Origin of the sequence: Natrinema hispanicum, from assembly GCF_004217335.1 — an archaeon.
In the GTDB taxonomy this organism is placed as follows: domain Archaea; phylum Halobacteriota; class Halobacteria; order Halobacteriales; family Natrialbaceae; genus Natrinema; species Natrinema hispanicum.
Genome location: NZ_SHMP01000003.1, coordinates 615,195 through 670,938, shown reverse-complemented (window position 1 = coordinate 670,938; position 55,744 = coordinate 615,195). Strand labels below are relative to the sequence as shown.

Below are 55,744 nucleotides of genomic sequence, written 5' to 3'. Positions count from 1 at the left end.
GGACGAGTCGCCGCTTCAGTTCGTCGGCCATTATGTCGTGGCTCGAGAGAAGTGACCTTCAGTCCGTCGATCACCTCCAACCTTTTACACTGCGGTCTGCCGCGAGCGAGGCACGAAGCGCCTCGCTCGCGGCGTCCCTCGGTAAAAGGTTGATCAAAAGCCTCCTCCCTCCCCGTTGGGTCGGTCGTCGGCCTGCTCGTTCACCCTTCGGGTTCACTCGCAGCTGCAACAAAATCTGCACCGCCACCACCGCTGACGATATGGCTGCTACAACTCTTCGAACTCGAGGTCGCCAGCCCGGATCGCCGACAGCGTCTCTGCGAGTTCGTCGACCGGGAGTCGCTTCTGGTCGGTCGTATCCCGTTCGCGGACTGTGACAGTCGTCTCGTCCTCCTCGATCGTCTCGTAGTCGACGGTCACACAGAACGGCGTGCCGACCTCGTCCTGGCGGCGGTAGCGCCGACCGATGTTACCCGAGTCGTCGTAGGTGACCGACAGCCCCGCTTCGCGCAGATCCTCGACGATCTCGTCGGCCTGAGCCTCGAGGTCGTCGTCGCTTTGCAGCGGGAAGACGCCGACGAAGGTGGGCGCAACTTCCGGCTCGAGTTCGAGGAAGGTGCGATCTTCGCCGTCAACCTCGTCCTCGCGGTAGGCGTGATGGAGGACGGTGTAGACCAGCCGGTCGACGCCGAAGGAGGGTTCGACGACGTGGGGCGTGATGTGCTCGCCGGAGATCGTCTCCTCGCCGACCGAAAAGCCGGTCTTTTCGACGGGGATCTCGTGGGTCTCGCCCTCGAGTTCGAATTCGACGGTCTCACCCTCGAACGCTTCACGGTCACGGGCCGCGAGGTCCTCGAGTTTGCCGACGACGACCTGTGCGTCGCCGCCGAATTCGGGCCCGAGATAGCTCATGTCGGGATCGACGGTGGCGCGTTCGATGGTCTGTGGCTCGTCGTACTGCCGGAAGATCGTAAAGCGGTCGCCGGAGTGTTCGGCGTGTTTCGAGAGGTCGTAGTTGCCCCGGTGGGCGAAGCCGGCCATCTCGATCCAGTTGCCGTCGATCTCGCTTTCGGCGTCCCAGCAGTCGCTGGCGTAGTGGGCCCGCTCGCCGGCTAAGTGCTGGCGATAGCGGAACCGGTCCATATCGACGCCGACTGCCTCGTACCACGGCTTGGCGACGCCGAGGAAGTACGCGACCCACGGGTCCGTGATGATATTCTCGTCGACGGCCTCGCCGATCGTCGTCTCGAATGCCTCGCCGTCCTCTTCGTTCTGCTCGCTGGCCGGGTAGAGGGTGACTTCGACGTCCTCGACGCTCGAGAGATCCGGCTCGTCGACTTCGGGGTCGATGAAGTACTCGAGTTCGGCCTGCGTGAACTCTCGGGTCCGGATAATAGAGCGGCGCGGGCTGATCTCGTTGCGGTAGGCCCGGCCGATCTGGGTGACGCCGAAGGGAAGCTGGTTGCGTGCGTACTCTTTGAGCCGGGGGAACTCGACGAAGATACCCTGTGCGGTCTCGGGGCGCAGATAGCCGGGGTCGGAGTCACCGGGGCCGATGTTCGTCGCGAACATGAGGTTGAAGTCCTCGACGGCCTGGCCCGCCAGTCCGGCACCACAGGAGGGACAGACGAGTTCGTACTCGGCGATGACCTCCTCGACTTCGGGAATCTCGAGGCTCTCGGCGTCCTCGTACATCGTGTTGTCCTCGACGATGTGGTCCGCACGATGGCTCTCGCCACACTCGGGGCACTCGACGAGCATGTCGTCGAAGCCATCGAGATGACCCGAGGCCTCGAAGACGGGCTCGGGCATGATCGTGGGCGCGTCGATCTCCATGTTGCCCTCCGCGACGGCAAAGCGATCGCGCCAGGCGTCCTCGACGTTGCCTTTCAGGGCCGCACCCTGCGGGCCGAAGGTGTAGAAGCCGCCGACGCCGCCGTAGGCCCCCGAGGACTGAAAGAAGTAGCCGCGTCGCTTGGCCAGTTCGACCAGTTTCTCGCTCGTGCTGTCGGTGTCGTCGTCCGCGTGCTGTTGCTCACTCATAAAGTGCCTCCAGGAGGTCGATGTCACGGACGATGCCGACGAGGTCTTCGCCCGTGACCAACGGGAGCTGTTCGATGTCGTTGCTAATCATTCGCTGTGCGGCTTCCTGTACCGACGTGCTGACCGAAACCGTCACCACGTCCTCGCTCATGAACTGCCGGACTGACTCCGTCGGAATCTCGATGTCCCGGGTCGGGAGATAGCGGCTGCCGACGGCCTTGATCCCTTCCCACGACCAGTCGTCGTCCTGATCGCCGAAGTTGTCTCCAGTCGACTCCTCGCCCTCGACGATCCGAGCGACGTCGATGATGTCGACCTCGGTAAGCACGCCGCTCATCCGGCCGTCGTCGTCCAGTGCCACGGTGTAGGGGACGTTCGCGTAGGAGAGTCCCCGTTCGGCGACGGGCAGCGGTGCCCCCTCGTAGGTCGTGTTCACGTCCTCGCTGACGTAGGACTCAACGGTGGCGTCGGTCTCTTGATCGCCCGTCGCGATCGCGTGGATCACGTCCGTCACCGTGACGATTCCCTCGAACTCGCCGTCGACGACGGGCACGCGCCGTGCGCCTTCCTTGACCATCGTCTGAGCGGCGGCCTCGAGACTCGTCTCGGCGGTCGTCGTCGGCACGTCCTCGTCCATCAGCATGACGAGCTGGTCCTCGTCGGGCTGTTCGATCAGCGTCTCCCGCGTGACCAGCCCGCGGTACTCGAGCCCGTCGTCGGTCTCTTTGACGACCGGCACGGACGAGAACGACTGCTCCTGGAGATACTCGAGCACGTCGGTCCGGGTGCCCGGCAGGTCGACGGTCACCACGTCCTCGCGAGGCGTCATCGCGTCGGCTACGTTCATATCCCACCGGTACGGCGAAAATGAGTATAAACCCAGTGTTTCACACCCAGAATCGATTCCATTCCCGATCGGTATCGCGAACGGATAGTATGATTCGATGACTTTATATGATACTGGGTGTGACTCACTATCATGGCAGTCTCCCCCAACGCCATGGCGTCCGACGACACCATCGTCGGTGCGATCGATTCGACGGCCGCGAGCGACGAGTACGTCATTGCGGATATCTCCGCGGACGGTGCCTGGCTTTCCATGGAGGCCGAGGACGCACCGACGCTGCCGGCCTGGCGATAACGGGGGTGGGAGCGGGAGTTTCTTCGGTGAACCCGGCCGCGAATTCACGACCGACGTCGTATTGAGTGCTATCCAACAGTAGAGTCGCGTTCACATCGGTAACAGTTTGGCACTCTATAACATGGTTGGACATATGTCGCTCGAGCAGCTATTCGACCAGCTCCCGGACCCGAAGTCACACACGTTTCCAGACTACTCGCTGCCCCGTGGCGAGCCCGTGTTGCCGATCGCCATCACGCGGTCGGAACTGTCGACGATCCTCGAGTTGTACGAGACGTTTCAGGACGTCGATCCGACGGGGCTGGACGCGAACCCGTTTCTCGAGGCGGCGACGACGTACATGCAACAGACGTTCGGACTGCCGCAGTATCGACCGGACGAGCAGCTTCACGACGATATCGCTGCGCTGCTCAACGATTTTTCGGACGACCTCGGCGGTCGATCGATGGGCGTCGTCGACGCGACGCCGGATCATCACCGGACGCTCTATTTCTTCCTGATCAGTTGTCGTGGCTATCACACCGCACCCCACATTCGGTTCGACCCCGATGAAGCGGCGGTGGAGACGCTGTATGATGTCTACCAGCGAGTAACCGAACAGGACGTCTATCTCAAGCAGCCGTCGTCAGTGTTCGACTGATCGCACTGCCGCGACGCTTGCGGCGTCGCACGGCCTGTGCAGCCGTCGGTTGCCGTGAGAGACTCTATCGATTCAGCGGAAGTCAGAAAAAGCGAGTCGCAGCCGTGCTGGTTGGTCATCGACTCGAGCCCTCACCCGGTGAGAAAGCCACCTGGTGGAATGCGCGTCGCAGGACGTCCCGCTTCGTCGGTCGTTCGGTCCTCACCGAACGCGGGGGAGTGGGCGATCGTTCGTCGTGCCTTCGTGATTCGCTGTGTGCTTGCCGTGATGATGGCGAGTAGTTTACTCATACATGAGTAAAGAAGCACGTCGTATAGATAAGTATTTTCGAGATGAACGATCGTGTTGATTCGGTCGTGATGGCCGGCGGCCGCGATGTCGACGGGACTCGCCCGTGGTCTCTACGGTCTGCTGGAACGATGTCCCGGCGTATCCGCAGGATGGATCGCGGAGACGCCGGCACTGACTGACAGTAGTCCGTCTCACCGATGGCGGTGACACGCCACAAACCGTCCGCCTGTGCTGTCGGCCGACTCGAGTAATGCCGTCGTGGAGGGGTGGTGGAGGTCCTCGAAACGGTATTTTTTGCCGGCTCGTCACCGATGCTGAGGCTGGGCCCACAAGCCAGTGCCATCGCGATCAGTACATCCGCTGGCGCATGCCGCCGGCGAATTTGAAGCCTCGAGGCTCGTCCCCGCGGTACGTTACTTCTCATTCAATAGTTCGTAGTAGTCCTATTGTGTGGTACGTATTGTCATAACACTCTAGCGGAAGAAGGTACCAATTTTTATGTTACGAGGCTAAACATCCGATGATGGCACAAGATAATCCAGTTTCGCGGCGGACAGCGCTGAAGCTGACGGGTGCGGCTGCATCGACGGCTCTCGTCGCTGGCTGTAGCGGTGGCGGCAACGGTAACGGCAACGGCAACGGTGACAATGGCAGCAGTGGCGTCGAAATCGAGCCCGGAACGCATATCGACTTCAGCGGGCAGACGACCCACTGGGAAGGACTCGCCCCGTCCGGCATCGAGGGTCAGCAGAACCCGACGATCATCCTCACAGAGGGTGAAACCTACACGATCGGCTGGTCGGAAGGCGACGGTGCCAACCACAACTTGGAACTCCGCAACAGCAACGGCGAAGTCGTCGACGAGTACACGACGGGTGCCACTGTTGCAGAACCCGGTGACAGCGAACAGTTCGAGTTCACGGCCAGCAGCGATCTCGCCACGTATAACTGCAATCCCCACCCGCAGATGGAGGGGACGATCGAGGTCCAGAGTGGCAGCGGTGGCAGCGGCAACGAATCCAGCGAATAATTCGACCCTTTCGTAGTCGACGCGTTCGACGGCCGCGGCCATCGAACGCGTCGCTGCCCGTTTCTTTCTCTCGTGTTTTCTCTCATCGCTCGCCATTGGTCGCCATCCGCGGGGCTATTGACTCCATCGTATCCGGGGGCGATCCCTGGTCACAGAAGGCGAGCGTCGGGTCGGTCAATCGAGTGCCACTCGAGAACAGACGGCAGGCGGCTTGAGCGTTGCTGATACGATCCGCCGTTGCCGGAAACCGGCGCACCCGAATGGCGAACCTCGGCTGTGCCGGCGCTGACTGACGGCAGTCCGTTACAGGTCGGCGACGTCCTCGATTGCGTCGGTGAGTTCCTTGATGCTCTCGAGATCGTGTTCGCCCATGTGGCCGATGCGGAACGTCTTCTCGCCGAGCTGTGAGCCGTAGCCATTCGAGAAGACGAAGTCATACTCCTCGCTGACGGTCTCGATGGTTTCCGCGACGTCGATGCCCTGCGTGTTCTCGATACAGCTCACCGTCTGGGACTCGTAGCCCTCCTCGGGGAACATATCGAAGTGCTCGCGGGCCCACTCGCGTGTGTATTCGGCCATTTCGCGGTGGCGCTCGTCGCGGGCCTCGTGGCCTTCCTCGAGCATGTGTTTCATCTGCTTGCGGTAGGCCAGCATGATCGGGATCGCGGGCGTGGAGTGAGTTTGGCCCTTGCGCTCGTAGTAGTCGATCGTGCGCTGGAAGCCACCGTACCACGAGGCGGAGTCTTTCTCGAGTTCGCGCTCGTAGGCGTCGTCGCTGACCACACAGATCGCAAGGCCCGGCGGCATGGCGAAGGCCTTCTGTGAGGAAGCGAAGATCACGTCGATGTTGTGCTCGTCGATGTCGACGAAGTCGCCACCCAGCGAGGAGACGGCGTCGACGACGAAGTAGGTGTCCGGATACTCGGCGACGACGTCTCCGATCTCCTCGATGGGGTTGCGCACGCCCGTCGAACTCTCGTTCATCACGGTCGCGACCACGTCGTAGTCGGTGTCGCTTTCCTCGAGTTCCGCGCGGATGTCCTCGGGCTTGATGGCCTGACCCCACTCGTACTCGAGGCGGTCGACGTTTTTGCCCAGTCGTTCGGCCACGTTGGCGTGGCGCTCGCTGAAGCTGCCACAGGTCGGGACGAGGATGTTCTCATCGACGAGGTTGAGCGTCGACGCCTCCCAGAACTCCGTCCCCGAGCCCGTGAGGATGACGACCTCGTTGTCGGTACCGAGGAACTCCTTGGTGTCCTCGACGATGGTCGTATAGAGGTCGGTCATCCGGTCCATGCGGTGGCCGAACATCGGCTCGCACATCGACTCGATGACGTCGTCGCGTACTTCAGTCGGCCCCGGGATGTACAGCTTTTTGTCGGGATAGTCGTCCTTGTATTCCTGTTTCTTGGTCACGGAAACCACCTAAGTACGGTCCACTGGGTCGCGAGGTAGTATGGTACTTTTGATACCGCACCGGAGACCAGTCGGTGGTTGAACTCCCGCAACTGCGTTCAGGGTGAAGCCACGCAAAACGAGCGTCGATTACTGAATATGACCTTCGCGGCGGAGCTGATCGGCCTCGCTTTTCTCGTAGCGCCAGGTGATGTCGGCCTTTTCGTCCTGCCAGTCCCAGGGTTCGACGAGGACCACGTCGTCTTCGCGGATCCAGATGCGCTTTTGCATCTTCCCGGGAATGCGTGCGGTGCGCTCTTTCCCATCGGCACAGCGTACTTTCACGCGATTCGCCCCGAGCATGTTCGTGACGGTCGCGAAGACCTCGTCGTCCTCGGGCATCCGGAGGTTCTTCCGACCGCCATCTCCGTCGTCGCTCATGGCCGCGGCTTCGCGTTCGAGCGGTTTAACCCTTTATTGTCTTTGTCCGTTCGCGAGTCCGACCGAGTGACTCGAGCGGACGGCGCGAGGAACCACGCTGCTTATTTCGCTTGGCTCTCGACGCGTGGATATGTTACGAAACCTCGGTGCGGTCGGCATTGTCGGGATCGTGCTCTTGCTCGCCGGCATCGCACTCGTCGCGTACGAGAGCCTTTTGATCGCCGCGGGAATGGCCCTCATTCTTGCCGGTCTCGGACTGGTCGTCAAATCCCTGATCTCGGGCCTGTTCCAGAGTTTTGGAATGTTCTGATCGACTCGAACTTCGGTCAAGCGTTTTGCACCTCCGTCTCGTAGCAGTCGTATGGGATACACGCTCCAGTACTACGACCTCGTCTTGAGCGGTATCGGAGCGAGCCTCGGCCTCGGAGTCCTCATCGGCTACGCGACGACCGTCTCGTTTTTCGTTGCGGTCGCCGGCTTCGGCGGCGTCGCGATCGCGCTTATCACCCACGCGCTGTTCATCAACGGACCGGTCGACGACACCGAGGATCTGACCGAGGAAGTCGCCATAGAGGAGGTGCCACAGGTGCTGTCGCCGATGGAAGCCGGTCCCGAGACGTAATGACAAACCCCGTCAGACCCCGTTGTTGCCGGCGCGGTGCTCGCTGATGAGCTGGTCGACCATCGCGGCTTTCCGATCCCGTTTCCTGGCTTTGGCGCGTTCGTGCCAGTCGTCGATGACCGCTTCAACGTCGTCTTCGCGGGCGACGGCGAGTTCGTCGACCTCCTGCATCGCGACGTCGTCGGCGGGCCCGACGGGGATCTCGTCCTCGAAGAGGATCTCGTCGGCGATCTCCGAGAGGCCGCCGTCTTTGAGGATCACGCGGGGGTCGAACTCGGCCATGAGTTCGGCTGTCGAGCGGCCCGCGCCGCTCGCATCACGAATGTAGACGACGTCGCCGCTTGCGATGCCATACTGGTCGTCGGCCTCGCGGATCGCGCCTTTCGTGAACTTCTCGACTACCTTGACCGGGACCAGTCCCTCTTTCTTCGCGGAGACGTCACTGAAATTCGAGTGATCGAGCTTCCAGAGGGCTTTCATCCGTTCGACCTTCTTCTCGAGTTCTTCAACCTGCTCGCGGGCCTCGTCACGTTCGCGCTCGAGCCGGTTTGCTTTCCGCTCTAACCGATTGACCTCGCGGTCTTTACGGACTTCCTTGCGCTCCTGACGGCGGGCACCGCTGAGGCTATTCTCGAGTTCGTTGATCCGTTCGTCGCGGTCTTCGACGCGCCCCTCGAGAGTTTTGACGTGTGATTGCAGTCGCTCGACCTGGCGCTCGAGGGATTTGATCCGCTTTTCTTCGGCGGTGAGCTCGCGGGGTTCGTGTTCGGTCGCGTCGTCGTCGCTGCTGCCCTCGTCGTCGCGCAGGTCCCGCAGGACGGCCTCGACGCTTTCCTCGCCGGCGACGACGCGGGCAGTGACTTCACCGCGGTCCATCCCCGGCGGGAGTTTGGCAGCGATGCGATCGAACTGGTCTTCGTGGGCGTCGAGGGCATAGAGGGCGGCGGCCATCGCGTCGCGCTGGTGGTCGTTCTCGTAGTGATGTTCGCGCGTGCGATGTTGTTTCTCGTCGATCGGCAGGTCCCGCGTGGGCGTCCAGGCGGCGGCGTCGAAGCTCCGGCGGAACTTCTCGACGGTTTCGGGGATCGGCGTCACGTCGGCCGCGACGATGATCGGCCGGCCGCGCTCGACGATCCACTCGATCACCTCGGCGGTGTCGCTGGTTCGGGAACTCCAGACGTCCAGCACCTCCCCCTCGAGGCCGACGATGGCGACGGCGGTCGTCGTCCCGGGGTCGATCCCCACGATGACGTGGTCGCGGCGTTTGACCAGCGGCTGGAACTCGATCCCATCGCGGCGTTCGCGTTCGATCTCGACGCGGACGTCGCCCGACCGGTTGCGCGAGACGGGGATGTCACTCGGGCGCGCTTCGACGGTGAAGACGGCGTTGGCGAAACCGCCGTAGGCCTCGCGGACGTCCCGCTCGTACTCGAGATTTGCCTCCTCAAGCGCGGACTCGACCTCGCGGGCCCGTTTCCGCACGGAACCGTGGATACGGCGGGTGTAGCGGTCCTCGCTCCAGCCGCCGCTGCCGGTCGAGCGTCCGCGAGAGACTTTGACCTCCGTCGTGTCGGTAAACGCCGAGACTTCGTGGCCGACGTTGTGGGCGGCCAGCCGGGCCGCGGCCTCGGCTTCTTGCATCGGATCCTTCCCGTAGGGGATGCCGTGGCGTTTCGCGACGCGAGACAGCGGCTCCGGTTGTTCGGCACCCGTTACCTGGACGAGCCGCGTGTCGGCAGGCAACGAGCCAAGAAAGTGGATCAGCTGGTCTTTGTCGGCGGCGAGTTCGTACATGTTGTCGGTTGCGACGATCGCCGGCTCCTCGTCGTCGATCAACCGCCTGAGTTTCCGGTGGGAGACGACGTCCCGGCTGACATCGTCGCCGTCGTAAACCGCCAGTGCGTACGATGGCGCGTCACCGCGCACGTCACCGCTCTGAATGTCGACACCGAAGACGACCGCATCGAGCGCACTCGTTCGCGTACTCACAGACACCTCTAGGAACGAGTCGGCTATAAATCCGGCGCGGAATTTCGGGTCGGGTTGTCGGCTGTCTTACGCGTCGTCGCTGTCGGGATAGGGAATCTCGAGTTTCTGCCCGTCGTCGGGGACACAGACGTTCTCGGCGTCGCCCGCGAAGACTTCGCGGGCCTGCTCGAGGTGGTCGCCCACATAGCCGGCGTACCGCGATGAGACGTGCATCAACGCGAGCCGGTCTGCGCCGGCCCGGTTGGCGATTTCGGCGGCCTGCCGGGCTGTCGAGTGGGCAGTGTCGGCGGCCCGCTCGGCGCTGTCGTCGGCAAACGTCGCGTCGTGGATCAACAGGTCGGGCTCGTCGGCGACCTCGATCGTCGCCGCCGTCGGTCGCGTATCGCCGGTGTAAACGATCGATCGGCCGGGTCGAGGCTCGCCGACGACCTGTTCAGGCTCGACGACGGTGCCGTCCTCGAGTTCGACGGCCTCGCCTTCGTGGAGCTTCGAGAACTTCGGGCCGACGGGGACGCCGAGTCCCTCGGCGCGCTCGCGATCGAATCGTCCCTTGCGGTCGTCCTCGACGAGTGCGTAGCCGACCGATCGGGTGTCGTGGTCGGACGCGAACGCGCGAACCTCGTATTCGTCGGCGCGGTAGGCGACGTCGCCGTCGCCGACCTCGTTGATCCGCACCGGAAACGAGGGGCGGTTCCCGAGGGCGTTGACGAGCGACTTGAGCTGGCGGCGTGTGCCGTGGGGTGTGTGGATCGCCAGCGGCTCCGTCCGGTCGTTGAAGGCCATCGTCTCGAGCAGCCCCGGAATCCCGAGGACGTGGTCGCCGTGGAGGTGCGTGACGAACAGGTGTGAGACCGAAAAGCCGGTCCCAAAGCGCATCATCTGGCGCTGGGTTCCCTCGCCGGCATCGAACAACAGTCCCTCGCCCTCACGAGCGACGAAGACGCTGCTCGGATTCCGTTCGGTCGTCGGAATCGCTCCGGCCGTCCCCAGAAACGTCACGCGCAGTGGCATCGGTCCATGCTCGGCGGGCCGTAGCTAAACCGGCTTCGATCGTCCGTATCCCTGAGCCGTGTCTCCATGCCCGTCGGCTCGAGCGAGGCGGTTTTGGACGCCGTTACTGTGGCGGGGTGTATTATAGAAGTGTCAAAACCTGCCATATAGCGCTCTCGCTGAAGAGCACCACCAGCTCCGGCCATGATGTCCGGCATTCAACCCGTCAATCACTCACCTCTCACTGAGCAGAACAAACGTTCTATGACTCTATCTTGGTAGGCAATACCAACCAACGTGTCGGCTGCGCTTACCAGCAGACGGATCGTCCGGGTCGACCCTTTGAACTATGTTACTGACTTGCAAACAGTCAGCGCGTTTTACGGTCGTCGAACCCGAAGCCAAAGGGGACGGCACTCCCAATGAGCTCGAGAGCGACGTTCGGGACGCTCAAGCAGATCGGTGCGATCGTGATCGCGATCGCGATCGTGATCGCGGCCGGGATCCTCGTCGGTCAGGCACCCGCCATCTTCGGCGTCGAGGAACAGCCGGAGGCATCGATTACGTTCGACGACCAGCGGGGCAACGGCACCAGCGTCACGATTCAGGACGTGACGCTTTCGGACGGCGGCTACGTCGTCATCACCGACGGCAGTGACCAGCCGCTTGCTGTCTCCGATCGGCTCGAGGCCGGCACTCACGAAAACGTGACCATCGAGCGTGAGGACGGCGCGAACCGTGACCTCGTCGGACAGCTCACTGCGACGGTCCATCAGGATACGTCCACCCAGGAGGGCTACGCCTACGAAGCCTCCGATGGCGAGGAAGACCAGCCCTATCTCGCGGATGGGTTCCCGGTCAGTGCCACCGCGACAGTGTTAAGCGGCGACAGCGCGGTCAGCAATTCGTTCGCCGTCGATTCGATCGACGCGCCATCGGCGGCGACCACGAACGAGACGATCTCCGTGAGCGCCCGGATCCGCAATCCGACGACGTTCCAGGCCCAACAGCCGGTTGAGGTCCGCATCGGCGGGGCCGTTTTCGCCCGACAGGTGTTCGAACTCGAGAGCGGCGAAGTTCGGAACGTGACCTTCGAGGTGGAGACGAACGGTGCACCAGCCGGTAACCAGTCGATCGGCGTCTACACCGAGGACGACGGCGAACTCGGTCAGATCGATCTCGAGTTCCACACCGATCCGGTCGTCGCGGTTGAAGCTGCGAGCAACGATAGCGTGACGGTCTCGGCGGCGACTCCAGCGGAGGGATTCGTCGCCCTCGAGCGCAACGGGACGATCCTCGGGACGAGCGAGCGACTCGACCCCGGCGAGCATGGGAACGTCACAATTGACCTGCCGGCCGACACGTCGATCGCCGCAGACGACGAACTGACGGCGACTCTCTATGCAGGTATCCCGGGCAACGTCGACGCGGCCACCCCGATCGAGTCCAGCGGCGAGACAGTACAAACGGTGTTCACGTTCGGAGCCGTGGCGGACGAGCCCGGTGACGGCGAGGCGTAATCGACCGATTCTTACCCGGTCCGACCCTACTCGCTGGCGATGGACGCGCCGCTGTGGACCGAAACCCACGCCCCGGAGCTGGCCGAGTTGCCACAGGACGACGCTCGCGAGTACCTACAGCGAGCCGTCGAGGAGCCACTGAATCTCCTCTTGCAGGGGCCGCCGGGAAGCGGAAAGACGGCCGCAGCGCGCGCACTGGCCCGTGAGGCCCACGACGATCCGGACAACGACTTCGTCGAGATCAACGTCGCCGACTTTTTCGGCCGGACCAAAACCGAGATCAAGAACGACCCCCGGTTCGAGCACTTCCTCGTCGGCCGCTCGTCGCTGTCCAAACGGGACATGATCAACCACGTCCTCAAAGAATCCGCGAGCTATGCGCCCGTCTCGGGTGGGTACACCACGATCTTACTCGACAACGCCGAGAACGTCCGCGAGGACTTCCAGCAGGCGTTGCGCCGGATCATGGAACAACACCACCGGACGACCCAGTTCATCGTCGCGACCCGCCAGCCCACCAAGCTCATCCCGCCGATCCGCTCGCGGTGTTTCCCCGTCTCGTTTCGCTCGCCGACTAGCGACGAACTCGTGACCGTCCTCGAGCGGATCGTCGAGCGCGAGGGAGTCGAGTACGACGCTGATGGCCTCGAGTTCGTCGCCGGCTATGCCGACGGCAACCTCCGACAGGCGATTTTGGCGGCCCAGACGACCGTCGAAGACGAAGGCGAACTCACGATGAGTGCGGCCTACGAGACACTCGGCGAGGTCGGCCTCGAAGACGAGATCGAGTCGATGCTCGATGATGCCGAGGCCGGCGACTTCACCGACGCTCGATCGACGCTCGACGACCTGCTCGTCGATGAGGGCCTTGATGGCACTGAGGTGCTCGAGTCGATCCTCGGTGTGGCTCGCAAGCGCTATCAGGGCGCACAACTCGCCCGGATTCACCGGCTCGTCGCCGACATCGAGTTCGAGATGCACGACGGAACCAGTGACCGCATTCACATCTCGCATCTGCTCGCCGAGTTGGGTCGTAACGCCGAATAGACGACTCTCGCGCCGTGATCGAAGCACCTTTCTCTGCGCTGGGGATGAGCACTCTGTATGCCAACGGTTCGTGAGACGCACATCGAGAACCGCTTTCGCGTGCAGCCAAACCACGCGAACAACAACGGGACGCTCCATGGCGGCAACCTGATGAAGTGGCTCGACGAGCTCGCCGGCATGGCGGCGATGCGATTCGCCGGCGAGACCTGCGTCACCGCGCAGGTCAACAGCCTCGCGTTCGAACGACCGATCCAGATCGGTGACACGGCACTGGTCGAGGCCTACGTCTACGATGCGGGGAAAACGAGCGTCCACGTCGCATTACGGGCCAAACGCGAGAATCCACGAACCGGCGAGACCGAAAAGACGACCGAATCCTCGTTTACCTTCGTCGCGATCGACGAGGACGACTCACCGGTTCAGGTTCCCGATCTCACCGTCGAAACGGATGAGGGCGAGCGACTCCGAAAGCGCGCTCTCGAGGCCGACTACTGACGCCTAGCTCTTCTCGAGTACCATCACGTATCGCGTCAGCGAGCGATGCACGCGGCGCTCGAAGACCGACTCGATCTCCCAGCCGGCCGTTCGCGCCTCACTCGCCCACGACCGATCCGCGACGACGACCGCCCGCGGGGCCACCCGCCGCGCTTCGGCGAGGGCACCCGCGACGAGGTCCTCGAGCCGATGGGTATCGATCTTCGACTGGCGGCCGTAGGGCGCGTCGAAGACGACGCCGTCGACTGCATTGTCGATCAGCGCCAGTCGGGTCGCATCGCCACGCCCGACGTGCCAGGTTCCGCGGTCGCAGCCGGTCGGCGAGGGCTCGTCGCGCTCGAGGAAGTGCCGTAAGTTCGTCCGCGCGCCGTCGGCCATCTTCGCTTGCGCGTCGGTGCCGATCACGTCCGCGCCGACGAGACCGGCCTCGACGAGCACGCCGCCAGTTCCGCACATCGGATCCAGGATTGTCGCCCCCGGTCGTGCGCCGGCGATGTTCGCAACGGCGCGTGCGAGCAGGGGATCCATGCTCCCGGGCTGGAAAAAGGGCTTGTCCGTCGGTGCGCGCGTTCCAAAATCGCGGACGCTCTCGGCCGTGAGCCAACCCAGCGCACAGACGGAGACCTCCTTTCCCGTAGGGGCGTCGCCGTTATCCTCGAGTGACTCGAGCACGCCGTCGTCGTTGCTCTTCTCGAGTGGCCCTTCAGCAAAGACGGCCCGCAGACAGTGGTCAGGATCGTCGAGATCCACCGCAAAGCCGCGATCGACCAGTACTTGTCCCAGTTCGCGTTCCGCGTGTTCGGTGCTTACGCCGCTGGTGCCATGGACGTCGGTCGCACGCACTGCGACCGTCCCCTCCCGGTCGATTGCGGCAGCCTCGAGGATGGCGCGTGCGCTCGCGAGATCGGCGTCACCTCGGCCAACGAGCTCGCTGGCACGATGGGTGTAAGCGAGCCCGCGAACGCGTGCGGGGACGATCGCGTCGGCGACGGCGAGCCCGGGTGCGATCCGGTCGACGCCGGTCGCGGCACTCGCCGCTTCGCGGGCCGCGAACGCATCGTCCTCACCACCTAACTCGAGCAGGTACACGGTCGATGGTGGCCGTCCCTCGCGTATGAGGCTGCCGTTTTCCCCGCTCGATACCGGTCGTATAAACCGGATATATCAGGTGGCGGCACCAACCTTTATAAACCTTAAATACGTCTTTTTAAGCGACTAATGACGGATCCGAAGGACACCATCAACATCGAAAACGTGGTGGCGTCGACCGGTATTGGACAGGAACTCGACCTCCAGAGCGTTGCAATGGACCTCGAGGGTGCCGATTATGACCCCGAGCAGTTCCCCGGTCTCGTCTACCGAACCCAGAACCCAAAATCCGCCGCGTTGATCTTCCGATCGGGGAAGATCGTCTGTACCGGCGCGAAAAGCACCGACGACGTCCACGAGAGCCTGCGGATCGTCTTCGACAAACTTCGTGAACTCCAGATTCAGGTCAACGAAGACCCAGAGATCGTCGTCCAGAACATCGTCACCTCGGCCGATCTGGGCCGCAATCTCAACCTGAACGCGATCGCCATCGGGCTTGGCTTAGAGAACATCGAGTACGAACCCGAGCAGTTCCCGGGGCTCGTCTACCGCCTCGACGAACCCGAAGTCGTCGCCTTGCTCTTTGGCTCGGGCAAACTCGTCATCACCGGCGGGAAAAAGCCCGAAGACGCCGAACACGCCGTCGACAAGATCGTCTCCCGCCTCGAGGATCTGGGACTGCTCGAGTAACGCCGTCGGGTCGGACTCACTCGAATCGACGCCACCAGCGCCCGCTCGTTCATACTGCCGGCCATCACGGAATCTCCCGTGATTGCACGTGAGTCGCTGTCGCCGGCGACACGGGGAGACAGCTGTGATCAGTCCTATCGAGCCCGTGTCGATAGTCTCGGCGATGTGTCGTCGATGTTCGACCGCCGTCGGTCTCGTCCTGTTGCCGTCTTGTGTGCTGTTGAATCTGGGGCAGCGAGCTATCGCCGCCCGTGACTGTTTACGAACGTCGTTCCTCTCGGATTCACCACTCATACTCTGAATAACCCTCGCTTTATCCGAATTATCGACCGTTCATTCTGCCTGTAGAGCGGCTGACTCGCCTGAATCGTGCCACATTCACTGAAACGACCGACCGCGTTTATCCGGTGTCTGATCCCTGACTCTCACGTGCCAATGACGATCCATTCAGATCGGTCGCTCGCCGTTTCGGAACGGTTTCCGCTCGGTAACAACGGCGTTATCGACCGTCGGTCGCTTCCGCGCGAGACGATCGACCGCATCGTCGATAGTGACCGCCGGCGGGAGGTGCTGCGCTGCGTGCTTGCGGCCGACGAGCCGGTTTCGGTCCGGCGGCTGGTGGCGACGCTTGCTGACGCCGAATACGATCCGACAGTCGGGACGCCGATTCACCAGCTTCGCCAGCGGATCCACGTCTCGCTGTGTCGGACGCACCTGCCGCTGCTCGCGGAACACGACATCGTGCGCTATGATCCGGCGCAAAACCTCGTCGCGCCGGGGGAACACGCATCGGCGTTCGAATCCCTGCTCGAACTCGACTCCGAATCGTCCGAGCAACCGATCGCCGCCCGACTCGAGTAGGGGCCTACTCGACCAGCCGCTCGATCTCGGTCACCAAAATATCGCTCGCGCCGGCCGCTTTGACGTCCGTAATCGTCTCGAAGACGTCCGTCTCGTTGACGACGGCATGGACCGCGACCTTCCCTTCGTCGTCCGTTTCATCGGCGATGTCCATGACCGTCGGTCCGCCAAGCCCTGGGATGACGTCGCGGACGTCGTCGAGTTCGGCTCGTGGCACGTTCATCATCAGGTAGCGCTTCCCTTCGGCGTGTTTGACCGAGGACAGCGCGGTCCTGACCTCTTCTATTTTCGGGTCATCGAGGACGTCGTCACGGCCGAACAGCCGCACCGAACTCGAGAGAACTTCGTCGACGATGGCCAGCCGATTCATCTTCAGTGTGGTGCCAGTGCTCGTGATGTCGACGATGGCGTCGGCCATCTCGACGTGGGGGGTAAGCTCAGTCGCGCCCGAAACCTCGACGATGTCGGGTTCGACGCCGGTGTCGGCGAAGAAATCGGCGGTGATATTCGGGAACTCAGTCGCGACGATCTTGCCCGCCAGATCGTCGACGGACGTGATGTCCCCGTCTTCGGGGGCAGCCAGGACGAGCCGACAGCGTCCGAACTCGAGGTCGAGCAACTCCTCGACGTTGTCTACGCGGGCCTCACAGACCTGATCGAAGCCGGTAATGCCAAGATCGGCCGCGCCGTCGGCGACGTACTCCGGGATGTCGGCTGCGCGGGCGAACAACACGGTGACGTCGGGATCGACCGTATCGGCGTAGAGTTTCCGGTCGGCTCCGTTTTCGAGATGGAGCCCCGCCCGCTCTAAGAGATCGATCGTCGGCTCGTGCAGGCGGCCCTTGTTGGGAACGGCGATTCGCATATGCCCGCCCTTGGGCGTCGGCGGGGAATTGTCTTTTCATCGGGGCAAACGGTCGCCACCGTCGACTGGGCAGTCACGCTCGAGGCGCGGGTCGGTGGCGTCGACCGCTGTTCCTTTCATCGACGCGTGCCTAGCCCGGCGTATGCTCGGTTCGCGAACCGCAACCGCCGTGGTGGGGCTGCTGGTGAGTCTCCTCGTGAGTGCCGTCCTCTGGTGGCGGTTCAATACGGTCGCGGTCTTTCTGTTCGTTCCCTTCGTTCCGTTTCTGTTCGGTCGGTCGGGACGAGCATCGTCGGAACCACCGGTTCGAACGTGTCCCGTCTGTGGGTTTCAGACGCGAGATCCGGCGTACGACTACTGTCCACGCGATGGGACGGCCCTAGAGCCGTCACACGCTGGCGAGTCGGCCTCAGCGTGAGCGATCCCGCTCGAGCGTTTCTCGGCGCTGTTCGTACTCCTCGTCGCTCAACTCGCCGCGGGCGTACGCGAGGCGAAGTTCCTCGAGTGCCCCATCGGAACCGTCGCTCGAGCCTGCAACAGCTCGGTAGAGGAGATAGCCGCCACCGATGATGGCGGCGACGAACAGCAGTTGCAGCAGGACACCGACGAGGGGCACCCAGCCGGGTGTCGTTCCACCACCCCACGTTCCGTGGCCCCACATGCCGCCCATCATCGGACCGAAGCCCATCATTCCGAACCCCATGAAGACCATCGGCAGCACAACGAGGACGCCGATGGCGATGAGGACGATCGTGACGAGTCGTGTCTCTGTCGTGTTTGCTGCCATGATTGCTCACCAGTGACGGATCGGATCGTCTCCATGAGATGATACGGTCTCCCGACTCAATGCGGTTCCCCCTTCGAATCCAATGTCCGCGAGCGACCGTATGTCGACGGCGTTCGTTCATCACGATCCTACTGTCCTGATCGAACTGTCCGTCATCGAAACTTGACATTCGCGGGTGTCCGCTGCGTGCTCGCGGTTCCGTGGGGGCGTCGCGTTTGGTCGACATAGCGGGTCGGGCGAGCGAGTGCTGTCTCGACCCAGCGAGAACTCGAGCGGCCACGGATTCGCGTTGACATTCAAACTCTGAGCGCCCGATCACTTTCGACTCACTCGCTCGAAACGGTAGCGACGCCGTGTTTCGAAGGGCAACCGCAATAGCCGATCCATCCGATAGCCTATGTATGGTGGTGACACCCCTCGAAGAGATTCTCGAGTCACTCCGGATCGGGCTCGGGTTCCTCTGGACAGCAGCCTGGGCGATCATCATGGGGCTCACGATCACGAGCCTCGTGCAGGTGTACGTCTCGAAGGAGCGAATGGCGCGGGTGCTCGGGGACGACGACCTCTCGAGTCTCGCGACGGCGACGGCGTTCGGCGCGGCGAGTAGCGGCTGTAGCTTCGGTGCGGTCGCTATCGGCAAGGGGCTGTTCGCAAAGGGCGCACACGTAGTGAATTTCCTTGCGTTCATGTTCGCGTCGACGAACCTCATCGTCGAACTCGGCCTGATGATCCTGATCCTGCTGGGCTGGGAGTTCCTCGTTGCGGAACTGCTCGGTGGACTCGTCCTTATCGCAGTCATGGCGCTCATCGTCCGGCTGACCCTCCCGGAGACGCTGTTCGACGACGTTCGTGCGGAACTCGTCCAGCGCGAGCACGACCACGGCGACATGGTTGACCCGACGTGTGGGATGGAGGGGTCCGACGAACACACGATCGTCACTGACGGCGGCGAGACGCTGCAGTTCTGTTCCGAGGGCTGTCTCGAGACCTATCGGCAGCAGACAGCGGGCAGCGGCACGTGGAACGACGACCTCCGCTCCTGGGGTGGCTGGTACAAACTCGGGAACCAGTACCGCAAGGAGTGGTCGATGATCTGGACGGATGTCGTCGCGGGCTTTCTCATCTCGGGGTTCGTGATCGTGTTCGTCCCACAGTGGGTCTGGAACGCGCTGTTCCTCGAGGGCGATAGGCTCTTGATCACCGCCGAAAACGCGATCATGGGCGTCGCGATTGCCGTTATCAGTTTCGTCGGGAGCATGGGCAACGTCCCGTTCGCCGTCGCGCTCTGGGGCGGCGGCATTAGCTTCGCTGGCGTCATCGCGTTCGTCTACGCCGACCTCATCACGATTCCGGTTCTCAATGTCTACCGGAAGTACTACGGCTGGGCGGTCATGCTCTACATCCTCGGCGTCTTCTTCGTGACGATGGCCTTCACCGGGTTTCTCATGGAGTTGCTCTTCGACACGCTCGGCATCGTCCCGAACCTGGCCGGCGGTGAGACGGCGACCGAGCAAACGTACTTCGCGGTCGATTACACCTTCTATCTCAACCTTGTCGCGTTTGCACTGTCGGGCGTGCTCCTATACGTATACCGCCGCGGGCTCGGCGCGCCCGGGCAGTACCGCGATCCCGTCTGTGGGATGCGCACCGACGATGACGGCCCACGCACCACGTACGACGACGAGACCTACTACTTCTGCTCGACTGCCTGTAAGCGGGCGTTCGAGAACGAGCCTGCCGAATTTGCAGACACCCCGCCGCGCATTTCGGATATCGACCAGTCACACGAGCATCACTGATACAGACGGCTGTCAGTCAGTGCCGGCACCCCCGCGATGGCCGCGAGTGCGCTGGACCAGTAGAAAACTAGTGCTGCGTCGCTCAACTCGAGTCGGTGTGGTGCCTACGCTGACGCGTCGTAGCCGGCCTCGTCGACCGCGCTGACGAGGTCCTGGGTCGCCGCGTCGCCTTCGACGGTCGCCTGCGCTGCGTCCAGGTCGACTGCGACCGACTCGACGCCCTGAACGGTCGCGAGTGCCTCTTCGACGCGCTGTTGGCAGTGTTCACACGACATTCCGTCGACGGTGATCGTCTGGCTCATACGGCCGTGTCCGGACGCCCGATGTTTGTACATTACTACTTTCTATTCCAAAGCGAGCACGATCGAAACCTTCGATCCGAAAGCAGCAGACGGTACGCTCTTTGCTACCGAGCACCAACTGGCAGTATGCGCGACCTCGACGAGACCGACATGGAGATCCTGCGGCTGCTGGCCGAGAACGCGCGCCGCCCGTACAGTGAAATCGCCGAGCAGGTCGGCCTTTCCGGACCGGCCGTCTCCGACCGCGTCGAGCGCCTCGAGGCGGCGGGTGTCATCAACGGCTTCACCGTGGATGTCGATCAGTCACAGCTTCGGGCGGGCGTTCCGGTGTTCGTTCGGGCGACCGTTCCGCCGGGTGCTGTCGGTGCGTGCAAGGCAGCGCTCGTCGACGCCGATGCGGTCGAACACGTGTTCGTCACCGCCGACGGCAACTGCTGGTTCTATGCACGCGCACAACTTCAGCGGGTCCACGAGTGGCTCGAGGGGCTGTTTCCCGTCGACGGCGTCGACTACGAGGTGACGCTGATCGACGACGCCGAATGGACGCCGTCGCTCGACGGAGCAGCATTCGCGCTCACCTGTGTCGAGTGTGGCAACACCGTCGACAGCGAGGGCGAGTCGACCCGTATCGACGGCGAGATGTACCACTTCTGTTGTCCCTCTTGTCGGAGCCGGTTCGAACAGCGATATGACCGGCTCGAGGAGGGTGTTTGACTTTCGATTCGAAAGAACTGATCGCGTTGAACTTTGGGTTTCGACCAGTAAAGCGGGTAAGTCGCCACTCCCTAGGAATCAGTAATGAGTACCCGGACTGCACACCTGGACATCCGGGGCATGAGCTGTGCGAACTGTTCGCAGGCGATCGACGATGCCCTGGAGTCCACCGACGGCGTACACGAGGCGAGTATCAACTTCGCAACCGACGAGGGGTCCGTCGAGTACGACCCCGACCAGGTATCGCTCGCGACGATCTACGAGACGATCGACGACGCCGGTTACCACGCCGAGCGCGCCAGCCGGTCGATCGGCATCACGGACATGAGCTGTGCGAACTGCGCCGAAGCCAACGAGACGGCACTCGAGTCCGTCCCCGGCGTCATCGACGTGGAGGTCAACTACGCGACCGACGAAGCCCAGGTCGAGTACAACCCCGTCGACGCCTCGCTCGAGGACCTCTACGCGGCAATCGAGAACGCGGGCTACATGCCCGTCCGCGAGGAGGACGGTGGCGACGACGGACAGTCGGATCAGGAGCGCCGTGACGCGGCGCGACAGGCCGAAATCAGCAAGCAGCTTCGGCTGACCCTGTTTGGCGCGGTGCTGTCGGCTCCGTTCCTGTTCTTCCTCGCAAATCGGTTCTTGCTCGGGGGCGCGTACGTTCCGGAGACGATCTTCAGCGTTAGTTTCGGCTGGGTCGAATTCCTGCTCGCGACGCCGGTCTACGTCGTCCTCGGTCGCGAGTTCCTCGCGAACTCGTATACGGCGCTTGCGAAAAATCGCACTGCCAACATGGACGTGCTGATCGCGCTGGGGTCGTCGACGGCGTATATCTACAGCCTCGTCGTCCTGCTTGACCTCCTCGCGGGGAACCTCTATTTCGACACCGCCGCGATGATCCTCGTGTTTATCACGCTGGGCAACTACCTCGAGGCCCGCTCGAAGGGCCAGGCCGGCGATGCGTTGCGGAAACTCCTCGAGATGGAGGCCGAGACGGCCACGCTGGTCGACGACGACGGCAACGAAGCGGAGGTCCCACTCGAGGACGTCGCGGTCGGCGACCGAATGAAGGTTCGACCGGGCGAGCAGGTGCCGACCGACGGCGTCGTCGTGGACGGCCAGTCCGCGGTCGACGAGTCGATGGTAACCGGCGAGTCCGTCCCCGTCGAGAAAGAGTCGGGCGACGAGGTGATCGGGTCGACGATCAACAAAAACGGCGTGCTGATCGTCGAGGCGACGAAAGTCGGCGCGGACACCGCCCTGCAGGGGATCGTCCAGACGGTCAAGGAGGCCCAGGCGCGCCAGCCGGAGATCCAGAACCTCGCCGATCGTATCTCGGCGTACTTCGTCCCCGCGGTCATCCTCAACGCGACGTTCTGGGGACTGATCTGGTTCCTCTTCCCCGAGACGCTGGCCGGCTTCGTCGGCGCGTTGCCGCTGTGGGGGCTGGTCGGCGGCGGCCCGGCGGCGCTCTCGACGTTCGAGTTCGCGATCGTCGTCTTCGCTTCGGCCGTGTTGATTGCCTGTCCCTGCGCGCTCGGACTGGCGACGCCTGCGGCGACGATGGTCGGCTCTACGCTGGGCGCGCAAAACGGCGTCCTGTTCAAGGGCGGTGATATCTTGGAGCGCGCGAAGGATGTCGACACCGTCGTCTTCGACAAGACCGGGACGCTGACGACCGGCGAGATGACGCTGACCGACGTGGTCGCCCTCGAGGGCAAGGCTGCGGCGACCGACGGCGGCGACCCGGCGACTGACGGTGGCACGCTGACCGCCCGCCCGTCCCTCGAGGACCACGAGGTGCTTCGCCTTGCGGCCAGCGCCGAGCGCAACAGCGAACACCCGCTTGCACAGGCGATCGTCGAGGGAGCCGAGGACCGCGGCCTCGAGCCCACTTCCCCCGACGAGTTCGAAAACGTCCCCGGGCATGGCGTCCGGGCGACTGTCGAGGGTCGCGAGGTGCTGGTCGGAAATCGTCGGTTGCTCGAGTCGGAAGCTGTCGACCCTGCGCCCGCAGCCGACGAGATGGAACGCTTAGAGCGTGAGGGCAAGACCGCAATGTTGGTCGCGGTCGACGGCGCGGTCGCGGGCGTGGTCGCGGACGCCGACACGGTCAAGGACAGTTCGGCCGATGCGGTCGCGGCCCTGCAGGAGCGTGATCTCGATGTGATGCTGATCACCGGAGACAACGAGCGGACGGCCCGTGCCGTCGCCGAACAGGTCGGGATCGACCCCGACAACGTCCGGGCGGGTGTCCTCCCCGAGGACAAGGCCGACGCGGTTGAGGATATCCAGTCCGACGGACGGAAGGCCATGATGGTCGGCGACGGCGTCAACGACGCACCCGCACTCGCGGTCGCGTCCGTCGGCACTGCCATCGGCTCGGGGACCGACGTGGCCATCGAAGCGGCGGACGTGACGCTGATGCGTGACGACCCCCTCGACGTGGTGAAGGCAATCCGAATCTCGCAGGCGACGCTGGACAAGATCAAGCAGAACCTCGTCTGGGCACTTGGCTACAACACGGCGATGATCCCGCTTGCATCGCTTGGCCTGCTCCAGCCGGTGCTCGCGGCCGGCGCGATGGCGCTGTCGTCGGTGTCGGTCCTCTCGAACAGCCTGCTGTTCCGCCGATACACGCCTGACCACGACTACCGGCTGTTCGGTTGGCTTCGGCGCTGATCGGCTCGAGCCGACTGCTTCTGTACTGTCGATCCGCCTGCAAAATAGCGTTCGAGTCGGGCGGCGAGTGAGGTGCCACCGCTGTTAGCGTCGACGGCTCACACCGTGCGTTCTGTGACGACTGTCGGTCGCGTTAGCCCTGCTGTGGTGGTGTATCCGTGGGCTGCTGTCCACCGTTGTCCGCCTGCGTTGCGTCGGCTTCGTCTCCCGTCTTGTCATCCTGCTGCTCACCGTTCGCCGATTCGTCAGGCTGCTGCTCGTCGACATCGTGGATCTCGACGTCGTCGCCCGTTCCGCTCTCGGCAATCACTGGCTTGAGAATGTACTTCCCGCTCTTGCCGGCTTTGTGGGGTGCGATGTCGTAGACGAAGTCGACCGATTCGTTGTTGCCGATGGTAAACGTCGTGTGCAGCTGGAGCTTTTCGCTCGGCAGTTTCACGCGCGTCTCCGTGCCATCGGTCAGGATACCCTCGGTGTCATCGACGTAGACGAAGACGGTCTCGTACTCGCCGGCGGGCAGTTCGAACTCGTCGATCATGGACGCGTTTGCGCCTTTCAGTTCGGTGAGGTCGACGGTCGTTTCGTTGACCTCGCGTTCGATCCACTGCTCGTCGGCCGCGCTGTCATCACTGTCGTTCTCGGCTGTCTCGTTGGTTGGCGTTTCGGTCGTCGATTCGTTGCCGGCGCTGTCCGAGTCAGTCTCCGTGACGTTGCCGTCGGTCTCGTTCGTCGCGTCGGCGGTCACGTTGCCGGTCTTCTTGAATCCGACTTTCGTGATCGTCACGTTGAGGTGCTCGAAGTCATCGATCGCGTTCGGCTCGTCGCTGACGTAGAACGCGGCCGTTCCCGTCCCGCCGCTCGAGTCCGTCATCGAGCCATCGTCGTTCGTTCCCGGGTCGCCGCCCATCCCACCGGCACAGCCGGCGATGGCGACGAGGGCTGCCACCAATACGAGTTGGATTGTGCGTCTTTTCATACCCGAGCACAGTCACTTGCTCGAGAAAAAGGGGGACGACGATTCGATCCGTTCACAATCGTTCAACAGCTTATAAACTGGATAAACGGACCCGATTACGGGGACGCCCCCATCGACTCGAGCCGGTCGGCAAACAGCACCTCGAGCAACGCGGGCGTGATAAAGGCCTCGACGACAGCGGCGACGACGAGTAAGAGCCAGCCTGCGAGGACGAGCAGGCCGGTTCGGTAGAGATAGCGCTTCGTGACGATCGAATCGCGGGTTCCTCGAATACGCTGGCCGACCCGGTAGAGCAGCCGGAAGCCGATGCCGGCGGCAATAAAGAGTGCAGGCAGTTCGAAGATCCCGTGAGGAAAGAGGCCGACGAGGATGTAACCGACGCCGACACTGCCAGCGATAAAGGCACCGACGTTCCCGACGATGATCCCGTTGAACACCATCGCCCAGGCCGTCAGGAGCCCAAGCGTCAGGACGCCAAGGATCGACAGCAGGTACGCCCGGCTGTTGTTGACGAGCAAGAACTGTGCCAGTTCGAGCCGGCTCCGGTCGCTGATGTCGGGAAACAGCGGTTCGCCGACCACCTCTTGGATGATCTCGAGCAAGTTGTAGCCGGCGACCATGAGCGCGATGCCGACGACGATCCCGACCGCGAACAGGCCGGCGGCGAAGCCGACGTACCGGCTGTGTTCGTCCCACGCGTCGGCGAGCGCGGCACGCGGTGGATACCCGTTGCTGGCACGCTCGCGCTGGGTTCGATTGTCCATACGGTCTTGTTATCGAAATAACCAATAAACCCCGCGGCTCGGCTCGTCGCGGTCCATCGACAGGCTAAGGCCGCCCGACGAGAATCAAAAGTCAATGACGACGCTTGCGATCACCGACGGACAGGTCCTCCGGCCTGATCTGACGGTGACGGCCGCAGACGTACTGGTCGATCAGGACACCGGCGAGATCCGCGAGATCGCCCCCGAACTGGCGGCCGACGCCGACGAGACGCTCGACGCCGCCGGCTCGCTCGTGACGCCGGGGTTCGTCAACGGCCACTGCCACGTCGCGATGACGCTCTTGCGAGGGTACGCCGACGACAAACCGCTCGATGCGTGGCTCCAGGAAGACATCTGGCCTGCCGAAGGCGAGATGACCCCCGAGGACGTTCGTGTCGGGGCCGAACTCGGCTTGCTCGAGCTGATCAAATCCGGAACAACCGCCGTTGCGGATATGTACTTCCACGTCCCCGAGGTCGCCGCGGCGGTCGAGAACGCCGGCATTCGGGCGCGACTCGGCCATGGCATCGTCACCGTTGGGAAAGACGACGAGGCCGCCCGCGAGGACGCCCAGACGAGCCTCGAGATCGCCCGCGAGTACGACGGCGCAGCGGACGGCCGAATCTCGACGGCGTTCAAGCCTCACTCGCTGACGACCGTCGGGAGCGAGTATCTCGAGGAGTTCATCCCCAAAGCGCGCGAGGCGGGAATCCCGGTTCACTACCACGCCAACGAGACCGAAGCCGAAGTCACGCCGATCGTCGAGGAACACGGACAGCGGCCGCTCGAGTACGCCGCCGAGCACGGAATGCTCGAGCCCGAGGACTTCGTCGCCCACGGCGTCCACGTCGACGACCGCGAGATCGAGTTGCTCGCGGAGGCCGGCACCGGCGTGATCCACTGTCCGGCCTCGAACATGAAACTGGCAAGCGGGATGGCACCCATCCAGCGTATGCGCGAGGCCGGCGTCACCGTCGGCCTCGGTACCGACGGCGCAGCCTCGAACAACGACCTCTCGATGCTGGACGAGGCCCGCGACGCGGCCATGCTTGGCAAACTTGCCGCCGACGACGCCAGCGCGGTGCCCGCCGAGGCAGTCGTCGAGATGCTCACGCAGGGTAGCGCCGACGCGATCGGCCTCGAGTCGGGCCGGCTCGAGGAAGGCGCACCGGCCGATTTCGCCGTGATCGACCTCGAGCAACCTCACCTCACCCCGCCACACGACCTCGTCAGTCACCTCGCCTACGCGGCCGCGGCGTCGGACGTCCGCCACACCGTCTGTGACGGACAGGTGCTCATGCGCGACCGCGAGGTGCTGACACTGGACGAACAGGCGGTTCGCGAGCGCGCGCTCGAGGCAGCCGAGGCGCTGGCCGCTCGCGTCGACGGTTGACGCCGGTTCAGTCCAGATCTCTGAACGAAAACTGAACACTCAGATTTTGTTATAAACGTTTAAACCGTCTCTCAGGCTGTTTCGCTCGAGTCGAAAACGCCGAGAACTGCCGGGTGGGTTTATTCACGAACGCTTGAATGTCGTGGACGAGATGAAACGAAACCGATTGTTCGTGGTGGCGTTGGCTACCGCGATGATCCTGTCTGTGGCCGCCCCGCTGGGAACAGTGTCGGCGGCGGCAGCCAGTAATGACGCACCGGCTGATGAGATTGACGAACTGAACGTATCCGTCGAGGACACCCTCGTAACGGTGACGTCGAACGAGAGTCCAGTCGAGAACGCGAATATTACCCTGACGACACTCGACGAGAACGTCTCGTACGAGGGCGCAGACGGGAACTATACGACCGACGTCGACGGTACGGTCGACCTCCCCGCACCAAATACGACGGTCGACGTGGAGATCAAGGCGGAGTACGGGAACGCCACGGAGACGACGACGGCAACGCTCGAGCCCGATGGATTACAAACGCTGGACGTGTCTGTTGACGATACCGTCGTGACTGTCACGTCGAACGAGAGCGCAGTCGCGAACGCGACCGTCAACGTGACGCCGGTCGACGAGAACGCGACCTACGATGGCGCGGGCGAGTATCAGACCGACACCAACGGCACGGTCGTTCTTCCCGAACCCACGGAAACGGTCGACGTGACGGTCGCTGCGTCGTACGAGAACGTCTCCGGTGAGCTGCTCACCGCTGAGACCGAGACGACGCTCTACTCCGGCCTCGTGGTCGCCGTCGAGCAGGACAACGATGACGTCACCGTGACGGTCACGGACAACGAGAGCGCGGTCGCAAACGCGACGGTCAATGTCTCGACTGTCGACGAGACCGTGTCCTACACTGACGAGGGCACGTACACGACGGACGAGAACGGCACGGTGAGCCTGTCCGCGCCGTTCGAGAACGATAGCGTCGAGGTCGCCATTACCGCGACGACCGACAGCAAATCCGCCGAGACGACGGCGACGCTCGAGGCTGCCGAGTACGAGAACTTCGGCTCGCTGGTCTCCGCGTTCGTTGAGGAGCAGGAAGAGGAAACCCGATCTGACACGACGCGTGGCCTTCGGATCGCGAACTTCGTCGTCGAGCACAACCCGGGTAACGCACCGGACCACGCCGGTCCACCGGGCCACGCTGGCCCGCCGGGCGACGATGATGACGAGGACGAGGAAGACGAAGACGACGACGACAAGCGAGGCCCACCGGAACACGCTGGCCCGCCGACTGACAGCGACGACGAAACCGAGGACGACGAAGGCGATGCCGTAGAAGACGACGATGACGACAAGCGAGGCCCACCGGAACACGCTGGCCCGCCGACTGATAGTGAGGACGAAGAGGACGAGGACGACGAAGACGACAGCGACGACACCGAAGACGCCGATAGCGACGACGAAGACGACGACAGCGAGGATAGCGACGACGAAGAAGATGGCGATGACAGCGAGGATAACGAGGACGAAGACGACACCGAAGATACCGATAGCGAGGACGAAGACGACACCGAAGACGCCGACAGCGATGACAACGACGACACCGAAGACGCCGATAGCGATGACAACGACGACGGCGACGACGGCGGAAAGAACGGAAACCGCGGCCCGCCAAGTCACGCCGGTCCGAAGTAATACCCCAGTCGATCTGCGTTCAAACGACTGACGCTGACACACGGTCTGTCAGCCATCGCCGGTATTGAACCACGATCGCGGTGCTCGCCACCTGACCGTGGCCGCCCCGATCGATCAGGCACGTAGTAATCGCGGCTCACCCACCGTTTTCGCCGTTCATTTTGACTCCGCTAGAGACACGTCTCTCCTGTCACGTTCGAACCGCCGTCAGAAATCGGTCGCCGGAACGGTTCGGTAGCGTTTTTGCCCCGCTCCCACTCAATCGACCCATGACCGACACCGAGTATCCCCCGATCAGCGAGCAACTGGACGATCTCGAGTCCGCTCGCACGGAGGGACGCCGGAAGATGGACTGGGCAGCCCAGCACATGCCGATTCTCGAGCACGTCCGCGAGGAGTTCGTCGCCGACCAGCCCTTCGAGGGCGAGCGTATCGCGATGGCGATGCACGTCGAGGCGAAGACGGCGATCTTAGTCGAGACGCTCGCGGAGGGCGGCGCGGAGGTCGCCGTCACCGGCTGTAACCCGCTCTCGACTCACGACGACGTCTCGGCGGCGCTGGATACCCACGAGAACATCACCAGCTACGCCAAACGCGGCGTCGACGATGACGAATACTACGATGCCATCGAGGCTGTCATCGCCCACGAGCCGACGATCACTGTCGACGACGGGATGGACCTCGTTGCGGCGATCCACGAGGACTACCCCGAACTGATCGACGGCATCATCGGTGGGGCAGAGGAGACCACCACCGGCGTCCACCGCCTGCGTGCGATGGACGACGACGGGGCGCTTGACTACCCCGTTTTCGCGGTCAACGACACGCCGATGAAGCGGCTCTTCGACAACGTCCACGGCACCGGCGAGTCCTCACTGGCCTCCATCGCCATGACCACGAATCTCTCGTGGGCCGGCAAGAACGTCGTCGTCGCCGGCTACGGCTACTGTGGCAAGGGCGTCGCGAAGAAGGCAGCGGGCCAGAACGCGAACGTCATCGTCACCGAAGTCGAGCCCCGCCGCGCGCTCGAGGCCCACATGGAAGGCTACGACGTGATGCCGATGGACGAGGCCGCCGAAATCGGTGACGTCTTCCTGACGACGACCGGCAACCGCGACGTCATCGTCGAGGAGCACTTCGAGAAGATGCAAGACGGCGTCCTACTCGCCAACGCGGGTCACTTCGACATCGAGATCGACCTCGAGGCGCTCGACGACCTCGCTGTGGATCGCTACGAGGCCCGTGACGGCGTCGAGGCCTACGAACTCGCAGATGGCCGCCGGCTGAACGTCATTGCCGAAGGCCGCCTCGTCAACCTCGCTGCGCCGGTCTCGCTTGGCCACCCCGTCGAGGTCATGGACCAGTCGTTCGGTATTCAGGCCGTCTGTGTCCGTGAACTGATCGAGAACGGTGACGCCTACGACGCTGGCGTCCACGACGTGCCCGACGATCTCGACAAAGAGATCGCCGAGATCAAACTCGAGGCAGAAGGCGTCGACTTCGACTCGCTGACCGAGACCCAGCGCGACTATATGGGAAGCTGGGATCACGGGACATAAGATCGGCTAGCAGCGGATCGCGCCGGATATCGGGAGTTATCAGCGGCGGATCGCGGACTCCACGCACGAAAGACGAGCGCCACGTGCTCATACGGTCTGCTGTCAGTCATTTTCGGTGCACCTGCGACCCGTCCTGCGGCTGCACCGGTACATCGGTACAGCAGACCGTATCAGTCGTCGTGTCCAGAAGCGCTAGCGTCGGCCTCGGTGACGACGAACACCAGACTGCCGTCCTCGAGGCCGCCGAGCCGAACTCGGACCGGGAACGTCACACCCGTCCGTCGCTGGCCGGTGCAGGTACCGGTCCACCGCCATCCCTCCCCGACGGTCGGCAATGCCACCGACTCGAGGTGAGAAACGGCGTCGTCGGTAAACAGTTCTTGCCACGGGGTGCCGACGAGCTCGTCATCGTCGGCACCGAATTGCATCCGAAGCGACCGACTCGCAAACTGGATTCTGCCAGTGGGATCGACGAGTGCGACCGCGTCGCCAGTGAGTTCGACGCTCGCAAGCGACCGCTTCGAGAGGGATGTCAGTCGGTGACGCTCGAGGAGGTCGGTGATGCAGGTAACGAGTCGCTCACGTGGTTCGTCGCGGCCAACCACGGCGGTCCACTCGTACGTGCGGACCGCGCGCATGAGAGGGGGCGTCACCTCATCAGCGAGGACGACGACCGGGAGCGCCGGCGTGTCGGTTTTGACTGTCTCGAGCCAGCCGACGTGCTCGCCCGATCTGTCGGTAGCGGCCACGTCATCGCTGGTCATGCCGCTGTTGTCCGTCACAGTTGACGGGACGAGGAGACAGTCGATCTCGTCGACGCTGGACCGTGCGACCGCGAGCGTGGCGGCCGTCTCGATGATCACTGGTTCGTCGTCGAACGCGCGTTCGATGTGGTCGCGGTCGCGTTCCTGATCGACGACGAGGAGGGTCCGCTGTGTCTGCTGCCCTCGAACGGATGGCTCGATCCCTGCTGCTGGTGGGACGAGCATTCAGAGCACCTCCGGTCTCGGATCGCTCGGCACGCCCGGCGAGACGGGAGCGGCGCTGTTTCCAGCAGCCGTCTCCTGCCGGACTCGACTGGGGCCGGTCGACTCGACTCGCGGCTTATCGACTGTCATGGACGGTTCCATCGACCATGATGGTGCCGTCGCCTCGAACCTCGACGCGTGCGTCACCGTACTCGAACGTGACGCGGATGTCGTCGCTCGAGTCGGGTTGGAATAGTCGATCGAGTGCCTCGGGATCGACGGTATTGTACAGCGGGTCGAGTTCGCTCGGGGTGGTGTCTGTCGCGTCTGCGAGGGCTTCGACGACGCGCAGACTGATCGAATCGTTGTGATAATCGAGTGTGGCTCCGGACATCTTGGCTTGACTAATACGATCCGTCGGTATCGGCTTGCCCGTTATACACGTAATTTCGCTGCTGCCCCAACACTACGTGTATAGCGTCTCGGAGATCGACGTCGTTCACCCGCTGTTCGCTCCATATCGCGGCCCGAACGTGTGGTAGACGTCCAAAATCCGCCGACACTGCGGCCCCAATGGTTTGTACTCGAGCAGCACCGTAATGATGATATTGAGATGGGTATGAAATAAACCGCGCATATCATTGTCAGTCATTCCATAGGCGTACCATGGACTGGACTGCGGTTCAGAGCGGACTGCTCGCGGACGACACGAGACGGTCGCGTGCAGTTTTGCTCGGCGTGATCGGTGTTGCAGTCTGGATCGTCGCTGGCCTCTTGGTTTCCGGATTTCACGGCGGTGGCACGCAGACGGGACCCGGACTGCTCGTCGTGGGTCTTGCCGCACGGAGCGGCTCCGATCGAACGAATGACCTCGAGCGGCTCACCGACGCGCTTCGGCAGTTCACCTCTCGACTCGAGGACGAGTCTTCACTGTCCGAGTCCGAACAGGCTGTACAACCGCCAGCCGTCGACGGCCCGATCGACGTTACGATCGATCGAGACGACGAACTCGGACGGCTCTCCGAGACCGTCACCGACCTGACGGCCGCGGTTTGTGACCGCGAGCGGCGACACGCCGAGAGCGAACGGTATCGCCAGGAACTGTACCGGATCACGTCCGATCCGAACACGGACGACGAGACGAAGATCCGTCGTCTGCTCGAGTTGGGCTGTAAGCGGCTCGGTCTCGAGACCGGGTTCGTCTCCCGAATCGACGAGTCGGCCGACCGATACGAGATCGAGACGGCCGTCGGACACGCTGCCGATCTCGAGGGGACGGTGCTTGATCTCTCGGCGGTCTCCTGTCACGACCTGTTCGAGTCGGACGAGGTTCGGGGGACCAATGACGCCAGTGCGGTCAAGTGGGCAGACCATCCGATCGCCGACGAACTCGATGTCAACTGCCGTCTCGGTGGTCGGATCACTGTCGAGGGCGACCACTGTGGAACGATCTGCTTTCTCGACCGCGAACCCCGAGAGCGACCGTTTACACCAGCCGAAACGGCTTTCGTAGACTTGATCGCTCGGTGGGTGAGTCAGACGTTCGAACGTCCGCACCTACGTCCAGCGACTTCGGGAACGGGAACGCCGTCTCGAGCGGGCACAGGCGTTTACCGACGATATGCTGGACGCGGTCGACGACGTCGTCTATCTCCTCGAGGAGGACGGCACGGTACGCCAGTGGAACGAGAGTCTGTGCGAGACGACGGGGTATACCGACGCCGAGGTCGAGTCGATGCATGCACTGGAGTTCTTCGACGAGGCAGCCTACGACCAGATTACGAACTCGATAGATGAAGTCCTCGAAACCGGGTCGACACGTATCGACGTCCCGATCGTAACTAGCGATGGTGAGCAGATTCCTTACGAGTTCGTCGCGTCGACCCTCGAGAACCCGGCGGGCGAGCAGGTCATCGTCGGTGTCGGTCGCGACGTCAGCGAACGCTTGGAGAAACAGCGGCGACTCGAGCGATACGAGCAGTTCACCACCGACGTTATCGATGCGTTAGACGACGTGTTTTATGTCCTTGACGAAGACGGGGCGCTCAAGCGCTGGAACGAGACGCTGGTCGAGGTATCGGGGTATTCGGACGCCGAAATCGACGACATGCACGCCCTCGAGTTCTTCGACGAGGACGATCGGGACGTGATCCGCGGTTCGATCACCGAGGCCTTCGAGACGGGCGAGACGCACATCGAAGCGGCGCTGCAGACGAAAGCGGGCGAGCGGATTCCCTACGAGTTCGTCGCGTCGGTGCTCGATGATCCCGACGGCAACCCCGTCGAGGTCGGTATCGGTCGGGATATTTCCGAGCGAAAGGCAAAAGAGCGCCGGCTTCGCGAACGCGAGGCCCATCTCGAGCGGACGACGCATCTGTTAGAGCAGTCCCAGCGGCTGGCGAACGTGGGTGCGTGGGAACTCGACATGACCGACGCTTCCGCCGACGTTCGGTGGACTGATGAGGTCTACCGAATCTTTGGGCTCTCATCTGATCAGGAACTCGATCTCGATCGTGTATTCGAATACATCGCACCTGAAGATCGATCGCGGCTCAGCGAGGTGATCGACCGCGCGATCGAGGACGGTGAGGCGTACGATATCGAAAACCAGATCATCACAGCGGATGGCAACCGCCGCTGGATCCGCAGTATCGGCGAGCCCGTTCGGGACGACGGCGAGATCGTCGCGCTTCGCGGCGCGGCCCAAGATATTACCACGCGCAAGGAGCGCGAACGCGAACTCGAGCGCGCCGAGACGATCATTCAAGCACTCGACGAGGTGGTATATACGATCGACGCGGACGGGAACTTCCAGTTCGTCAACGATGCGCTGACACAGATCATTGGCTACGACCCAGACGCGTTGATCGGCGAACACGTCTCGACGGTGATGGCTGCCGAGGACATCGAGACGGCACAGAACCGCATTCGAGACCTACTCAGCGAAAACGAGCCATCAGAGACGTTCGAGATGGTCCTCGAGACCGTCGACGGCGAGCTGATCGACGTCGAAAACCACATGGCGCTGTTGCCGATGGACGACGGCAAGTTCACCGGGACCGCCGGCGTCATCCGTGACATCACCGAGCGCAAGGAACGCGAGCGTCGCCTGGAAACGACGAGCGCCCGACTCGAGGCACTGTTCGAGAACTCCCCCGACATGATCAACGTGCTCGATACTGAGGGGACGATCGTCGACGCCAATCGCCGGCTTGCGGACGCGCTCGGCTACACCACCGACGAGCTGCTCGGCACGAAGATCTGGGAGCACGACACGCTCATCGACAAAGCCGAGGCCCTCTCCATGCTCGAGGAGCTGTCGGTCGGCGACCGTCGAAAGTTCGAAGGGCAGTACTGCTGTCACGACGACTCGCTGTTTCCCGTCGAGGTCCACCTCATTTGTCTCGACATCGAAAACCAAAACCGGTATTTGGCGATCAGTCGCGACATCACCGAACGCAAGGAGCGCGAGCGGGACTTCCGCGAGACGAAACGCCGGCTCGAACTCACACTCGAGGGGACGAACACGGCCGTCTGGGAGTGGGATCTAGACACCGGCAAGGTCGTCTGGAACGAGACCTACGAGCGGCTGCTCGGACTCGAACCGGGGACGTTCGGGGGGACGTTCGACGCGTTCACACAGCGTGTCCATCCGGATGACGTGGCTCGCGTCGAAGACGAAGTCGCCCAGGCGATCGAGAACGACGACCTGTTCCAGACGGAGTTTCGGCTCCAACACGAGGACGGAAGCTGGATCTGGGTCGGGGCCCGTGGGCGGGTCGTCAACGACGACGCGGGCCCGCGAATGGTCGGGATCAACAACGACATCACCCGCCGCAAGGAGCACGAACTCGCCCTCGAGTCGCTCCACGGCGCTGCACGCGACTTACTCGGCACTGACAGCGACGACGAGGTCGCGGAACTGGTCGTCGAGACGGCCGATGATATCCTCGAGGCCGCAGGCGTCGCCGTGTATCACCTCGATTCTGACGTGAACCGGTTCAAGCCGATCGCTTATACCGACGAGTTCGCACGTCTCTGTGACGGCACGGCGTCGGTCGCCGTCGGCGACACCGATGCTGCCCTCTGGAACGCCTACGTCACGGGGACGGGGATGGTCGTCGACGACCCCGCGTCGTTCGACCAGTCACGAATCTTCGGTCCGGGCGTCGAGAGCGGCGTCATCGTCCCGATCGGCGATCACGGCGTCTTCGCGGTCGCGTCCGACGGCGAATCGATCGACGTCGACGCTCGGCGGCTGATCGAGACGCTGGTCGCGACGACCGAAGCCGCCTTCGACCGCCTCGAGAGCGAAGCCAGTCTCCGCGAGCGCGAGACGGAACTCGAGGAACGAAACCGTCGGCTCAACCGCCAAATCTCGATTACTGAACTTATCAGGCGGATCGACCAGTCGCTGATCGGCGCTGACAGCCGCACGGATATCGAACAGACCGTTCCCGAACGGCTGATCGAGGCCAATGACATCGCGTTCGCGTGGATCGGCCACCTCGACGCCAGTGGCACGCGACTCGAGCCCCGCGCTTGGGCCGGATCGGGCCAAGAATACCTGGACGACGCCCCGCTTGCAGACGACGCGTCGGCCGAGCCAGCCGCCCAGACCGCTCGCAACGAGACGCCGACAGTCGTCTCGAACGTCGTCGAGGGACTCCAGAGCGAAGCCTGGCGACGCCCGGCGCTGGATCGGGGCTTCCAGTCGGTCATCAGCGTCCCGCTCTCGCACGCGGAGTACTCGTACGGTGTCCTCACGCTGTATGCGGACGAACCGGACGCGTTCGGTGAGCTCGAGCAGACCGTCGTGACGGAACTCGGTGACGGGATCGCAAACGCGATCAACGCCGTCGAAACGCGCGAGGCGCTCCACGCCGAACGAGTGCTCGAGCTGACGCTTCGGCTCGAGGGAGCGGACGATCTCCTCTCTCGGATCGCAGCGAAGACCGATGCGACCGTCGACTATGCGGGGCTTGGGACCCACTCGGGCGACGAGACGCTGCTGTTTTTCGAGACCAGTGGCGTGTCGCCCGACGAGGTACACGCGGCGCTCGATGACCTCGTCTCGGTGACCGACTCCCGGCTCATCAGTCAGACGGAAACCGATTGTCGGTTCGAGGCGACCGTCGCCGGCGAGGTCATCGCCTCGCGGCTGGTCCGCCACGGCGGCAGTCCGCGCTCGATGCACGCCGACGCGACGGGGACCGAGCTCACCGTCGATGTCCCCACTGGAACTGACGTCCGTGAGTTCGTCGAGATGCTCCGCGAGGCGTATCCGACCATCGAGTTGCAGGCCCGCCACCACGTCGAGCGATCGATGCGAACGCGCAGCGAACACGTCACGTCGCTGCTCGACGCGCTGACCGACCGCCAGCTCGAGGTGCTCCGGACGGCGTATTTCGCCGGCTTTTTCGAGTGGCCCCGCGAGAGCACCGGCGAGGAAATCGCCGAGTTACTCGAGGTGACACAGCCGACGGTCAACCGCCACCTGCGAATCGGCCAGCAGCGACTGCTGACACAGCTGTTCGAGGAGGGCAGCCCGGCTCTCGCGGACTGATCGCTCACGACACCGGCTCACCGGACGGGCCGTTTCGGAGAGAGGAACGCCCAAGGCCCCAGTCGCCCTAGCCCCTGCTATGGAAACGTCATCACGCTATCGCGATGGTCCGATCCGGACGACACTCGTCGCGATCGGTCTGGCAGCGTTCGGGATTCTCGCGAGCCAGTTTACGACCCTCCCCGCGATCGCGCTCGAGCCGGCACTGGCGACGTCTCCGACGGACGCCTCCCTCGTGAGCCGAACGGCATTGCTGATCCTGAACTTCCTCGGCTTCGTGCTCGCCGGCGCGCTCTATCTTGCCGCGACCGGCCGTGGATGGTCGTACGTCGACCTCCGGTGGCCGACGAAACGCGGCTGGCTCTACGTCCTCGCCGGCGTTCTCGGGAGCTTCGTGTTTTACATCCTCGTCAGTTTGGTCGTACAGGTGCTCTCTCTACCGTCTGCGGACAATCAGGTCGCAACCTACATCGGGAACGACCAGACGATGGTCCTGATCATGATCGGCATCGTCTTTTTCTTCAACGCGCCTGCCGAGGAGTTCCTCTTTCGAAATATCGTTCAGAAACGGCTCTACGCCGCGTTCGGCCGGCTCACCGCGGTCGTCGTCGCCAGCGCGATCTTCGCGCTGATCCACATCATGTCGTATGCCGTTCTCTCCGACTCGCTGCTTGCGACTCTGGTTCCCGTCGTGGTCGTCTTCGGCGGTTCGATCATCTTCGGCCTCCTGTATGCGAAAACCGACAACCTCGTCGTGCCGATCGGCGCTCACGCCGCGTTCAACGCCATTCAGTTCGGCTTGCTGTATCTCGCCCTCGAGTACGACTTAGAGACTGCCGACCCGTCGACGTCGCTGCTGGTCGATCTCGCGGCGACGGTTCCGCTGTAATCGTCCCGTCTGGCCGCCCCGCCGTCCGGTCTTTTATTATCGTCCGCGGGAGAGACGGGCTGCTGTAACGAGTGACTGGTGCAACTGCAGGACGGTCGCAGTTGCACCGTCACTGACTTACAGGAGTCTGTCTGAAGAGGCTATATGTCCCATGCGAAGGGCGACCGCCGCGAACGCGAACTCGTCAACGCGCTCGACGAGGCCGGCTTCGCGGTGATGCGTGCGCCCGCAAGCGGCGCTGCGACCGACCGCGAACTCCCCGACGTACTCGCCGGTGACGGCGAGTGCTTCTACGCCATCGAGGCGAAATCGAGCGCGGGCGACCCGATCTACCTCACCGGCGAAGAGGTCGAAGCCCTCATCTACTTCGCGCAGAACTTCGGCGCGAAACCCCGGATCGGCGTCCGCTTCGACCGCGAGGACTGGTATTTCTTCCACCCCGGCGACCTCTACGTGACCGACGGCGGCAACTACCGAGTGAAAAAGGAAACGGCACTTGCGGAGGGGACTGATTTCCCCGAGTTCACTGGCCAATCGGAGAAGGTCACGCTGGCGGAAGCCGCTGCCGATGGCAGCGTCGATGACGGCCCGGACGAGGAGATTCTCCGTGTGCTGAACGCTGTCGAACAGGGCGTCATGGACGTCGACGAGGCTGCAGAACTGCTCGAGTAAGCTCTTCAATGGAGTCTCGGTCGGCCGTTACGCCTTCCGGAGCCGGGTCCGCGGGAAGACGTAGACCTTCAGTGACGCGGGAACGACGCCGTTGGATGCGACGGTGGCGTGTGGATAGACCGCGCCCACGACGGGCACGTCCGGGTCGTAGTCCTCGTTCGTCCTGTACTCGGCGACGGTCGTATCGGCCGCCCCGATCTCGACGGCGTCGGCCCGCAGGTCCGAGACGTCGACGACCGTGACCCGGTCGCCGGTCTCCCGGTCGACGACGGTGTCGCCCGGAGAGATCGTATGCTCGTCACAGTAAAACGGCGCGGTTGCGTCCTCGTCGACGAAGACCGGCTCGCCACAATCGTGACAGTCGACCGCGAGCTCGCCCGGCGGTGGTGTTCGGCCGGCCGTGATCTCGAGTGCGACCCGGCGAATGTGCTTACATCGGGTCTTGCGGAAGACGTGATCCGGGCAGGTACACCGGCCTGCCTCGAGGTCGACGAGGTAGGTGTGGTCGCTCGCGGATTCGACCTCGTAGAGGCCGTCGCCGAGCGGTAACACTGACATCGGCTCGGTGTGTGCCCGGCGCGATCGCTCCGGGAGGTGGGCTGTGCGTGGGACTGGAAGCGGTGCTTTCGGTGACGCTGTTGTTTTCATGGATGCGTCGGAATGGAATCGCTGGTCGGCTGGCTATTCGACGTTTATAGGGAACCGACGGTCATAACCACCGTGCCTGCATGCTCGTGGTCGGCGTTTATACGCGACCGACGACAGAACGCAGAGAATTACCGCCCGATCGCCGTCCGAGAACCCCTTCGAAGCGCTTTTGACGGGGCCGGCGAAACCGCTCAGGCAATGGTCGAACGCGAATCGCTCATCGAGATCGTCGTCTCCGTCGGTGCCGTCTTTCTGATGCTGGCGGCGATGTTCGCTATCGGATCGTCCTACGGCGCAGCAAACAGCACGCTCTCGCCCCAAGGCGGTCAGATGCTCGTCTGGGTGATCGTCGGGTTTATCCTGCTGATGACAGCAGTCGGGGTCGCTTTGGCTTACCTGCTGAACGATTCCGACGGCAACGTCAGTGCCTAAGATACTCCCACTGGTTCGTTTCTCTCGGTCGTCCCGCTGAATCCCTCCCTTACTTGCTCCAGAACAGGCTTGCAGTCACCAGAACGGGTGCCATCTCATACGGTCTGCTGTACCGATTTACCGGTGCAACCGAAGGACGCGTCGCGGTTGCACCGGAAATGACTTACAGTCGACCGTATCAGTCGCCACTCGCAGACTGCTCGTCTTCCCGCCAATCCTCGAGGTCGTCGTCTTCTGCCTCCTCGAGTCGCTTTTCGTAGTAGGCCATCGGATGTGGAATCCGTTCACAGAGGTCGTCTTTGTTCACGCAGTCGCCGTAGGACTGCATCGTCGAACAGGCCGGTGCCGAGTACTCCGTTGGCGAGCTATCGCCGCGGATGTGGTCGGTCTGATAGCGTGTCATCTCTTCGCCGAACGACGAGTTGACCCGATAGAGGTCGACAATTTCGTCGGTCGACATCCCGATACTCGTCAGGAAGGCGGTGATCGCAAAGCGGGAGTGGTGTGGCAGGTGTTCGCCTTTCTGGACCTGATCGAGCAACGCCTTCATACACGGCGGGAAGAGGTCGGGAACGACGGTGTCGATGTCCTGTGTCAGATCGAGGTCTGCCAGTATCGCACGGATCTCGTCGGCGTCGTCCTCGAGCGCGCTCGCGATCGTCTCGGGAACCTCGAAGGGCAGCCCATCCTCGATCCGGCCCCGGATCGCTTCCCGGAGCAGCGCGAGGAGTTCGTCTTCATCGACGGGCACCTCGCCGCCGTCCAGCGGTCGATTGACCAGCCGCCACTCGTCTTCCCACATGTCTTCGGCCAGCGGCAGGTAGGTGCCGACATCGATGCGGTAGCCGTCGCCGGCCGGCGTCTCGCGGACGTCGTCCTGCAGGTCGAATTCAGTCAGGAGGTCTGTGAGCTCGAGCCCTGTCGACGAGACGCTTTTGAGTTCGGTCGTGTCGGCCATGTCGGCGGTAAAGCGGTCGTAGGCCGTCGCGGCCTCTCCGCGGGCGTACTTGCGGACGAGCACGCGCTCGCCGACCATCGAGACGAGCACCCGCGCGACGGGATAGGAGAGCAACTCGATGCGGGGCTCGTGGGCTGGTTCGCCGACAGTCCCGTCCTCGAGTGCGGTAATCACGCGTTGGCGTGCGCGGTCGACGACCGCCCGGTCTTGCTCGACGACGGTCGCGAGATCGACCGCTTCCGTCGCGACGGACTCGCGAGCGGCTGCGAGAAACGGATACCGGGCGTGGAGTCGCTGCATCGGTAAAACGAAATTACTCCGGCGGGATAAGCGCGCTGATTATCGTAATCGCGTTTTATACGCGGCTCCTCGATTCGGTGACGCAAGCGCCGCGCTCGAGGATCGATTTCAAGAGTGTTCGACACGTCACTGCAAGTATGCCACAGGCGACGAGAGATGGTGTGTCGATTTACTACGAGCGCGACGAGAGTGACGGCGATGGAACCGCGCCCGTCGTCTTCGTTCAGGGGCTGGGATTCGGGCGGTGGATGTGGCGGTGGCAACGCGAGGCCGTCGCCGATCGCTACGACGTGATCGCGCCCGATAACCGGGGGACCGGTCGCTCCGATGTCGGCTTACCGCCGCTCGTCTCGCGGCTCCCAGGGCCGCTTCGCGGACTCGTCTTGCTCAAACTGGCGGGGTATTCGATGGACGGACTCGCGGCCGATCTCGAGGCCGTCCTCGACGATGCAGGGATCTACAACGCCCACATCGTCGGCGCGAGCATGGGCGGGATGATCGCCCAGCGTTACGCCGTTGAGTACACCCGGGCGAAGTCACTGACGCTGTGTTGTACGTCCCACGGCGGGCCCGACGCCGCGCCGGTGCCCGAGGAAACGCAGGAACACATGTTCGAGACCCCCGGCGGAGCCACCGAGCGGGGGATCATCCGCCATCGCATGCGCCCCGCGTTCACCGAGCGCTTTACCAACCGGAACCCCCACCTGATGGATCAACTCATCGAGTGGCGACTCGAGCAAGACGCCGACGACCCGGCCCGCGAAGCCCAAGGCGCGGCTGTGCAAGGCTTCGACGTCAGCGACCGCCTTGGGCGCGTCCGCGTGCCAACGCTGATCCTTCATGGGACCGACGATCAGGTTGTTCCCGTCGAGAACGCGCGTCTGCTCGAGGAGAAACTACCCACTAGTCGGCTGGAACTGATCGAGGGTGGCTCACATCTCTTCTTCATCGAGGACGACGAGCTGGTCAACGAGTACCTGTTGGAATTCCTCGACGAGCAGGACTAAGCGATGCAGGCAGGGTAACTGGCAGTGTCGACGATCCGGTCAACTGGCTGTGGTGGCGTCTTCGATCTGGATTCTCCCGTCGCTTCGGACGCCAACGGAGAACCCCTCGTAGGTGAACCACACCAGATGGACGCTGTCGCTGGCGGTTCTGTGTGCGTGTTCGACCAGCTCGTTGAGCGCGCCCGGGTCGACGGCATCGTACAGCGGCGACAGCTCGGTTGGATCCCGCTCGAGCCGTGTGGCAACCGCGGTGACGACGGCGTCGCTCGGCCGGCCATCCGCCGGATCGAACGCCGTGACGTACTCCTCTGTCGGCTCGTCCGCTGGATCGTTCGGGGAGGGCATACCACACCGGAGGGGACGTCACAGAGTAGCCACTCCCCTGTCCATATCGACGTTTTAAGTATCAGAGCAGGCCGGCAGAACAGTCGACGACGGCCGTTTAGTCGCTCTGGATTCGCGGCGCAAGCATGTAGGTCACTTGTCCCTGTCCCTCCGCGAAGCCAAAGTAGATCTTGACGGGGAACTCCTCGCCGAGATCGAGTGTGACCTCGGTATTCGAGGGGATCGCCTTGTTCATGTCCTTGAGGTAGTCAAGCGAGAACAGCGAGTGAGCGGGGCCGATCTGTAGATCGATCAGGTCCTCCTGCGTGAGCTCGAGGTGGACGTCGTCGGTGTCGCCCTCCGCATCGACGTAGAAGAACTCCTCGCCCTCGTTGACGCCCAGCGCGATGTGATCCGAGACCATGTCGGCCGCCTTCACCGAGCGGTTGACGTCTTTGCCCTCGAGGACGACCTCAGCGGGCAGGTCGAGGTCCGGAATGTCGGGCTCCTGGCGGATCGAGTCGGGGTCGATGAGCGCGAGCGTGTACTCGAGCCCGTCGATCTGGATGTGGAGCTTGCGGGTCTCTTCGTCGAGTTCGAGCTGGATGAGCTGGCCGGAGTCGGCCATGCCGGCGATGTCTTCCAGCCGCGAGAGGTCGACGCCAATCAGCCCGCCGTCTGCTTCGTAGGACTCGAACGCAGCCGAATCGAGCGAGAGGTCGACCATCCCGACGTTCGCGGGGTCGACGGCCCGGATTTCGAGGCCGTCTGCCTCGAGGTGGATCTTGCACTCGTCGACCAGCACGCTGACCGAGTCGAGCGCGCTGGTGAGCGTTTCGGCGCTCACGATGGCCTTGAACATATAGCTCGGCGTACGGACGGTTGGCATAAAAAGGCACCCTTTACGGGTGACAGCGGGATCGCGGCGTGTCTGGAGCGATCGGCTGCCAGTCCGGAACCAGTCTGTCAGCCGATACGAGTCATGCCGTGAGCGACGATCGCGTGGCGTTCGACGGGATGACTGGTCTCCTCTGCAGCAGGCTGCGGTGTTTTGACGGTGGCACTGGTAGCCCCTCGAACGACGTATGCACGTGACCGTACTCAGCACGGGCGGCACGATCGCGAGCACCGGCGGCGACGACGGTGCATCGCCGACCAAGCGAGGGAGTGACCTCGTCAGCGCGGTCCCCGAACTGGCCGACTACGCGGACATCGACGTCGATCAGGTCGCACAGATCCCGAGTTTCGAGATGGACACCGCAACGCTCGAGTCGATCGGCGATCGGGTCCGCGAACTCGACGGGGACGCGAGCGTCGACGCGGTCGTCATCACCCACGGCACGGACACGATCGAAGAGACGGCGTACTATCTCGATGTCGCGATTCGGCCGGCGACGCCCGTCTTCCTGACCGGCGCACAGCGCCGCCCGGACGAGTACAGCCCGGACGGGCCGTCGAATCTCCTCACGGCGTTTCGGGCCGCTGACGCGTTCGACACCCACGGCCACGGTGGTGTTTTCGTGGCGTTCAACGAGGCGGTCCACGCCGCCCGCCGCGTCACGAAGACTCATACCTCGAAACTCGAGACCTTCCGCTCCGCCGGGACGGGCCCGGTTGCAACCGTCGACCGGAACGGCGTCGCGATTCATCGGACACCCAGGAGCGAATCGACGCACCTTCCGGCCACCTCGCTCGCAGCGGCCGTCTACACGGTCACAAGCGCCAGCGGCGTCACGGGCGAGTTGCTCGAGGCGGCGGTCGAACGTGATGCGGACGGCCTCGTCGTCGAGGGGACGGGCCTCGGGAATACGACGAAAGCGCTCGGAACCGCCATCCGCGACGCGATCGGCGAGGGAGTGCCGGTCGTCGTCACGTCGCGCTGTCTCGAGGGCCGAACCGCGCCCGTCTACGGTGGAGTCGGCGGCGGCGAACGGCTTCGAGAGTACGGCGCGATCTTTGCGGGCGATTTGCCGGCACAGAAGGCCCGCATCAAACTGACGCTGGCGCTGGCCGCGTTCGACGACGAGGCGGCGATTCGGCGCGTGTTCGCCAACTGACCGGCCGCCGTCCGATCACGTTTAGATGTAGTCGCCCTCGCTCTCGTAGACCGACGGGTCGTCTTCGTACTTCCGGGCGATCGTTTCCAGCGTCTGGAAGTCGGCGTTCTCGTGGCTCTTGACGTACTGGATGAAGTCCTCTAAGTGTGCGATCATGTGGGGGAGCCCGTGGAGGTCGGGATGGATCGTGAACGTGTAGACGCCCGCGCCGCGGCGATTGTAGAGGAAGTCGAACTGCCGTTTGTAGTACTGTTCGTACATCATCTTCGGGTCCTTGTAGCCGGCGTGGTAGAGCGGCTGTTTGATGAACAGCATCGGCGGGATGTCGTCACGGTACCAGCTGATCGGAATCTCGACTACGTCCGTCTCCTCGCCGTACTCGTAGGGCTCCATCCACGTCTCCGGGTCCTGCTCGTACTGGATCGGCGTCCAGTCGTCGCCGTTCCGCATCCAGCCGGGTTCGAACTCGCGTTCCATCAGGCTGCTGTCGTACAGGAACCCGTGTTTCTCGACGAGCTCGGGCGTGTTCTCGCTGAACTCCCACCAGCTCGCGCGGTGGCCGACCGGCTCCTCGCCGGTGACGTCCTCGATCAGGTCGATCGAGATCTCGAGGATCGCGTCTTCCTGCTCGCGCGAGAGATCCGTCGGGTTCTCGTGGGAGTAGCCGTGGACGCCGAGTTCGTGGCCGGCGGCTGCGACCGCCTCGATTTCGTCGCGGAACGTCTCGATTGTGTGACCCGGAACGTACCACGAGGTCGAGATGTCCTCGTCTTCGAACAGCTGTAGGAGGCGTGGAATGCCTTCGTTTCCTGCCGAGAGCCCGCGTGATAGGTCTGCTGGTGAGTCCGCTCCGCCGTACGAACCTAACCAGCCGGCGACGCAGTCCGCGTCGACACCGATCGCGACGTCGATATCACCCATAGTAACACCGCTCTCGGCTTCGACTCGCCGGCTAATAGTGGTCCTCCCTGCCGGAGATATCGACCGATTCAATCCATCGATGACACTCCCTCGAACTGAACAGTGGCTCGAGATGATCAGCTCGACACCCGGGGCCGGACACGTCTCCCCGGGCATCCGCCATACTTACCCGCGGCGACTCCCTACGCCCGTACTAACTGACGAGAGTCTCTATGGCAGGAAAAGACCACTACTACAACAAAGCGAAACAGGAAGGCTACCGCTCTCGAGCGGCCTACAAACTCAAACAACTCGACGATCTCGAGCACATCTTCGACCGCGGCGACACGGTCGTCGACCTGGGTGCCGCTCCGGGTGGCTGGCTCGAGGTTGCCGCCGAGGAGGTCGGCCCACAGGGGAACGTGATCGGCGTCGACTTCCAGCGCATCAAGGATTTCGAGGACCACGACAACGTCGAGACGCTGCGCGGGGACATGACCGAGTCAAAAACGCGCGACCGCGTGATCGATGCTGCCGGTGGCTCGGTCGACGCCGTGATTTCGGACATGGCACCCAACATGTCCGGCGAGTACTCGCTCGATCAGGCTCGCTCGCTCCATCTTGCACGACAGGCCTTCGAGACGTCCCTCGAACTGCTCGACAGCGGCGGGGACTTCGTCGTGAAGGTCTTCGAAGGGCCGGACGTCGACGACTTCCGGGCCGACGTCGAAGCGGAGTTCCAGTACGTCCGTGCAACGTCTCCCAAAGCGAGCCGTGACGAGTCCTCCGAGATCTATCTTATCGGCAAGGGGCGGCTCACCGCGCCGGTGCGACCGGGCGACGAACTCGAGGTCGAAATCGTCGACGTCGGCAGCGAAGGAGACGGCATCGCGTCGGTCGAGGGCTACCGGCTGTTCGTTCCAGGGACCGAGGTCGGCGAGACAGTCGACGTCCGCGTCGAGGATATGAAACCGAACTTCGGATTCGCACAGCGACTCGAGCGCGACTAATTATTCCTGGTTCTCGAGGCGATCGTGGCGCTTGTCGATCTCGTCTAAGATATCTAGGTTCTTGCGGATCGAGGACCGAATCGCGTCGCTACGGTTGACGAACTTCCCGTCGTCGCCGACGTGATCGTCTAGATCATCGAGGAGTTCCTGTGGGATTTCGACGCTGATCTTGGGCATCAGTCTGGAAACACGTTCGCACGTTTCCGACTTAAGGGTAGTTGGTCGCGCCGTCGGATCGTCACTCCGCGGTCGCCATCTCGGCGTCCTCGGCATCGGGATCGGCCGCCGACCCGCCGCCACCGCCGAACAGCCGGCCACCGCCGGTCAGCACGTAGAGGACCGCGAGACCGAGCAGGTACGTGAGCGCGATCGGGAAGGCAACCATGAACATCGTGAGCACGCCCTCCGGGCTGGCAAAGGCGGCGAGGACGAAGATACCAACGACGACCGGCCGCCAACGCTCGAGCATCGAGCGGTAGCTGACGATCCCGCCGACGTGGAACAGCGCCATCGTGACGATGATGTTTAGCAGGAAGCCGATACCGACGGTCGTGAAGATCACGAGCCAGAAGAAGTTCTTGATCCGGTAGGAGATGACCATCCCGTTGCTGATCGCATCGGAGACCAGATACGAGATGATCGACGGTGCGATCCAGAAGAACCCGAGATAGGTGCCGACGGCGAAGCCGACGATCAGGGAGCCACCCCAGACGACGAACGTACGCCGGTCGCCGTAGACCAGCCCGCGCTCTTTGGCGGCCGGCCAGGCGAAATACAGGACCATCGGCAACACGGCGACGGCGGCGAGTAGCGTGCTCACTTTCACCTCGAAGATGAGCACCTCGACCGGGTGCAACGCGACGACGATGTCCATCTCGTTGATGAGTTGCTGGAGGGTCATCCCAGCGGGATCGACGTCGTTGCGGACGGCGACTTTCGCGAGGACGTCCTGGGGGACCCGCTTGAGAAACAGGACGAAGACGTCCCGAAGCCCGCCCGAGTAGAGCCAGAAGAAGGTGCCACCCGCGACGAGCATGAACAGGCCGACGATGTAGAACATCTTCGAGGTGAGACTGCTGAGGATGAAGGCAATGTCGTAGCCGTAGCCGCCGATGTCGTCTTCGGTCGTCTCGTCGTCGGTGAAGGGATCGAGCATGCCGGCAGCAGTGCTCGCGAGCAGATTTTCTTCCTCACCGGTCTCGCCGGTTGCCGTATCGCCGCCGGCGTTCCCTGTAGCCGTGCCGTCACCGCTTTCATCGGCGGTGTCGAGCGAGTCGAATCGATCGAGGATGGCCTGGGCCTTCTCCCGGTTGTCGTCGTACATCGCCTCTCGGGAGTACTCGAGCGCCTGGTCTTCGCTCATAGTCTGGAAGACCGGTGTCGGGATGTCGGCGATGTCCTCGGCAGCAAGCGTCTCGAAGTCGACGTCCTCGTGGGTGTCGGCGCGCCGAATGTCGTCTTCGCGTGGATAGACCGGTCCTTGGAGGACGCGAATCGTGTAGCCGAGCAGGACGACGAAGCCGATGGCAGCGGCAACGGTCACGCCGACCGCAATGTCGCCGGCGAGGCCGTGTGTGTTCGCCGTTTGCTCGAGGCCGAGTGGCTCTGTCGGCCGAATTAGGTCGGGCAAGGCGGGGAAGACCGACGCGTGGAGGACGTCGAACGCGCCCTGGTTGACGGCGACGGCAACGACGGCCGCGATGGCAGCGAGAGCGCCGCCGAACTGGAGGAGGCGTCGCTTGACGTGGTCGGTCCCCGTTCCCTCGGAGTTCGCCGCCCCGCGTCGGCGAACGTTGGAGACGACTTTTGAGAGGCCGAGACTAAAGACGTAGAGGGTGATCATCGGCATCGCCCACATGACCTGTGTGAACGGGTCCGGCGGGGAGAACACGGCCCCGAAAACGGCGATGAGGACGAAGGCGTGTCGCCACCTGTCGCGGAACGTCTCGTAGGGAATGATCTCGGTGTAGGCCAGAATGCTCATCACGAGCGGCAACTGGGCGGCGAGCCCGAACGACAGCGTCAACAGCGCCATGAACTCGGTGAACTCGGTAATGCCGAAGCTCGGTTTGATGCCGGCACTGACGGCGTTTCCGGCGAGGAACTCGAAGGCAAACGGGAAGAAGACGCTGTAGGCGTAGACGATCCCGCCGACGAAAAGCGCAAGCGAAAGCCCGACGAAGCCGGCGATAGCGCTTTTCGAGATCGGCACGACACTGTGGTAGCCGCGCCGTCGGATCGCATCTCGTGAGAAAAAGAGCAATGCGGGAATCGCGACGATGACACCAGTTATCATCCCGATCTTGGCCTGTAAGAGGATCACCTCGAACGGCGTCCGCGTAATGACGTCGGTCGCGCCAGCGACCTCCGCATTCATCCGACCCGTCGCAGTCGTCTTGAGAAAGTCCCAGACGACCATGCGAAGGGCATAGAAGGAGCCGATAAAGCCCACAAGGAATACGATAAACACCTTCTGAAGGTGTTGCTGGGCACTCGAGAGGAGCGTTCCAACCGTCTCCCGACCACTGTTGATGGCGCGGGCGGTATCCTCGTCGAGGGCAGAACTCATTGGGTTGGGGTAACTGACATCCAGTTATCAACCTTTCGAGTGGATATGCGGACTCGAAGCCCGATCGCTCGCCCTTCTCACCCTCTCGTGGTCACCGTAAGAAAAAGGCCTATAACCGGTGGCCTATCACTAACCCGTAGATGTCGGACGAGCCGGTCGATGACCGCGCCCGCGAGGGTCCGCCAGAGCCACAGGAGGGCTCCGATGAGCCCCAGCCAGCCCTCGCGGACGCAGACGCGGCGTCGCCGCCCCTCGAGACCGACGGCGAGGGCGTCGTCGGCGATCACCCCTCTCCCGAGCCGACCTATCCCGACTCCGACGACGATATCGGAGGCGTCTCGACGCCGCCGGGCGACGAGGAGATGCCGCTGGCCGACCACATCGAGGAGATGGTGCTTCGGCTGGCGGTCGTGTTGCTCTTTGCGGCCGGCGGGACGGCGATCGGCCTGCTGTGGGCCTCCCAAGCAATCGAATTCGTCTGGTTCTCCGTCTTTCCTGCTGGCAGCAATGCGCCGCCACCGCACGTCTACCAGCCCCTCGAGCTGTGGCTGACCCGGATCAAGGTCGCGTCGCTGCTCGGGATCATGGTCGCGTTGCCGGCTTTCGTCTACGAGTGTTACCTGTTTATGCGGCCGGGGCTGTATCCAAACGAGCGTAAATACTACCTCGCAGCCGTGCCGACGAGCGTCGTGCTCGGCGCGATCGGGATGCTGTTCTCGTATGTGCTCGTGTTGCCGATCCTCTTTCAGTATTTCACCTACTACGCCGAGGACAGCGCCATCGTCGCGTACGCACTCGGCGAGACGTTCAACCTGATCATCACGTTGATGGGCTTTCTCGCCATCGTCTTCCAGATTCCGCTCTTTATAATGCTGGCGATCATGATGGGCGTGACGACCCGGCGCTGGCTGGCCCAGAAGCGACTGTACTTCTGGGCGGCGTTTGCGGGGCTAGCCTTCATGTTCACGCTTGACCCGACCGGGATGGCACCCATCCTCGTCGCCGTCACGATGATCCTGCTATTCGAGGGGACGCTGTTCGTCCTGAAGTGGGTCGGCAGATAATCGACTGATGTCGTGGCGACTCTCTGTCGGTGGTTGTTGGATCGGTTCATCACGCACTCGAGCCACGCTGCTCGAGCGAGGTGAACGCCGTGGCTGACCGCGTGCCGACGACGTGTCTGCGCTGTGCGGTCGGCTGTGGACTCCGCCAGCAGCCCGCCGACCAGGGCAACGGCCTCGAGGCAGTCAGCGGCGATCCCGCTCACCCGGTCAGCCGAGGATCGGCATGCAGTCGTGGTATCCACGAGACCGTCGATCCAGACGGCGAGCGGCTGAGCCGGCCGCTCGTCCGCGAGGGCGGCGACCTCGTCGCGACGACTTGGGAGACAGCACTCCAGCGCGCGGCCGATGGACTGGGAACCGCGCTCGCTCGAAGCAGCGATGCCGTCGCCGTCCTGGGCAGCGGCCAGCAGACCACTGAGGCTGCCTACGCGCTGGGCAAACTCGCCCGCGGTGGCTTCGGCACGCGGTACTACGATGCGAACACGACGCTGTGTATGGCGTCGGCGGTCACTGCCTACTATGACGCCTTCGGCAGCGACGCGCCGCCACCGACGTACGACGACATTCCTGCGGCCGAGACCCACATCATCTGGGGAGCAAACCCCACGGTCGCCCATCCGGTCCTGTTCCGCTGGATTCGCCAGTCTGCAGCCGAAGACGACTCCCGACTCATCGTCGTCGACCCCATCCACAGCGAGACCGCCGCGGCCGCTGACTACCACATCCCGCTCGAGCCCGGCGGCGACCTCGCGCTCGCTCGAGCAGTCCTCGCTCGCGTTCTCGAGACTGCCCGGGTCGACGAGTCGTTCGTCGCCGCGTCGACGACTGGCTTCGAGACGCTCCGCGCGGACCTCCCCGACGCGGCCGATGCTGCCGAGCGGGCGGGTGTCTCGATGGCCGATATCGAGCGACTGGCCGACGCGCTCGAAGATCCTACGCTTCTGTACTGGGGGATGGGAATCAACCAGAGCATCAACGGGACCGCGGCTGCGGGTTCGCTGATCGATCTGTGTCTCGCGACCGGTAACCTGCGGCCGGGTTCGGGGCCGTTCTCGCTGACCGGCCAGGCCAACTCGATGGGCACCCGCGTCTGCTCTGCGAAGGGAACCTGGCCCGGCCATCGCCCCTTTGACGATCCCGATCATCGCAGGACAGTCGCCGAAGCCTGGGACGTCCCGGTCTCGCGACTCCCCAACGATCCGGGCCCGGGACCGGTCGGCCTCGTCGACGCGATCGGCGACGAGATCGATGCGGTCTACGCGGTTGCGACCAACCCTGCTGCCGGCATGCCGGATACGACGGCCGTCCGCAAGCGACTCGCGGACGCCTTTCTCATCGTTCAAGATGCCTTCCGCAGTGAGACGGCCGAGTACGCCGACGTTGTCCTGCCTGCGGCGACGTGGGGTGAATCCGAGGGGACGACGATTTCCATGGATCGAACTGTCTCGCGAGTGCGGGCCGCGACGGAGCCGCCGCCGGCGGCACGAACGGACCTCGAGATCATCGGCCAGCTCGCCGAGCGCCTCGTTCCCGGTTTGTTCGATGACCGGCTCGAGCCCGCCGCGATCTTCGACGAGTTCGCGGCGTTGACCGCCGGCACGCCGGCCGACTGCTCGGGGATCAGCTACGAGCGACTCGCGGCCGAGCGTGCGGTCCGCTGGCCGGCACCGACCGCAAACGATTCGGTCGGCTACCGGTACTACGACGGCGAACCCGACGGCGACGCGGACGCCGACGAACCGTGGTCGTTCCCGACGCCGTCCGGCCGGGCGCGGTTCTCGAGCGCCGAGGCCCGGCCGCTGCCGGAGCCGACCGACGACGCCTACCCGCTCACGCTGACGACCGCGCGCCGGCCGGACGCGTACAACTCTGGGGTACGAACTGACACAGACGACCCTCCGACGGCGCGGGTCAGCCCGGCGACGGCGGCCGCATTCGCGGATACCCTCGAGCGACCTGCCGACGGACCCACTGGCGACGAGCACCGACTGGCACGCCTCGTCTCTCGGCGGGCCGCGGTTACCGTTCGCGTCGAATCCGACGCGGCGATTCCCGATAGCGTCGTCTGGCTGCCGATCCACCATCCCAGCGTTAACGCCCTCACGATCGCTGCCGTTGATCCACGGTCGAAGGAGCCGAATTTCAAGCAGTGTGCGGTTCGTCTCGAGTCACCCCGTGACCCAGCCGGCAAGAGCCGTCTCGCCGGTCACTGATCACCACAATCCTCGGGCGCGTATTTATCAACTGTCGGAACGTATTGGGGTGTATGCCAGAAGAAGTGCTGTTCAAATCTGAAAGCGACCTGAACAGGGACGAAATCGCGTCGTTGCTCCGTCGCGTCGCGGACAATCTGGATGCCGGTGAGGCGATCACGCTCTCGGCTGGTTCCGACTCCGTCACGCTCGACCCGCCGGCGCGGCCGACCTTCGAGGTCAAAGCCGAACGCGAAGGGCCAACCGACGCGCCCGGTGAACTATCAATCGAGTTCGAACTCGAGTGGGACGAAGACGGCGGCGACGGTGGCGGCGGTGGCGACCTCACGATCGAGTAATACTGCCGGATAAAACGGTTCAGACATCGATCGCACGCGAGACGCTGTTGCCGACGGCGACAGCCGTCAGGACGCGATCGAGTAGTCACTGACGTTTGTCCGGTCGGATACCTACCGGTGTTCGCGGGTGCGCTCGTAGGCGTACTCGAGTGCATCCTCGAGCGAGCCGGGACCGTCGTAGCTAGCTGAAAAGAGATCCATGAACTGCCGAGCGATCTGCGTACACCGTTCGAACGTTAGGACACGTCGCACGCGCATCGTTTCCGAGAGGTCCAGCCCCGGATAGCTCGTCACGGTCAGTGCGTAGCCGGGGTGGTCCTCGCCGTCGAGCGAGGCCGGGGCGACTTTGAGGCGAAGATCGCCTGACTCGTGGCGATACGTCCGATACCCCATCTCTCGGTCGGTATGCGTTGGGGTGTAGGTCCGAGACTCTTCGGTGGTCCACTCGAGCGGCACGTCAGCGTCCATCGATTACTTCTACCGGCCCAAAAGCTACGTCCGTATCGCAACGTGCAATATTCCCGAACACACTGCCGCTATCTTCACTATTGACGAATTCATACTACGAAATACGGTTATATTTTGATCGCTCGTCCACTCGAGCAGTGTCGAGTCGGACGATCGACGAATCTTCGGTCCCGTGATCGACGGACACCGGTGGCCATCGGATTGAGAACGCGAGTCAGTCGTCGCTCGTCGACTCCGCTGTGGCCTTCTCGTCGCCCGCGGGGCTGACGCTGCCGGTCCGGTAGCCATGAAGATCGAGCGTGACGTGATCGAACCCCAGCCGCGAGAGTTCTTCGCGAACTGTCTCCACGAACTCACGGGTCAACGCACGCTCGAGTTCCTCGGGCGCGATCTCGATGCGGGCGAGGCCGTCGTGGTCGCGGACGCGGAACTGGTCGAAGCCCCACTGGCGTAACAGGGCCTCGGCCCGTTCGATTCGTGTAAGTCGGTCGTCGGTGACTGCGAGTCCGGTCGGGATGCGCGAGGAGAGACAGGCCATCGAGGGCTTGTCAGCGACCGAGAGGCCGTAGTGGGCGGCGATCTCGCGGACCTCCGCTTTCGTGATGTCGTGGGCCAGCAGCGGCGAGTGAACGTCGAGTTCGTCGACGGCCTGCAGGCCGGGCCGGTGGCCAGCGCCCGGATCGTCGGCGTTGGTTCCGTCACAGACCGTTCCGATTCCCAGCCCGCGGGCGGTCGCTTGCATCTCGCCGAGACGCATCGTCCGGCAGTGATAGCAGCGATCGTCGTCGTTTTCGACGAACGCGTCGCTGTCGAGCTCCGAGAAGGAGACGATCTCGTGGCGGATGCCGATCTCGTCAGCGACGCGTTTGGCGTCCTCGAGTTCCGCCTCGGGGAGCGTCTCACTCTTTGCGGTGCAGGCGACGGCGTCGTCGCCGAGTGCGTCGTGGGCGAGTGCGGCCACCACGCTCGAGTCGACCCCGCCGGAGAAGGCCACGAGGACCCCGTCACGGGCCGCGAGGTCGTCGCGGGCGGCCTCGCGTTTCGCCTCGACCGATGTCATGGACCGTCGTTCGGGCCGCGCGGTCAAAAGGACGTTGTCACGATGCCGTGCGGTCCCGCTCGTTTGTCGCCGACACGGCCACGGATGCAGTCAGCAGCGCGCCCGGCGGTTAAGGTGTCGTCCGGCGTAGGGCTGCTGAGACGACCATGATTCTTGTCGACCGCCTCCGATCGCTTTCCGAGACCGAGGGGCATACTGAAGACGTAGACGAACACTCACGCGAGGAGCATATCGCCGACGCCGTCGTTCGCGGGGTCCAGGGTGGGTTCGTTGCGACGCTCATTATGACCGCGTTTCGCCTGCCGCTTTTGCGATCACTGCCCCCGTCGGCGAACTTCTGGTCACAGTACGTCGCCGGCGGCGATCCAGACGACCACTCGATTGCCGCCCTCGCCCTGCACCTGCTATACGGGATCAGTTCAGGTGTGATCTTCGGCGTGTTGTTTTCCCTGTACGATGCGGGCCGATCGATCGAACCCGAACAGCGCGGCCTCGTCTGGGGATCGATCTACGGGCTGGCCCTGTCCGCTTTTGGCGTACAGGTCGTGTTGCAGGGACTGCTCGACATCCGCCTCGAGGCTGACGAACTCGCACTGTTCCACGTCGGCCACCTCGTGTACGGCCTCTCGCTGGGTGCCTGGGTCGGCTCCCGAACCGAGGGCGTCGAGGATCCCGAGCGAGAGTACGAGTACGCCGGTGGCAACTGATTGTCGCCCATCGTTGTCCGTGACGCAGGCTCGAGGTGGCTGAACACGCAAGCCGGACGCCGATTGTCCGCCGTCGCCTAGCCCCTTCCGTGACTGACTACTCGATGCACGAACCCGACGTTTCGGGGACGACGACCGAGGAATGGGACGACCCACGACTCGAGGACTTCGACACCGACGATCTGGGCGAGATCGCTGGTCACTTCCTCCTCTCGGCGTCGGGATTCCCACCGGAGAACTTCACTGACCTCAAGCTGCCGGTGGTCGAGCCCGACGGCGACCTCAACAAGAACGCCTTGCAGACGGCCAAAAGCGGCGGCCACGGCGTTGGCGCGATCGACGACATAGACGACGATAAACAGGAATCAGTCGAGGAACTGATCGACGACCTCGCGAACGAGCGCTTCGAGAACGCCGATCTCGGCGACTGAGCGGCGTTACTCCGGTTCGAAGCCGCCGACGAGATACTCGAGGCCGAACAGCGCGATCGCACCGACGACCGCCCATGCGGCAGTCAGCGTTATGATTTCCGTCGTCCACGCGTGTGTCTTGGCGATGTTGGTCAGGGGAGCAGGCACCGAGCCGGCGATGAGGCTCACGAGGAAGACGAGCGTGAGCCCGCGGTGGCGATCTAATGCGATGCGGACGACGCGGGCGATCGTGAGGAGACCGGTAGCACCACCGACGACGAACAGCACCACGGTCGTTCCCGGATCGGTGACGGCCGCCAGCGAGCCGCCGCTGAGCAGGTCACCCAGCGCGTGAACGAACGCGCTCAGTTCCGACGAGAGGAAGACGTACTGACCGAGCAGGATCAAGATTAGCGATCCCGAGATCCCTGGCAGAATCATCGCGCTGACGGCGATCGCACCGGCGAGGACGATCACCATCGGGCCGCTTCCGGGCAGCGAGACGATGTCGGCGGCGACCAGCAACGCAAGGCTGGCTCCCGTCACCGCGACGCCGATGTGTGTCGGCGAGTCGATCGTGAGACTTCGACCGAGCGTGATCACTGAGGCGGCGATCAGGCCGGTAAAGAAGCCGAACATCGCGACCGGATGAGACTGTGCCAGCGACGAGACGGCGTCGGCGACAACGACGACCGCGGTGATGATGCCGACGCCGAGCGGAAGTAAGAATCCCAAATCCAGCTCGAGCAGCGCTTCCCGTGCTTTCGTCCGCCGGTCGGGATGGTAGCCCCGGAGCACGGCGGCCGCCCGCCAGGGCGTAAACGCGGTGACCGCGGCGATCAGCCGGCCATAGAAGCCGAGCAACAGCGCGACGGTGCCACCGGAGACGCCGGGCAGGGCGTCTGCCGTTCCCATACAGAGCCCGTAGCCGTAGGTCCGCAGCCACTCGAGGCGGTCGTCGACCGCGTCCGAACGTTCATACTCCATGCGTTCGGGTCGGTCGGTCCTGATGTGGGTCCGTTCGCTGCCACTGTCCCCGATCGGGCCATTCAGGCTGCCGTTTCGGTTGCACGTCCGGACGCTAGTCACGTGTCCGTATAAACCCTCGACACCGCTGTCAGTCCATGCTACGGGGGATGTCGGCACATCTCACATACGGCTGGTCGGGCCGAATCCGACCGATCCGGGCGGGAACTTTTTCTCGCTTCGGTTTGATACGCACCTCGAGACATGGACCTCGAGTCGATTCCGGGCGTCGGCGAGAAGACGGCTCGCGCGCTCGCTGCTCTCGACGATCCCGAGCGCGCGCTGCGGGCGGGCGATGTGGCGACGCTTGCGACCGCGCCGGGGATCTCTCAGGGCC

56 protein-coding genes (2 of these 56 only partly in view) are annotated in these 55,744 nt (G+C 63.5%); 30 read left to right on the top strand and 26 right to left on the bottom strand.

Annotated features, from left to right (window positions below):
* From BDK88_RS04075 to BDK88_RS04065, 3 genes are all read right to left on the bottom strand, one after another.
* Positions 1–31, bottom strand: partial view of a diacylglycerol/polyprenol kinase family protein gene (locus BDK88_RS04075; protein WP_130499276.1) — the start only. Its footprint begins 554 nt before the window's first position; 31 of the gene's 585 nt are visible here — the first part of the coding sequence; its start codon is at positions 29–31; the stop codon falls past the left edge of the window.
* Between the two features lie 236 nt (positions 32–267).
* Complete coding sequence (glyS, locus tag BDK88_RS04070) at positions 268–2,043, bottom strand: glycine--tRNA ligase (RefSeq protein WP_130499275.1); 1,776 nt, start codon at positions 2,041–2,043, stop codon at positions 268–270.
* On the bottom strand, positions 2,036–2,890 hold the full coding sequence (locus BDK88_RS04065) for a CBS domain-containing protein (RefSeq protein WP_130499274.1): 855 nt from the start codon (positions 2,888–2,890) through the stop codon (positions 2,036–2,038). The genes glyS and BDK88_RS04065 overlap by 8 nt, the downstream gene beginning before the upstream one ends.
* 153 nt (positions 2,891–3,043) lie before the next feature.
* Between BDK88_RS04065 and BDK88_RS21045 the strand changes: the two genes are divergently transcribed.
* On the top strand, positions 3,044–3,184 hold the full coding sequence (locus BDK88_RS21045) for a DUF7556 family protein (RefSeq protein ID WP_449406701.1): 141 nt from the start codon (positions 3,044–3,046) through the stop codon (positions 3,182–3,184).
* A 133-nt stretch (positions 3,185–3,317) separates the two neighbouring features.
* Complete coding sequence (locus tag BDK88_RS04060) at positions 3,318–3,824, top strand: hypothetical protein (protein ID WP_130499273.1); 507 nt, start codon at positions 3,318–3,320, stop codon at positions 3,822–3,824.
* Positions 3,825–3,955: 131 nt separating this feature from the next.
* Here BDK88_RS04060 and BDK88_RS21040 read toward each other — a convergent pair whose 3' ends face one another.
* A complete protein-coding gene (locus tag BDK88_RS21040; protein ID WP_165396903.1) occupies positions 3,956–4,114 on the bottom strand; it encodes a hypothetical protein in 159 nt (52 codons plus the stop codon).
* 524 nt (positions 4,115–4,638) lie between these two features.
* On the opposite strand from BDK88_RS21040, the gene BDK88_RS04055 reads away from it, so the two are divergent.
* Entirely contained in the window at positions 4,639–5,145 is a 507-nt protein-coding gene (locus BDK88_RS04055) for a cupredoxin domain-containing protein (protein ID WP_130499272.1), read from the top strand.
* A gap of 303 nt (positions 5,146–5,448) precedes the next feature.
* On the opposite strand, the gene BDK88_RS04050 is transcribed toward BDK88_RS04055, so the two are convergent.
* Both BDK88_RS04050 and eif1A read right to left on the bottom strand, forming a co-directional pair.
* Positions 5,449–6,561 (bottom strand): pyridoxal-phosphate-dependent aminotransferase family protein, encoded by a 1,113-nt coding sequence (locus BDK88_RS04050; protein ID WP_130499271.1) that lies wholly within the window; start codon positions 6,559–6,561, stop codon positions 5,449–5,451.
* 129 nt (positions 6,562–6,690) lie between these two features.
* Complete coding sequence (gene eif1A / locus BDK88_RS04045) at positions 6,691–6,981, bottom strand: translation initiation factor eIF-1A (protein ID WP_008013381.1); 291 nt, start codon at positions 6,979–6,981, stop codon at positions 6,691–6,693.
* A gap of 130 nt (positions 6,982–7,111) precedes the next feature.
* Here eif1A and BDK88_RS04040 point away from each other — a divergent pair, with 130 nt between their 5' ends.
* Complete coding sequence (locus BDK88_RS04040) at positions 7,112–7,291, top strand: DUF7470 family protein (RefSeq protein ID WP_130499270.1); 180 nt, start codon at positions 7,112–7,114, stop codon at positions 7,289–7,291.
* 51 nt (positions 7,292–7,342) lie between these two features.
* Positions 7,343–7,603 carry a hypothetical protein gene (locus tag BDK88_RS04035; protein WP_130499269.1) on the top strand — a complete coding sequence of 87 codons (261 nt, stop codon included), beginning with the start codon at positions 7,343–7,345 and terminating at the stop codon, positions 7,601–7,603.
* Positions 7,604–7,615: 12 nt separating this feature from the next.
* Here the strand turns inward: BDK88_RS04035 and BDK88_RS04030 are convergent, their stop codons facing one another.
* Together BDK88_RS04030 and rnz are read right to left on the bottom strand one after the other, a co-directional pair.
* The gene (locus BDK88_RS04030) at positions 7,616–9,592 is read right to left on the bottom strand and encodes a DUF460 domain-containing protein (protein WP_130499268.1); all 1,977 of its coding nucleotides are present in this window, start codon (positions 9,590–9,592) and stop codon (positions 7,616–7,618) included.
* Between the two features lie 66 nt (positions 9,593–9,658).
* A complete protein-coding gene (gene rnz / locus BDK88_RS04025; protein ID WP_130499267.1) occupies positions 9,659–10,603 on the bottom strand; it encodes a ribonuclease Z in 945 nt (314 codons plus the stop codon).
* Between the two features lie 401 nt (positions 10,604–11,004).
* Here rnz and BDK88_RS04020 point away from each other — a divergent pair, with 401 nt between their 5' ends.
* Genes BDK88_RS04020 through BDK88_RS04010 form a run of 3 tightly spaced genes read left to right on the top strand, consistent with a single transcriptional unit; the run spans position 11,005 to position 13,644 of the window.
* Positions 11,005–12,102, top strand: coding sequence for a DUF7282 domain-containing protein (locus BDK88_RS04020; protein WP_165396902.1), 1,098 nt, complete (start codon positions 11,005–11,007; stop codon positions 12,100–12,102).
* 39 nt (positions 12,103–12,141) lie between these two features.
* Positions 12,142–13,149 carry an AAA family ATPase gene (locus tag BDK88_RS04015; RefSeq protein ID WP_130499266.1) on the top strand — a complete coding sequence of 336 codons (1,008 nt, stop codon included), beginning with the start codon at positions 12,142–12,144 and terminating at the stop codon, positions 13,147–13,149.
* A 57-nt stretch (positions 13,150–13,206) separates the two neighbouring features.
* Positions 13,207–13,644, top strand: coding sequence for an acyl-CoA thioesterase (locus BDK88_RS04010; protein ID WP_130499265.1), 438 nt, complete (start codon positions 13,207–13,209; stop codon positions 13,642–13,644).
* A 3-nt stretch (positions 13,645–13,647) separates the two neighbouring features.
* Here the strand turns inward: BDK88_RS04010 and BDK88_RS04005 are convergent, their stop codons facing one another.
* Positions 13,648–14,733 (bottom strand): TIGR01177 family methyltransferase, encoded by a 1,086-nt coding sequence (locus tag BDK88_RS04005; RefSeq protein WP_130499264.1) that lies wholly within the window; start codon positions 14,731–14,733, stop codon positions 13,648–13,650.
* A gap of 129 nt (positions 14,734–14,862) precedes the next feature.
* On the opposite strand from BDK88_RS04005, the gene BDK88_RS04000 reads away from it, so the two are divergent.
* Together BDK88_RS04000 and BDK88_RS03995 are read left to right on the top strand one after the other, a co-directional pair.
* Entirely contained in the window at positions 14,863–15,423 is a 561-nt protein-coding gene (locus tag BDK88_RS04000; RefSeq protein ID WP_006671604.1) for a TATA-box-binding protein, read from the top strand.
* 435 nt (positions 15,424–15,858) lie between these two features.
* A complete protein-coding gene (locus BDK88_RS03995; RefSeq protein ID WP_130499263.1) occupies positions 15,859–16,284 on the top strand; it encodes a DUF7344 domain-containing protein in 426 nt (141 codons plus the stop codon).
* Positions 16,285–16,288: 4 nt separating this feature from the next.
* Here BDK88_RS03995 and hisG read toward each other — a convergent pair whose 3' ends face one another.
* Positions 16,289–17,149: an ATP phosphoribosyltransferase gene (gene hisG / locus BDK88_RS03990; protein ID WP_130499262.1), complete on the bottom strand. Its 861-nt coding sequence runs from the start codon at positions 17,147–17,149 to the stop codon at positions 16,289–16,291.
* Between the two features lie 142 nt (positions 17,150–17,291).
* Here hisG and BDK88_RS03985 point away from each other — a divergent pair, with 142 nt between their 5' ends.
* A complete protein-coding gene (locus tag BDK88_RS03985; RefSeq protein ID WP_130499261.1) occupies positions 17,292–17,567 on the top strand; it encodes a hypothetical protein in 276 nt (91 codons plus the stop codon).
* Here BDK88_RS03985 and BDK88_RS03980 read toward each other — a convergent pair.
* The gene (locus tag BDK88_RS03980; RefSeq protein WP_130499260.1) at positions 17,559–17,936 is read right to left on the bottom strand and encodes an SHOCT domain-containing protein; all 378 of its coding nucleotides are present in this window, start codon (positions 17,934–17,936) and stop codon (positions 17,559–17,561) included. The two genes, BDK88_RS03985 and BDK88_RS03980, sit on opposite strands and share 9 nt — an antisense overlap.
* Before the next feature lie 401 nt (positions 17,937–18,337).
* Between BDK88_RS03980 and BDK88_RS03975 the strand changes: the two genes are divergently transcribed.
* Positions 18,338–19,735: a permease gene (locus tag BDK88_RS03975; protein ID WP_130499259.1), complete on the top strand. Its 1,398-nt coding sequence runs from the start codon at positions 18,338–18,340 to the stop codon at positions 19,733–19,735.
* Positions 19,736–19,839: 104 nt separating this feature from the next.
* Here the strand turns inward: BDK88_RS03975 and BDK88_RS03970 are convergent, their stop codons facing one another.
* Positions 19,840–20,037 (bottom strand): CopZ family metallochaperone, encoded by a 198-nt coding sequence (locus BDK88_RS03970; RefSeq protein ID WP_130499258.1) that lies wholly within the window; start codon positions 20,035–20,037, stop codon positions 19,840–19,842.
* Positions 20,038–20,163: 126 nt separating this feature from the next.
* Between BDK88_RS03970 and BDK88_RS03965 the strand changes: the two genes are divergently transcribed.
* Together BDK88_RS03965 and BDK88_RS03960 are read left to right on the top strand one after the other, a co-directional pair.
* Positions 20,164–20,751 (top strand): AsnC family transcriptional regulator, encoded by a 588-nt coding sequence (locus BDK88_RS03965; RefSeq protein WP_130499257.1) that lies wholly within the window; start codon positions 20,164–20,166, stop codon positions 20,749–20,751.
* 84 nt (positions 20,752–20,835) lie between these two features.
* Entirely contained in the window at positions 20,836–23,436 is a 2,601-nt protein-coding gene (locus BDK88_RS03960; protein WP_130499256.1) for a heavy metal translocating P-type ATPase, read from the top strand.
* A gap of 133 nt (positions 23,437–23,569) precedes the next feature.
* On the opposite strand, the gene BDK88_RS03955 is transcribed toward BDK88_RS03960, so the two are convergent.
* Positions 23,570–24,412, bottom strand: coding sequence for a DUF4382 domain-containing protein (locus BDK88_RS03955; RefSeq protein ID WP_130499255.1), 843 nt, complete (start codon positions 24,410–24,412; stop codon positions 23,570–23,572).
* A 95-nt stretch (positions 24,413–24,507) separates the two neighbouring features.
* Positions 24,508–25,176, bottom strand: coding sequence for a stage II sporulation protein M (locus tag BDK88_RS03950; RefSeq protein ID WP_130499254.1), 669 nt, complete (start codon positions 25,174–25,176; stop codon positions 24,508–24,510).
* Positions 25,177–25,270: 94 nt separating this feature from the next.
* Here BDK88_RS03950 and BDK88_RS03945 point away from each other — a divergent pair, with 94 nt between their 5' ends.
* The 3 genes from BDK88_RS03945 (at position 25,271) to BDK88_RS03935 (ending at position 29,821) form a co-directional block, all read left to right on the top strand.
* Positions 25,271–26,569: an amidohydrolase gene (locus BDK88_RS03945; RefSeq protein ID WP_130499253.1), complete on the top strand. Its 1,299-nt coding sequence runs from the start codon at positions 25,271–25,273 to the stop codon at positions 26,567–26,569.
* A gap of 151 nt (positions 26,570–26,720) precedes the next feature.
* Positions 26,721–28,262: a hypothetical protein gene (locus BDK88_RS03940; protein ID WP_207225249.1), complete on the top strand. Its 1,542-nt coding sequence runs from the start codon at positions 26,721–26,723 to the stop codon at positions 28,260–28,262.
* A gap of 269 nt (positions 28,263–28,531) precedes the next feature.
* Positions 28,532–29,821: an adenosylhomocysteinase gene (locus BDK88_RS03935; RefSeq protein ID WP_130499252.1), complete on the top strand. Its 1,290-nt coding sequence runs from the start codon at positions 28,532–28,534 to the stop codon at positions 29,819–29,821.
* Positions 29,822–29,991: 170 nt separating this feature from the next.
* On the opposite strand, the gene BDK88_RS03930 is transcribed toward BDK88_RS03935, so the two are convergent.
* Positions 29,992–30,810 carry a PAS domain-containing protein gene (locus tag BDK88_RS03930; protein ID WP_130499251.1) on the bottom strand — a complete coding sequence of 273 codons (819 nt, stop codon included), beginning with the start codon at positions 30,808–30,810 and terminating at the stop codon, positions 29,992–29,994.
* Between the two features lie 115 nt (positions 30,811–30,925).
* Positions 30,926–31,183, bottom strand: a complete 258-nt coding sequence (locus BDK88_RS03925; protein ID WP_130499250.1) for a HalOD1 output domain-containing protein — start codon at positions 31,181–31,183, stop codon at positions 30,926–30,928.
* 1,227 nt (positions 31,184–32,410) lie between these two features.
* Here BDK88_RS03925 and BDK88_RS03915 point away from each other — a divergent pair.
* The 3 genes from BDK88_RS03915 (at position 32,411) to hjc (ending at position 37,916) form a co-directional block, all read left to right on the top strand.
* Positions 32,411–36,355 carry a PAS domain S-box protein gene (locus BDK88_RS03915; protein ID WP_130499248.1) on the top strand — a complete coding sequence of 1,315 codons (3,945 nt, stop codon included), beginning with the start codon at positions 32,411–32,413 and terminating at the stop codon, positions 36,353–36,355.
* 79 nt (positions 36,356–36,434) lie between these two features.
* Positions 36,435–37,244 (top strand): CPBP family intramembrane glutamic endopeptidase, encoded by an 810-nt coding sequence (locus BDK88_RS03910; protein WP_130499247.1) that lies wholly within the window; start codon positions 36,435–36,437, stop codon positions 37,242–37,244.
* A 144-nt stretch (positions 37,245–37,388) separates the two neighbouring features.
* The gene (hjc, locus tag BDK88_RS03905) at positions 37,389–37,916 is read left to right on the top strand and encodes a Holliday junction resolvase Hjc (protein ID WP_130499246.1); all 528 of its coding nucleotides are present in this window, start codon (positions 37,389–37,391) and stop codon (positions 37,914–37,916) included.
* A gap of 27 nt (positions 37,917–37,943) precedes the next feature.
* Here the strand turns inward: hjc and BDK88_RS03900 are convergent, their stop codons facing one another.
* Positions 37,944–38,564 carry an SWIM zinc finger family protein gene (locus BDK88_RS03900; RefSeq protein WP_130499245.1) on the bottom strand — a complete coding sequence of 207 codons (621 nt, stop codon included), beginning with the start codon at positions 38,562–38,564 and terminating at the stop codon, positions 37,944–37,946.
* Positions 38,565–38,762: 198 nt separating this feature from the next.
* Between BDK88_RS03900 and BDK88_RS03895 the strand changes: the two genes are divergently transcribed.
* Positions 38,763–38,996 (top strand): DUF7472 family protein, encoded by a 234-nt coding sequence (locus tag BDK88_RS03895; RefSeq protein WP_130499244.1) that lies wholly within the window; start codon positions 38,763–38,765, stop codon positions 38,994–38,996.
* A gap of 178 nt (positions 38,997–39,174) precedes the next feature.
* Here BDK88_RS03895 and priL read toward each other — a convergent pair whose 3' ends face one another.
* Positions 39,175–40,254: a DNA primase regulatory subunit PriL gene (gene priL, locus BDK88_RS03890; protein WP_130499243.1), complete on the bottom strand. Its 1,080-nt coding sequence runs from the start codon at positions 40,252–40,254 to the stop codon at positions 39,175–39,177.
* Positions 40,255–40,391: 137 nt separating this feature from the next.
* On the opposite strand from priL, the gene BDK88_RS03885 reads away from it, so the two are divergent.
* Positions 40,392–41,261 (top strand): alpha/beta fold hydrolase, encoded by an 870-nt coding sequence (locus BDK88_RS03885; RefSeq protein WP_130499242.1) that lies wholly within the window; start codon positions 40,392–40,394, stop codon positions 41,259–41,261.
* Between the two features lie 39 nt (positions 41,262–41,300).
* Here BDK88_RS03885 and BDK88_RS03880 read toward each other — a convergent pair whose 3' ends face one another.
* Entirely contained in the window at positions 41,301–41,606 is a 306-nt protein-coding gene (locus tag BDK88_RS03880) for a HalOD1 output domain-containing protein (RefSeq protein ID WP_130499241.1), read from the bottom strand.
* A 97-nt stretch (positions 41,607–41,703) separates the two neighbouring features.
* A complete protein-coding gene (locus BDK88_RS03875) occupies positions 41,704–42,447 on the bottom strand; it encodes a DNA polymerase sliding clamp (protein ID WP_092931952.1) in 744 nt (247 codons plus the stop codon).
* Between the two features lie 223 nt (positions 42,448–42,670).
* Between BDK88_RS03875 and BDK88_RS03870 the strand changes: the two genes are divergently transcribed.
* Complete coding sequence (locus tag BDK88_RS03870) at positions 42,671–43,642, top strand: asparaginase (protein WP_130499240.1); 972 nt, start codon at positions 42,671–42,673, stop codon at positions 43,640–43,642.
* Between the two features lie 21 nt (positions 43,643–43,663).
* Here BDK88_RS03870 and BDK88_RS03865 read toward each other — a convergent pair whose 3' ends face one another.
* Positions 43,664–44,563 carry a polysaccharide deacetylase family protein gene (locus BDK88_RS03865; RefSeq protein WP_130499239.1) on the bottom strand — a complete coding sequence of 300 codons (900 nt, stop codon included), beginning with the start codon at positions 44,561–44,563 and terminating at the stop codon, positions 43,664–43,666.
* 212 nt (positions 44,564–44,775) lie between these two features.
* Here BDK88_RS03865 and BDK88_RS03860 point away from each other — a divergent pair, with 212 nt between their 5' ends.
* Positions 44,776–45,552 carry a 23S rRNA (uridine(2552)-2'-O)-methyltransferase gene (locus tag BDK88_RS03860; protein WP_130499238.1) on the top strand — a complete coding sequence of 259 codons (777 nt, stop codon included), beginning with the start codon at positions 44,776–44,778 and terminating at the stop codon, positions 45,550–45,552.
* On the opposite strand, the gene BDK88_RS03855 is transcribed toward BDK88_RS03860, so the two are convergent.
* Positions 45,553–45,729, bottom strand: coding sequence for a hypothetical protein (locus tag BDK88_RS03855; RefSeq protein WP_008013290.1), 177 nt, complete (start codon positions 45,727–45,729; stop codon positions 45,553–45,555).
* A gap of 61 nt (positions 45,730–45,790) precedes the next feature.
* Positions 45,791–48,121 carry a twin-arginine translocase subunit TatC gene (locus tag BDK88_RS03850; protein WP_130499237.1) on the bottom strand — a complete coding sequence of 777 codons (2,331 nt, stop codon included), beginning with the start codon at positions 48,119–48,121 and terminating at the stop codon, positions 45,791–45,793.
* A 140-nt stretch (positions 48,122–48,261) separates the two neighbouring features.
* On the opposite strand from BDK88_RS03850, the gene tatC reads away from it, so the two are divergent.
* The 3 genes from tatC to BDK88_RS03835 all read left to right on the top strand — a co-directional run bounded on the left by tatC (position 48,262) and on the right by BDK88_RS03835 (position 51,736).
* Positions 48,262–49,185, top strand: a complete 924-nt coding sequence (tatC, locus tag BDK88_RS03845) for a twin-arginine translocase subunit TatC (protein WP_130499236.1) — start codon at positions 48,262–48,264, stop codon at positions 49,183–49,185.
* Between the two features lie 89 nt (positions 49,186–49,274).
* Positions 49,275–51,398 (top strand): assimilatory nitrate reductase NasA, encoded by a 2,124-nt coding sequence (gene nasA, locus BDK88_RS03840; RefSeq protein ID WP_130499235.1) that lies wholly within the window; start codon positions 49,275–49,277, stop codon positions 51,396–51,398.
* 53 nt (positions 51,399–51,451) lie between these two features.
* Positions 51,452–51,736, top strand: coding sequence for an amphi-Trp domain-containing protein (locus BDK88_RS03835; RefSeq protein ID WP_130499234.1), 285 nt, complete (start codon positions 51,452–51,454; stop codon positions 51,734–51,736).
* A 111-nt stretch (positions 51,737–51,847) separates the two neighbouring features.
* Here BDK88_RS03835 and BDK88_RS03830 read toward each other — a convergent pair whose 3' ends face one another.
* Together BDK88_RS03830 and larE are read right to left on the bottom strand one after the other, a co-directional pair.
* Positions 51,848–52,204: a hypothetical protein gene (locus tag BDK88_RS03830; RefSeq protein WP_130499233.1), complete on the bottom strand. Its 357-nt coding sequence runs from the start codon at positions 52,202–52,204 to the stop codon at positions 51,848–51,850.
* A gap of 214 nt (positions 52,205–52,418) precedes the next feature.
* The gene (gene larE, locus BDK88_RS03825) at positions 52,419–53,264 is read right to left on the bottom strand and encodes an ATP-dependent sacrificial sulfur transferase LarE (RefSeq protein ID WP_130499232.1); all 846 of its coding nucleotides are present in this window, start codon (positions 53,262–53,264) and stop codon (positions 52,419–52,421) included.
* 146 nt (positions 53,265–53,410) lie between these two features.
* Here larE and BDK88_RS03820 point away from each other — a divergent pair, with 146 nt between their 5' ends.
* Together BDK88_RS03820 and BDK88_RS03815 are read left to right on the top strand one after the other, a co-directional pair.
* Positions 53,411–53,971, top strand: a complete 561-nt coding sequence (locus BDK88_RS03820) for a hypothetical protein (RefSeq protein ID WP_130499231.1) — start codon at positions 53,411–53,413, stop codon at positions 53,969–53,971.
* 89 nt (positions 53,972–54,060) lie between these two features.
* Positions 54,061–54,402 (top strand): hypothetical protein, encoded by a 342-nt coding sequence (locus BDK88_RS03815; RefSeq protein ID WP_130499230.1) that lies wholly within the window; start codon positions 54,061–54,063, stop codon positions 54,400–54,402.
* Between the two features lie 6 nt (positions 54,403–54,408).
* Here BDK88_RS03815 and BDK88_RS03810 read toward each other — a convergent pair whose 3' ends face one another.
* The gene (locus BDK88_RS03810; protein ID WP_130499229.1) at positions 54,409–55,368 is read right to left on the bottom strand and encodes a DUF368 domain-containing protein; all 960 of its coding nucleotides are present in this window, start codon (positions 55,366–55,368) and stop codon (positions 54,409–54,411) included.
* 243 nt (positions 55,369–55,611) lie between these two features.
* On the opposite strand from BDK88_RS03810, the gene BDK88_RS03805 reads away from it, so the two are divergent.
* On the top strand, positions 55,612–55,744 hold the 5' end (the start) of the coding sequence (locus BDK88_RS03805; protein WP_130499228.1) for a MutS-related protein. The gene runs 1,853 nt beyond the window's last position; only the first 133 of its 1,986 coding nucleotides appear in the window; it begins with the start codon at positions 55,612–55,614; its stop codon lies beyond the right edge, outside the window.

Excerpts from the sequence above, each read along its gene's own strand:
- glyS (WP_130499275.1), bottom strand. The coding sequence starts at position 2,043 with ATGAGTGAGCAACAGCACGCGGACGACGACACCGACAGCACGAGCGAG.
- BDK88_RS04065 (WP_130499274.1), bottom strand. The coding sequence starts at position 2,890 with ATGAACGTAGCCGACGCGATGACGCCTCGCGAGGACGTGGTGACCGTC.
- BDK88_RS21045 (WP_449406701.1), top strand. The coding sequence starts at position 3,044 with ATGGCGTCCGACGACACCATCGTCGGTGCGATCGATTCGACGGCCGCG.
- BDK88_RS04060 (WP_130499273.1), top strand. The coding sequence starts at position 3,318 with ATGTCGCTCGAGCAGCTATTCGACCAGCTCCCGGACCCGAAGTCACAC.
- BDK88_RS21040 (WP_165396903.1), bottom strand. The coding sequence starts at position 4,114 with ATGAGTAAACTACTCGCCATCATCACGGCAAGCACACAGCGAATCACG.
- BDK88_RS04055 (WP_130499272.1), top strand. The coding sequence starts at position 4,639 with ATGGCACAAGATAATCCAGTTTCGCGGCGGACAGCGCTGAAGCTGACG.
- eif1A (WP_008013381.1), bottom strand. The coding sequence starts at position 6,981 with ATGAGCGACGACGGAGATGGCGGTCGGAAGAACCTCCGGATGCCCGAG.
- BDK88_RS04040 (WP_130499270.1), top strand. The coding sequence starts at position 7,112 with ATGTTACGAAACCTCGGTGCGGTCGGCATTGTCGGGATCGTGCTCTTG.
- BDK88_RS04035 (WP_130499269.1), top strand. The coding sequence starts at position 7,343 with ATGGGATACACGCTCCAGTACTACGACCTCGTCTTGAGCGGTATCGGA.
- rnz (WP_130499267.1), bottom strand. The coding sequence starts at position 10,603 with ATGCCACTGCGCGTGACGTTTCTGGGGACGGCCGGAGCGATTCCGACG.
- BDK88_RS04020 (WP_165396902.1), top strand. The coding sequence starts at position 11,005 with ATGAGCTCGAGAGCGACGTTCGGGACGCTCAAGCAGATCGGTGCGATC.
- BDK88_RS04015 (WP_130499266.1), top strand. The coding sequence starts at position 12,142 with ATGGACGCGCCGCTGTGGACCGAAACCCACGCCCCGGAGCTGGCCGAG.
- BDK88_RS04010 (WP_130499265.1), top strand. The coding sequence starts at position 13,207 with ATGCCAACGGTTCGTGAGACGCACATCGAGAACCGCTTTCGCGTGCAG.
- BDK88_RS04000 (WP_006671604.1), top strand. The coding sequence starts at position 14,863 with ATGACGGATCCGAAGGACACCATCAACATCGAAAACGTGGTGGCGTCG.
- BDK88_RS03995 (WP_130499263.1), top strand. The coding sequence starts at position 15,859 with ATGACGATCCATTCAGATCGGTCGCTCGCCGTTTCGGAACGGTTTCCG.
- hisG (WP_130499262.1), bottom strand. The coding sequence starts at position 17,149 with ATGCGAATCGCCGTTCCCAACAAGGGCCGCCTGCACGAGCCGACGATC.
- BDK88_RS03985 (WP_130499261.1), top strand. The coding sequence starts at position 17,292 with ATGCTCGGTTCGCGAACCGCAACCGCCGTGGTGGGGCTGCTGGTGAGT.
- BDK88_RS03980 (WP_130499260.1), bottom strand. The coding sequence starts at position 17,936 with ATGGCAGCAAACACGACAGAGACACGACTCGTCACGATCGTCCTCATC.
- BDK88_RS03975 (WP_130499259.1), top strand. The coding sequence starts at position 18,338 with ATGGTGGTGACACCCCTCGAAGAGATTCTCGAGTCACTCCGGATCGGG.
- BDK88_RS03970 (WP_130499258.1), bottom strand. The coding sequence starts at position 20,037 with ATGAGCCAGACGATCACCGTCGACGGAATGTCGTGTGAACACTGCCAA.
- BDK88_RS03965 (WP_130499257.1), top strand. The coding sequence starts at position 20,164 with ATGCGCGACCTCGACGAGACCGACATGGAGATCCTGCGGCTGCTGGCC.
- BDK88_RS03960 (WP_130499256.1), top strand. The coding sequence starts at position 20,836 with ATGAGTACCCGGACTGCACACCTGGACATCCGGGGCATGAGCTGTGCG.
- BDK88_RS03955 (WP_130499255.1), bottom strand. The coding sequence starts at position 24,412 with ATGAAAAGACGCACAATCCAACTCGTATTGGTGGCAGCCCTCGTCGCC.
- BDK88_RS03950 (WP_130499254.1), bottom strand. The coding sequence starts at position 25,176 with ATGGACAATCGAACCCAGCGCGAGCGTGCCAGCAACGGGTATCCACCG.
- BDK88_RS03945 (WP_130499253.1), top strand. The coding sequence starts at position 25,271 with ATGACGACGCTTGCGATCACCGACGGACAGGTCCTCCGGCCTGATCTG.
- BDK88_RS03940 (WP_207225249.1), top strand. The coding sequence starts at position 26,721 with ATGAAACGAAACCGATTGTTCGTGGTGGCGTTGGCTACCGCGATGATC.
- BDK88_RS03935 (WP_130499252.1), top strand. The coding sequence starts at position 28,532 with ATGACCGACACCGAGTATCCCCCGATCAGCGAGCAACTGGACGATCTC.
- BDK88_RS03930 (WP_130499251.1), bottom strand. The coding sequence starts at position 30,810 with ATGCTCGTCCCACCAGCAGCAGGGATCGAGCCATCCGTTCGAGGGCAG.
- BDK88_RS03925 (WP_130499250.1), bottom strand. The coding sequence starts at position 31,183 with ATGTCCGGAGCCACACTCGATTATCACAACGATTCGATCAGTCTGCGC.
- BDK88_RS03915 (WP_130499248.1), top strand. The coding sequence starts at position 32,411 with ATGCTGGACGCGGTCGACGACGTCGTCTATCTCCTCGAGGAGGACGGC.
- BDK88_RS03910 (WP_130499247.1), top strand. The coding sequence starts at position 36,435 with ATGGAAACGTCATCACGCTATCGCGATGGTCCGATCCGGACGACACTC.
- hjc (WP_130499246.1), top strand. The coding sequence starts at position 37,389 with ATGTCCCATGCGAAGGGCGACCGCCGCGAACGCGAACTCGTCAACGCG.
- BDK88_RS03900 (WP_130499245.1), bottom strand. The coding sequence starts at position 38,564 with ATGAAAACAACAGCGTCACCGAAAGCACCGCTTCCAGTCCCACGCACA.
- BDK88_RS03895 (WP_130499244.1), top strand. The coding sequence starts at position 38,763 with ATGGTCGAACGCGAATCGCTCATCGAGATCGTCGTCTCCGTCGGTGCC.
- priL (WP_130499243.1), bottom strand. The coding sequence starts at position 40,254 with ATGCAGCGACTCCACGCCCGGTATCCGTTTCTCGCAGCCGCTCGCGAG.
- BDK88_RS03885 (WP_130499242.1), top strand. The coding sequence starts at position 40,392 with ATGCCACAGGCGACGAGAGATGGTGTGTCGATTTACTACGAGCGCGAC.
- BDK88_RS03880 (WP_130499241.1), bottom strand. The coding sequence starts at position 41,606 with ATGCCCTCCCCGAACGATCCAGCGGACGAGCCGACAGAGGAGTACGTC.
- BDK88_RS03875 (WP_092931952.1), bottom strand. The coding sequence starts at position 42,447 with ATGTTCAAGGCCATCGTGAGCGCCGAAACGCTCACCAGCGCGCTCGAC.
- BDK88_RS03870 (WP_130499240.1), top strand. The coding sequence starts at position 42,671 with ATGCACGTGACCGTACTCAGCACGGGCGGCACGATCGCGAGCACCGGC.
- BDK88_RS03865 (WP_130499239.1), bottom strand. The coding sequence starts at position 44,563 with ATGGGTGATATCGACGTCGCGATCGGTGTCGACGCGGACTGCGTCGCC.
- BDK88_RS03860 (WP_130499238.1), top strand. The coding sequence starts at position 44,776 with ATGGCAGGAAAAGACCACTACTACAACAAAGCGAAACAGGAAGGCTAC.
- BDK88_RS03855 (WP_008013290.1), bottom strand. The coding sequence starts at position 45,729 with ATGCCCAAGATCAGCGTCGAAATCCCACAGGAACTCCTCGATGATCTA.
- BDK88_RS03850 (WP_130499237.1), bottom strand. The coding sequence starts at position 48,121 with ATGAGTTCTGCCCTCGACGAGGATACCGCCCGCGCCATCAACAGTGGT.
- tatC (WP_130499236.1), top strand. The coding sequence starts at position 48,262 with ATGTCGGACGAGCCGGTCGATGACCGCGCCCGCGAGGGTCCGCCAGAG.
- BDK88_RS03835 (WP_130499234.1), top strand. The coding sequence starts at position 51,452 with ATGCCAGAAGAAGTGCTGTTCAAATCTGAAAGCGACCTGAACAGGGAC.
- BDK88_RS03830 (WP_130499233.1), bottom strand. The coding sequence starts at position 52,204 with ATGGACGCTGACGTGCCGCTCGAGTGGACCACCGAAGAGTCTCGGACC.
- larE (WP_130499232.1), bottom strand. The coding sequence starts at position 53,264 with ATGACATCGGTCGAGGCGAAACGCGAGGCCGCCCGCGACGACCTCGCG.
- BDK88_RS03820 (WP_130499231.1), top strand. The coding sequence starts at position 53,411 with ATGATTCTTGTCGACCGCCTCCGATCGCTTTCCGAGACCGAGGGGCAT.
- BDK88_RS03810 (WP_130499229.1), bottom strand. The coding sequence starts at position 55,368 with ATGGAGTATGAACGTTCGGACGCGGTCGACGACCGCCTCGAGTGGCTG.